This is a genomic window from Luteibacter jiangsuensis (assembly GCF_011742555.1).
Classification (GTDB): domain Bacteria; phylum Pseudomonadota; class Gammaproteobacteria; order Xanthomonadales; family Rhodanobacteraceae; genus Luteibacter; species Luteibacter jiangsuensis.
Window position 1 is genome coordinate 287,272 of record NZ_JAAQQR010000001.1, and the last position, 57,671, is coordinate 344,942.

The 57,671-nt window shown below is 66.8% G+C and carries 43 protein-coding genes and 1 pseudogene (2 of these 44 only partly in view); 7 read left to right on the plus strand and 37 right to left on the minus strand.

Annotated elements, in window-relative coordinates; genetic code table 11:
* The 6 genes and pseudogenes from HBF26_RS01155 to HBF26_RS01175 all read right to left on the minus strand — a co-directional run.
* Positions 1–1,232: the start of a GH92 family glycosyl hydrolase gene (locus HBF26_RS01155; protein ID WP_167122256.1), read on the minus strand. 2,110 nt of this gene lie to the left of the window's left edge; only the first 1,232 of its 3,342 coding nucleotides appear in the window; its start codon is at positions 1,230–1,232; the stop codon falls past the left edge of the window.
* A 95-nt stretch (positions 1,233–1,327) separates the two neighbouring features.
* Entirely contained in the window at positions 1,328–3,631 is a 2,304-nt protein-coding gene (locus HBF26_RS01160) for a DNA internalization-related competence protein ComEC/Rec2 (protein WP_167122257.1), read from the minus strand.
* A gap of 115 nt (positions 3,632–3,746) precedes the next feature.
* Entirely contained in the window at positions 3,747–4,313 is a 567-nt protein-coding gene (locus HBF26_RS01165) for a hypothetical protein (protein ID WP_167122258.1), read from the minus strand.
* A 110-nt stretch (positions 4,314–4,423) separates the two neighbouring features.
* Positions 4,424–4,831, minus strand: a complete 408-nt coding sequence (locus HBF26_RS19830; RefSeq protein WP_338039625.1) for a hypothetical protein — start codon at positions 4,829–4,831, stop codon at positions 4,424–4,426.
* A 162-nt stretch (positions 4,832–4,993) separates the two neighbouring features.
* A pseudogene (locus tag HBF26_RS19835) lies at positions 4,994–5,410 on the minus strand (histone H1-like repetitive region-containing protein); the annotation flags it as partial.
* 91 nt (positions 5,411–5,501) lie between these two features.
* Positions 5,502–6,107, minus strand: a complete 606-nt coding sequence (locus tag HBF26_RS01175; protein WP_167027032.1) for a rhomboid family intramembrane serine protease — start codon at positions 6,105–6,107, stop codon at positions 5,502–5,504.
* Between the two features lie 125 nt (positions 6,108–6,232).
* Between HBF26_RS01175 and HBF26_RS01180 the strand changes: the two genes are divergently transcribed.
* The gene (locus HBF26_RS01180; protein ID WP_167122260.1) at positions 6,233–7,108 is read left to right on the plus strand and encodes a PhzF family protein; all 876 of its coding nucleotides are present in this window, start codon (positions 6,233–6,235) and stop codon (positions 7,106–7,108) included.
* A gap of 1 nt (position 7,109) precedes the next feature.
* The gene (locus HBF26_RS01185; protein ID WP_167122262.1) at positions 7,110–7,565 is read left to right on the plus strand and encodes a YaiI/YqxD family protein; all 456 of its coding nucleotides are present in this window, start codon (positions 7,110–7,112) and stop codon (positions 7,563–7,565) included.
* 126 nt (positions 7,566–7,691) lie between these two features.
* On the opposite strand, the gene HBF26_RS01190 is transcribed toward HBF26_RS01185, so the two are convergent.
* The 4 genes from HBF26_RS01190 to HBF26_RS01205 form a co-directional block, all read right to left on the minus strand.
* Positions 7,692–8,549 carry a dimethylarginine dimethylaminohydrolase family protein gene (locus HBF26_RS01190; RefSeq protein WP_167122264.1) on the minus strand — a complete coding sequence of 286 codons (858 nt, stop codon included), beginning with the start codon at positions 8,547–8,549 and terminating at the stop codon, positions 7,692–7,694.
* Between the two features lie 62 nt (positions 8,550–8,611).
* On the minus strand, positions 8,612–8,893 hold the full coding sequence (locus HBF26_RS01195; protein WP_167122266.1) for a hypothetical protein: 282 nt from the start codon (positions 8,891–8,893) through the stop codon (positions 8,612–8,614).
* Positions 8,894–8,983: 90 nt separating this feature from the next.
* Positions 8,984–9,871, minus strand: coding sequence for an NAD(P)-dependent oxidoreductase (locus HBF26_RS01200; protein WP_167122268.1), 888 nt, complete (start codon positions 9,869–9,871; stop codon positions 8,984–8,986).
* Positions 9,872–9,884: 13 nt separating this feature from the next.
* The gene (locus HBF26_RS01205) at positions 9,885–11,060 is read right to left on the minus strand and encodes a BaiN/RdsA family NAD(P)/FAD-dependent oxidoreductase (RefSeq protein WP_167122270.1); all 1,176 of its coding nucleotides are present in this window, start codon (positions 11,058–11,060) and stop codon (positions 9,885–9,887) included.
* Between the two features lie 72 nt (positions 11,061–11,132).
* On the opposite strand from HBF26_RS01205, the gene HBF26_RS01210 reads away from it, so the two are divergent.
* A complete protein-coding gene (locus tag HBF26_RS01210; RefSeq protein WP_167122272.1) occupies positions 11,133–11,615 on the plus strand; it encodes a YajQ family cyclic di-GMP-binding protein in 483 nt (160 codons plus the stop codon).
* On the opposite strand, the gene HBF26_RS01215 is transcribed toward HBF26_RS01210, so the two are convergent.
* From HBF26_RS01215 to HBF26_RS01235, 5 genes are all read right to left on the minus strand, one after another.
* Entirely contained in the window at positions 11,612–12,133 is a 522-nt protein-coding gene (locus HBF26_RS01215) for a hypothetical protein (protein ID WP_167122274.1), read from the minus strand. The genes HBF26_RS01210 and HBF26_RS01215 overlap by 4 nt on opposite strands.
* A 136-nt stretch (positions 12,134–12,269) precedes the next feature.
* On the minus strand, positions 12,270–15,278 hold the full coding sequence (locus HBF26_RS01220; protein WP_240151157.1) for a ligand-binding sensor domain-containing protein: 3,009 nt from the start codon (positions 15,276–15,278) through the stop codon (positions 12,270–12,272).
* 79 nt (positions 15,279–15,357) lie between these two features.
* Complete coding sequence (locus HBF26_RS01225) at positions 15,358–16,905, minus strand: EAL domain-containing protein (RefSeq protein WP_167122278.1); 1,548 nt, start codon at positions 16,903–16,905, stop codon at positions 15,358–15,360.
* Positions 16,906–17,190: 285 nt separating this feature from the next.
* Positions 17,191–19,245, minus strand: coding sequence for an alpha/beta hydrolase family protein (locus HBF26_RS01230; RefSeq protein WP_167122280.1), 2,055 nt, complete (start codon positions 19,243–19,245; stop codon positions 17,191–17,193).
* A 76-nt stretch (positions 19,246–19,321) separates the two neighbouring features.
* Positions 19,322–19,612 carry a GNAT family N-acetyltransferase gene (locus HBF26_RS01235; RefSeq protein WP_167122282.1) on the minus strand — a complete coding sequence of 97 codons (291 nt, stop codon included), beginning with the start codon at positions 19,610–19,612 and terminating at the stop codon, positions 19,322–19,324.
* 96 nt (positions 19,613–19,708) lie between these two features.
* Here HBF26_RS01235 and HBF26_RS01240 point away from each other — a divergent pair, with 96 nt between their 5' ends.
* Both HBF26_RS01240 and HBF26_RS01245 read left to right on the plus strand, forming a co-directional pair.
* The gene (locus tag HBF26_RS01240; protein WP_167122284.1) at positions 19,709–20,668 is read left to right on the plus strand and encodes a CorA family divalent cation transporter; all 960 of its coding nucleotides are present in this window, start codon (positions 19,709–19,711) and stop codon (positions 20,666–20,668) included.
* Between the two features lie 249 nt (positions 20,669–20,917).
* Positions 20,918–21,988, plus strand: coding sequence for a GGDEF domain-containing protein (locus tag HBF26_RS01245; RefSeq protein WP_167122286.1), 1,071 nt, complete (start codon positions 20,918–20,920; stop codon positions 21,986–21,988).
* Between the two features lie 15 nt (positions 21,989–22,003).
* Here the strand turns inward: HBF26_RS01245 and HBF26_RS01250 are convergent, their stop codons facing one another.
* The 5 genes from HBF26_RS01250 to HBF26_RS01270 form a co-directional block, all read right to left on the minus strand.
* Positions 22,004–22,627, minus strand: a complete 624-nt coding sequence (locus HBF26_RS01250; RefSeq protein WP_167122288.1) for an alpha-ketoglutarate-dependent dioxygenase AlkB — start codon at positions 22,625–22,627, stop codon at positions 22,004–22,006.
* A gap of 7 nt (positions 22,628–22,634) precedes the next feature.
* Positions 22,635–23,165, minus strand: a complete 531-nt coding sequence (gene sodC / locus HBF26_RS01255; protein ID WP_167122290.1) for a superoxide dismutase family protein — start codon at positions 23,163–23,165, stop codon at positions 22,635–22,637.
* An 84-nt stretch (positions 23,166–23,249) separates the two neighbouring features.
* Complete coding sequence (locus HBF26_RS01260) at positions 23,250–23,948, minus strand: pseudouridine synthase (RefSeq protein ID WP_167122292.1); 699 nt, start codon at positions 23,946–23,948, stop codon at positions 23,250–23,252.
* Complete coding sequence (locus tag HBF26_RS01265) at positions 23,945–25,003, minus strand: class I SAM-dependent methyltransferase (protein WP_167122294.1); 1,059 nt, start codon at positions 25,001–25,003, stop codon at positions 23,945–23,947. Before HBF26_RS01265 ends, HBF26_RS01260 begins: the two co-directional genes overlap by 4 nt.
* Positions 25,004–25,088: 85 nt before the next feature.
* On the minus strand, positions 25,089–26,642 hold the full coding sequence (locus tag HBF26_RS01270; RefSeq protein ID WP_167122296.1) for a protein adenylyltransferase SelO: 1,554 nt from the start codon (positions 26,640–26,642) through the stop codon (positions 25,089–25,091).
* Positions 26,643–26,799: 157 nt separating this feature from the next.
* On the opposite strand from HBF26_RS01270, the gene HBF26_RS01275 reads away from it, so the two are divergent.
* Positions 26,800–27,426 carry a hypothetical protein gene (locus tag HBF26_RS01275; RefSeq protein WP_167122298.1) on the plus strand — a complete coding sequence of 209 codons (627 nt, stop codon included), beginning with the start codon at positions 26,800–26,802 and terminating at the stop codon, positions 27,424–27,426.
* Here the strand turns inward: HBF26_RS01275 and HBF26_RS01280 are convergent.
* The 16 genes from HBF26_RS01280 to HBF26_RS01355 form a co-directional block, all read right to left on the minus strand.
* The gene (locus HBF26_RS01280) at positions 27,423–29,087 is read right to left on the minus strand and encodes an EAL domain-containing protein (RefSeq protein WP_167122300.1); all 1,665 of its coding nucleotides are present in this window, start codon (positions 29,085–29,087) and stop codon (positions 27,423–27,425) included. The genes HBF26_RS01275 and HBF26_RS01280 overlap by 4 nt on opposite strands.
* Positions 29,088–29,218: 131 nt before the next feature.
* A complete protein-coding gene (locus tag HBF26_RS01285) occupies positions 29,219–30,160 on the minus strand; it encodes a type II secretion system minor pseudopilin (RefSeq protein ID WP_167122302.1) in 942 nt (313 codons plus the stop codon).
* Positions 30,157–30,804 (minus strand): prepilin-type N-terminal cleavage/methylation domain-containing protein, encoded by a 648-nt coding sequence (locus HBF26_RS01290; protein ID WP_167122304.1) that lies wholly within the window; start codon positions 30,802–30,804, stop codon positions 30,157–30,159. The genes HBF26_RS01285 and HBF26_RS01290 overlap by 4 nt, the downstream gene beginning before the upstream one ends.
* Positions 30,801–31,238 carry a prepilin-type cleavage/methylation domain-containing protein gene (locus tag HBF26_RS01295; protein WP_167122306.1) on the minus strand — a complete coding sequence of 146 codons (438 nt, stop codon included), beginning with the start codon at positions 31,236–31,238 and terminating at the stop codon, positions 30,801–30,803. Before HBF26_RS01295 ends, HBF26_RS01290 begins: the two co-directional genes overlap by 4 nt.
* Positions 31,239–31,361: 123 nt before the next feature.
* Positions 31,362–32,639 (minus strand): substrate-binding domain-containing protein, encoded by a 1,278-nt coding sequence (locus HBF26_RS01300; protein WP_167122308.1) that lies wholly within the window; start codon positions 32,637–32,639, stop codon positions 31,362–31,364.
* Between the two features lie 258 nt (positions 32,640–32,897).
* Positions 32,898–45,713: a filamentous hemagglutinin family protein gene (locus HBF26_RS01305; protein ID WP_167122310.1), complete on the minus strand. Its 12,816-nt coding sequence runs from the start codon at positions 45,711–45,713 to the stop codon at positions 32,898–32,900.
* Positions 45,714–45,771: 58 nt separating this feature from the next.
* Entirely contained in the window at positions 45,772–46,263 is a 492-nt protein-coding gene (locus tag HBF26_RS01310; RefSeq protein ID WP_167122312.1) for a hypothetical protein, read from the minus strand.
* 12 nt (positions 46,264–46,275) lie between these two features.
* Positions 46,276–46,902 (minus strand): hypothetical protein, encoded by a 627-nt coding sequence (locus HBF26_RS01315; protein WP_167122313.1) that lies wholly within the window; start codon positions 46,900–46,902, stop codon positions 46,276–46,278.
* Between the two features lie 9 nt (positions 46,903–46,911).
* A complete protein-coding gene (locus HBF26_RS01320; RefSeq protein WP_205287573.1) occupies positions 46,912–48,618 on the minus strand; it encodes a putative porin in 1,707 nt (568 codons plus the stop codon).
* A gap of 35 nt (positions 48,619–48,653) precedes the next feature.
* On the minus strand, positions 48,654–49,334 hold the full coding sequence (locus tag HBF26_RS01325; RefSeq protein WP_167122315.1) for an energy transducer TonB family protein: 681 nt from the start codon (positions 49,332–49,334) through the stop codon (positions 48,654–48,656).
* Positions 49,335–49,338: 4 nt separating this feature from the next.
* A complete protein-coding gene (locus HBF26_RS01330; protein ID WP_167026934.1) occupies positions 49,339–49,746 on the minus strand; it encodes an ExbD/TolR family protein in 408 nt (135 codons plus the stop codon).
* A 10-nt stretch (positions 49,747–49,756) separates the two neighbouring features.
* Complete coding sequence (locus tag HBF26_RS01335) at positions 49,757–51,532, minus strand: DUF2341 domain-containing protein (protein ID WP_205287574.1); 1,776 nt, start codon at positions 51,530–51,532, stop codon at positions 49,757–49,759.
* Between the two features lie 39 nt (positions 51,533–51,571).
* Positions 51,572–53,182 (minus strand): ShlB/FhaC/HecB family hemolysin secretion/activation protein, encoded by a 1,611-nt coding sequence (locus HBF26_RS01340; RefSeq protein ID WP_167122317.1) that lies wholly within the window; start codon positions 53,180–53,182, stop codon positions 51,572–51,574.
* 136 nt (positions 53,183–53,318) lie between these two features.
* The gene (locus HBF26_RS01345; RefSeq protein ID WP_167122319.1) at positions 53,319–54,284 is read right to left on the minus strand and encodes a DUF4880 domain-containing protein; all 966 of its coding nucleotides are present in this window, start codon (positions 54,282–54,284) and stop codon (positions 53,319–53,321) included.
* Positions 54,285–54,289: 5 nt separating this feature from the next.
* Entirely contained in the window at positions 54,290–54,817 is a 528-nt protein-coding gene (locus HBF26_RS01350; protein WP_338039611.1) for an RNA polymerase sigma factor, read from the minus strand.
* Positions 54,818–54,819: 2 nt separating this feature from the next.
* On the minus strand, positions 54,820–55,524 hold the full coding sequence (locus HBF26_RS01355) for a secretin and TonB N-terminal domain-containing protein (protein ID WP_167122323.1): 705 nt from the start codon (positions 55,522–55,524) through the stop codon (positions 54,820–54,822).
* 183 nt (positions 55,525–55,707) lie between these two features.
* Between HBF26_RS01355 and HBF26_RS01360 the strand changes: the two genes are divergently transcribed.
* On the plus strand, positions 55,708–56,055 hold the full coding sequence (locus HBF26_RS01360) for a hypothetical protein (protein ID WP_167122325.1): 348 nt from the start codon (positions 55,708–55,710) through the stop codon (positions 56,053–56,055).
* A 113-nt stretch (positions 56,056–56,168) separates the two neighbouring features.
* Here the strand turns inward: HBF26_RS01360 and gspD are convergent, their stop codons facing one another.
* Positions 56,169–57,671 carry the 3' portion of a type II secretion system secretin GspD gene (gspD, locus tag HBF26_RS01365; RefSeq protein ID WP_167122327.1) on the minus strand. The gene runs 828 nt beyond the window's last position, so only the last 1,503 of its 2,331 coding nucleotides appear in the window; its start codon lies off the right edge, out of view; it ends in the stop codon at positions 56,169–56,171.

A 57,671-nucleotide genomic window follows, 5' to 3' on the forward strand; every position in this document is an offset into this window, starting at 1 on the left:
TCGGTCACGGGCTTGTCGAACTCGGCATAGAAGAACAGGCGCGTGGCGCCCGTGGACAGCCGGCTCTTCACGTCCGACCGGCCCTGGATGGAACGGCCGGCGGGGTCGAGCGTGACCGAGGCATCGCCGTTGATGTTGTCGAACACCAGTTGCGCACGCGGTCCCGCGAACGTGAAGCGGAACATCGCCGCATGGTCGGTCGGCGTGATTTCGGTGGCGATACCGTTGTCGAAATGCACGCTGTAGTAGTCTGGGTGCGCCACTTCGGCATCGTGGCCGAACGCGAGCGCGCGCGTTTCGCGCTTCAGCGGCGGCGCGCCGGACGGCACCTGGGCGGGCATCACCTGGAAGGTCTGCCGCTCGCCCATCCACGGGCTGGGCTCGTGCGAGAGGGCGAACGCCTCGATGCGGGGACGGTTGTCGTCGCCGTTTCGCTCCTGGTACTGGTAGAGCCAGTTCGAACCGGCGTTGGTCGTGGGCGTCCAGAAATTGAATCCGTGCGGCATCGCCACCGCGGGGAAGTTGTTGCCGCGCGAGAAATTGCCGTTCGCGTTGGAGCCACGACGGGTGTCCACGTAGTCGGTGGGATGCGTGCTGGCGATGTCTTTCACCACGCCGATGCGCACGTCGTCGAGATAGCCTTCGAACGACTTGCCGGCAGGCGGGTTCACGACCAGTTCGATACCGCGCACGCGCCGACCCTTGGCTACCGCGCCGAGATCCACGCTCACGTAGTTCCACTGGTCCGGATAGAGCACACGGCCCTCGCCCTGCCCCTTCGCCGTGGCCGGCACGCGATGCTGGTCGCGCGCGCCGCTAGTGGAGAGGCGCGAACCGTCGTCGAACACCACGTCCACGCTCGCGTAGTTGGCGGGATTGCTCAGGTCGTCCTTGTTCGAGCGCGGGAAGACCAGCCAGGAAAGCGTGGTGCCTTCGGCGACACTCACATCGGTGTCGAACAGCCTGGCCACGGCAGGGCTGCCGTTCGCCGTCCCCGCGTAACGCAAGGAATGGGTACCCGTGAAGCCCACGTTCGCCTTCGCCGTGAGCACGGCTTCGGGCGGCGGGCCGCCCACGACGCGCACGTCGAGGCCGCCGGTGCCCTTCGCGAGCACCTGGGGCCCGCCCTGCTCGAACGAACTGTCGAATCGCGCAGCGGCCGCGAAAGCCGCGCCGGTGAGGAGGATGGAGGACACCGCCAGTGCGATCCCCGACTTTTTCCAAACCTGCATCGATCCCGTCACGCTCGTCCCCTTCGATTACGGAAGCGGCATTTAAATCGTTCTAAATTCGAGATGTCAAATGCACCGCAGCAAATTGCGGGGCGTCATTCGTGCCAGTAGCGCGTGGCCGGGCGCCGCCACTCGCGCACGATGACCGGCGGCCCCGCCACCGGGAAGTCCACCCGAATCGCGCCACTGCGTGCGGTGACGTAAACCTCTGCCCCCATGGCGGCATGCCTGTCGACGATGCTCGGGTGCGGGTGTCCGAAGCGATTGCGCCAGCCGGCCGAGGCGATCGAGATCGCGGGTTTCACCGCCGCGAGCCACGAAACGTCCGACGAGTGTCGACTGCCGTGGTGCGCCATGGTGGTTATCGTCGGCAGCGACGACGCCATGTCCCCCGCGGCCATGCGGCGTTCGGCGCCATGGCCGATGTCGCCCGTGAGCATGAGCCGCCCTCCGATGCCTTCGACCGCCAGCACACAGGAGCGATCGTTCGAGGCGGTCTTTCCCCCGCGCGCCTCGGGCACCTCGATGAAGCGGAAGAACACGCCGTCCCAGGACCACGGGGCCTGCCCGGCGCAAGGCAGCGACCTGAAGCCCAGTCGCCCCGGCTCGCCCGACAGGCGCACCGCTTCCGGATAGCGGGACACAATGGACCCCGCGCCTCCGGCGTGGTCGCTGTCGCCATGACTGACCACGAGCCGGTCGACCGGCCCGATGCCGAGCGCGGCGATCGCAGGGAGCACGACGCCGGCACCCGCGTCGCGCCCACCGGCATAGGCCGGCCCCGTGTCGTACACCAGCGTATGCGAACGGGTGCGCACCAGCACCGCCAGCCCCTGCCCCACATCGAGTACCCACATGCGGAACGCGCCGTGCTGTGGCGGGTCGCGCGGGGGCAGCAACATCGGCAGCAGCAGCAAGGCGCCGCAACCGCGCAGCGGTACACCACGCGGCGCGAACAGCCACGCGGCTCCCGCCGTCGCAAGGATGGTCGTCACCACGATGCCCTCGGCCACGCCGATGGCAGCCATGGGCATTCGCGCCATCGCCTCCAGCAGGCGCCACAGGTGCGACAGCACCCAGCACGCTGGCATAAGGAAAACACTGGCCAGCGCAGGCGCGCCCAACAACGCGCAACCGATCAGGGTCAACGGCACGACCACGAAACTCACGAGCGGCGCCGCCACGAGGTTGGCGGCAAATCCCGCCAGCGACGCGCTGCCGAAGAACCACAGGCACAGGGGCAGCAACGTGACGCTCATGACCGCTTGCGCACGCAGCAGGCCTCCCAGCCATCCGCGCCACCCGTCAGACACCGGCGTCACGCAGAGCATCAGGAAACCCACGCCGGCGAACGAAAGCCAGAAGCCCGCGGAAAGCACCGAAAGCGGGTCGAAGCCGAGGACGACGAGCGATGCCACGGCGAGCAGGGACGCGCCGTTCGTCCGCCGACGGAAGCACGCCGCCAGCACGACGACGGCGATCATGAGCAGGCTGCGCACGGTGGGAAGGCCCAGACCGGCGAGGACCGCGTACACGCCTGCCACGGCAAGGCCGGCCAGTGCCTGCGCGATCTGCCGTGGGAGCCACAGCGCCAGACCGGGAAGCAAGGCATAGAGCAAGCGCCCTAACAGCGCGCCGCCACCGGCGGCAACACCCACATGGAAACCGGATATCGCCAACAGGTGGGAGACGCCGGTCGCGCGGGCGATATCCCAATCGGCGGCATCCAGCCCGCGCGTGTCCCCCACGGCCAGCGCCTTCAGGAGGCGCGCGCGACGTTCGCCGACCGCGGCGTCGAGTGCCTTCGCGATGCGCGCACGCCAGCCGTCCGCGCAGATCGCCGTGGACAACCGGCGATTGTCGGGCGCCGCGCGCACATACCCCGTGGCGGCAACGCGACGTTGCAACGCGTTGCGCTCGCCGTCGGCAGGCCCGGGATTGAGGATGCCGCGCGGGCGGCGCAGCCGCACCGTGAGCCGCCATCGCTCGCACGGTGCCGGCGCGGCGGCACCGCGATACCAGGTGAGGCGTATGCGCCCTCGCGGAGCGTGTGCGTCGCCGCCCGGCGATTCCGAGACCAAGACAAAGGAAACGTCGGCACCGCTTCGCCGCGGAAGACCGATCACGCGTCCGGTGACCGTCACATCCGTGCCGTCCAGCGACGCCGGCCAGCGCGCTTGCATCGCGAGCGCCGCGTGAAACACCGCCCACGCAGCGAAGAGGACCGCCACCGCGCCCAGCCGTACGACATCACGGCGGGCCGACAGAAGCGCAAGCAGGGCCAGGATGCACGCTGCGATCGCCGCCTTCCAGGAAGGCAGCACGGCGAGGCTTTGCACCGCCGTGCAGGCCACAAGCGCAACGATGGCCGCGGAAACGGGCGAAAGACGAATGCGCAAGAGGATGAGGCGGCGATGGCGAAGTCTTCTGCCAGCCTAAGCGCATCCCGCCATGGCCTGGGCCACGCCACCTCGTGGGGCCTCACGGCGCGAACGTACGGCCCGCGCCGTCGCCTCAGTCGGTGCTGCTGCGGAACCGGCTACGATCGCGGCCTGTGCCCGCCGGGCGGGTCGCCGGTACGGATCGGGGAGCCACAGACGGCGGCGGACGGTGATCGCCTCCCGCACTGCCGCGCCAGCTACCCTGCGGACGATCGCCACCGCCCTGCCATTGCCCGCCGGGCGAACGCCCCGGGGGAGGACGACCGCGGTCGGGACGACCGTCGCCCCGCCAGTTACCGCGATCGCGATCGCCGTCGTGGCGATCGTGCCAGTCGCGACGGTCATGCCAGTCGCCGCGCGGCGGTGGATGTCCGTGCCAGTCGCCTTCGCGTCGATAGCGTCGCCCGTCGTAGCCGTCGTACCACACGGTGCCCACGCTGAGGCTCGAGTAGCAACAGGCCGGGCCATAGTCGTAATAGCGGTAACCGGGCGAATACGCCGGCGCGACCACGGTCTCTTCGCCATAGTAGGCATCCGCTCCGGAGCCGTTGCGGACATAGCCGTAATCGGGGTCGTAATAACACCCGGCGAGTGGCAGGCATGCAGCCAATGCCAGGATAAGCGAGTGCGCTCGACGCATGGGCGAACCTCCGGGGAGACGATCCGGACACTGAACCCACCCGATTGAATGCCCGCTAAAAAAGAAAGGGCCGCACGCGGCGGCCCTTTCCTTTCATTCAGCTTTCACGCTCAGCCTTTGCTCTTCTGCTGATCGCCTCGTTCATGCGCCATGTTCGGCTGCGACGCCTCCGGCGCCGGCACCTTCGGTGCCGGATTCGATCCACCCGGCGTGACATCCGGCGTGCCTGCGGCATGCTGCTCACCGGTGGGCCAGTTCGGCGGCTGACGGTCGCGTTCGCGCTTCGCATCGAGCAGCGCCTGGATGTGCGCGACCGCCTCTTCCTGCGTGATGTGCTGGACCGGCGTTTCGGTCGTGCTCTCGGAAGCCGGCGGACGTGCGGGCTTCGGCGCGGCCTTCGGTACCGGACGCGGCTTGGCGACGGCGGGAGCGGCGGACGTGTTGCGTGCGGGTGCCTTGCGCGTCGCCGCCGTGCCGGCGGTCTTGCGTACGGCCGGCGCCGGGGCGGCCTTCTTCACGGCGGGCTTGCCGGAGGCGACCTTGCGCGCGGTGCTCTTCGGCGTCGCGGCCCTGGTCGCGGTGCTGCGCCTGGCGGTTGTCTTCTTGGCGGTGGAACGTTTGGCCGGAGCCTTCCGTGCCGACTTGCGCGTGGCGACCTTCTTCGCTGCGCTCTTCCTGGTCGCAGCCGACTTCGGGGCGGCGCGCTTCGTGGTTGCCTTCTTCGCGGTCGCCCGCTTTGCCGTTACCTTCCTGGCAGTGGCCTTCTTGGCGGTAGCCTTCTTGGCAGTGGCCCGCTTGGCGGTAGCCTTCTTGGCAGTGGCCCGCTTTGCGGTGGTCTTCTTCGCAGCGGACTTCTTCGCTGCCGGACGGGTCGTGGCCTTGCGCGCCACCTTCCGTGCGGTCTTCTTCGCGGGAGCCTTCCTTGCCGACGACTTCGTTGCAGATGTCTTCCTGGCGGTCTTCTTCGCTGCCGTCTTTCGTGCCGCGGACTTCTTCGCGGCGGACTTTCGGGTCGTAGCCATGCGCTCATTCCTCCTGCGGTAATAGCCGACGCGAACCGCCCCCCAGGGGAAACTCGCGTGCATGCCGGACGACATCTAAGGTGGGTTGTTCGATCCGGACGAATGCATGATGTAACAACTCAGGAGCCGAAGTCACATAAATCTGTCGGTAAAATTCAGTTCTCTATCAGAAAAGCCTTGGCTGCGACAGCGACGCTATGAAGTTCAGCAGCACCCCGGGACGCAACGCGATGGTGAACAGCACGCCATAAAGGGCGCCCCACAGGTGCGCGCTGTGGTTCACGTTATCGCCGCCGCGCTTGTCCATGTACACCGAATAGACCACGAAGAGCACGGCATACAGGATCGCCGGCATCGGTATGACGATCAGGTAGATCTTGGCCCAGGGCGCCAACAGGATGAAGGCGAAGAGGATCGCGGACACCGCGCCCGATGCGCCCAGGCTGCGATACCCGGCATTGCGCCTGTTGGCCAGATACGAGGGCAGGATCGAGAACACCAGCGCGCCGATGTAGAACGTGAGGAAGCCCAGCGGCCCCATCGTGGCCGTGAAGAACTCCTCCATGATCCGCCCGGCGAAATAGAGGGAGATCATGTTGAAGAAGAGATGGCCGCCGTCGGCGTGGACCAGCCCGTAGGTCACCAGGCGGTAATACTCGCGGCTGCGGCTCAGTGCCGGGGGCCAGAGGATAAGGTCGTCCATCAGGCGGTGATTGCGGAATGCGACGATCGAGACCACACAGGTCGCGAGGATGATGAGCAGCGTGATCATGCCTTGAGAATGCGTCCTTACGCGTCGAGCCAGGGCGCATCTTCGCGTTATCGCGCAGCGTTGTCGAATGCCGGCGGCCCCATGCGCGGCTATCATGTCGCCTTCCCCGTCCCCCGGTTCCACCGATGCCCCTCATTCGATACAAGCAGCTCGACGTCTTCGCGGCCCGTCACGGCGGGGGCAATCCCCTCGGCGTGGTCATCGACGCCTCGGGCTGGTCCGATGTGCGCATGCAGCGCTTCGCCCACTGGACCAACCTCGTCGAAACCACCTTCCTCATGCCGGCACGCGCCGCAGGTGCCGGCTACCTGGCCCGCATCTTCACTCCGACGAAGGAAATTCCCTTCGCAGGACATCCGACCATCGGCAGCGCCCACGCGGCGCTCGACGCCGGGCTGGTGCAGCCGGATGCCACAGGTATCGTGTGGCAGGAATGCGGGGCGGGCGTGCTGCCCATCCGGGTGGAGGGCGACGGCACGGCGCGCGAGCTGTTCGTGCAGGCCCCGAAGGCACGCATCGTCGGCGACGCGTCCTGCGGAGGCGAGACGTTATCGGCCGTACTCTACGGCGTGAAGCCGGGCACCCTCGCTCCGGCCTGCGTCGAGGGCGGCCGTCGCTGGTGGATCGCCGAATTCGCCGACGAAGCCGAACTGCGCGGATGGCGGCCGGATCACGCCGCCATCCGCGCACTCGCGCTCGCCACCGACACGCTGGGCCTCTGCGTATTCGCCCGCTCGGCCGAAGGCCTGGCCGTTCGCGCCTTTCCTGCGGGCGTCGGCATCGTGGAGGATCCGGCGTCGGGCGCCGCGAACGGCCTCATCGCCGCCTATATCGCGGAACGCGACAGCACGGGCACGCTGGCCCGCGGATACGTCGTGAGCCAGGGGCGCGAGGTGGGCCACGACGCCCGCATCATCATCCGCATCGACGGCGGCGCGGTCTGGGTGGGCGGACGCACGAACACCATTATCGACGGCTCCGTGGACTGGCAGGACCTCTGACATGCAGATCTGGGTCGACGCCGACGCCTGCCCGAACGTCATCAAGGACATCCTGTTCCGCGCGGCCGAGCGCGAGCAGGTCGAGGTGACGCTGGTGGCAAACCAGTGGATCCGCACCCCGGCCTCGCGCTTCGTACGCTCCATCCAGGTACCGGGCGGATTCGACGTGGCGGACGACGAGATCGTGCGCCGCGTGGAAACCGGCGATCTGGTGGTCACGCAGGACATTCCCCTGGCGTCGTTCGCGATCGAAAAAGGCGCGCTGGCGCTGCACCCCCGTGGCGAGATGTTCACGAAGGACACGATCGCCGCGCGGCTCTCGATGCGCAACTTCATGGAGGAACTGCGAGGGGCCGGCGTGGACACAGGCGGCCCCGCGGCCATGCACCCGCGCGATCGCCAGGCGTTTGCGAACGAACTGGACAAGTGGCTGGCGCGGAGGAAGAAAGCGTCGTAGAAGACCTGGGCCTCCGCAAGCGTTGACAGGTCTTGTGTGGGAGCCGCTTCAGCGGCGATGGGTGCTTGCGGCAGGGTTGCCCGCTGCCGCGGGATCGCCGGCGAAGCCGGCTCCCACAGTCCTCGGTTACGCCCCCGCGATCTCGTCCAGCCGCAGGGTCAGGCACTTCGCGGCGCCGCCGGACTTCATGAATTCGTCCAGCGCCACTTCCACCACCATGAAACCCGCGCCTTCCAGCCGCGCGCGCAGCTCGGCGCTGGTGCGATTGAGGATCACGACGCGTCCAAGGTTCACCGCGTTGCAGGCGAAATCCAGCGCGTCGTGCTCGTGCACCGCGATGCGCTGCCCGGGCGGCACGTGTCTCTCGATGAGCGCCAGGGCCAGTGGATCGAACGCCCCGGGAAAGTAGAGCAGGTATCCGTTCGCCAGCGGACAGAAGCACGTGTCCAGATGGTAGAAGCGCGGGTCGGACAGCTTGAGCGGAAGCACCTCGACGTCGAGCAGCCGGGCCAATGCAGGCGCGGCGTCCGCATCGGAACGATGGCCGTGCCCCATCCACAGGCGCCGCGACACCCCGCGGTCGAACAGCGCATCGCCCGCCCCTTCGAAGAACACGGTGTCCGGGAGGTCGACGATGTCGAATCCATGCCGCGCGAACCAGTCACGGTCGTGCGCTTCTTCGCCCTGCCGCTCCGGATAACGGAAGCGGCTCGGAACGAAGGTATTGCCGAAGACCAGGCCGGCGTTGGCGGTGAATGGCATGTCCGGCAGGCCTTCCACCGGCGGCTGCAGGGCCACGTCGGCATGCCGCGATACCGTGTCTCGCAGCGCATCCCATTGCCGGCGGGCACGCTCGCTCGTGGTGTCATGGACGTGGTCGGTCATCCATGGATTGATGACGTAACTGACCTCGAAGAACGTGGGCTCGCACATCAGCAGCCGGGGTACCGTGCGCTCGATCATCGGGGAGGTCGTTTCTGCCATGGGCGACGCGGGCCTGTATGGATGGACGAGGCCCGATCATGGCAGAAATTCGGAACGCTTCGTCAGTGCAGCCCGTCACAGATGGCGTCGACCGACGCGGCCGAAAAATGCAGTTCCGTCAACGCTTCCTTGAGGGACTCGCGCGAATTCACCTCGCTCTCGACCTGCTCGCCCACGCTGCTGGGCGACACGTGGACGAAGGTCTTCCCGTCCTGGTAGGCAATGCCCTCGTCGTGGACATTCTGCCGGGTAAGCACCTTGAACGTGCCGTCGCCCGATTCCCGCACGGTGACCGAGCGGCCCTCGTGCTGTCCTTCGTACACCGTTTTCCAGCTTGCCGTCATGTTTCCACCCTCGTGCAGCACACAGCGTGCGGGGCGATTGTCGCGGATGGGCGGGCCTAGCGATTGTGAAGACGTGCTCGCGTTTCGCGATTACCCGATATGCGCCCTTCGCGCCGCCACCTTGGCCAGGGCCGACCAGTCGAGGTCGGCTTCCCCCGCCGCCAGGGCCTCCAGGAGCGTGTCGTGCAAGACGCTGGCGAAAGGCATGGGCACGCGTTCCGTCTCGGCGGCGGAACGCGCGAGGCCGATGTCCTTGAAGCCCAGGCTCATCTTGAAACCGGCGGGCGAATAGTTCTCCTCTGCGATCAGGCCGCCGTAGGTCTTGAACACGGGTGCCGCGAAGAGCGAGCCCGTCATCACCTCCAGGAAGTCCTTCGCGGGCACGCCGTGCGCCCGGGTGAGCGCCGAGGCCTCGGCCATGCTCTCGATCGCGGCACCGATCATGAAATTGCCGGCGATCTTGACGACGTTCGCGCGGACCGGGTCGTCGCCCATCGGCCAAACCTTCCCGGCCAGCGGCTCGAGCAAGGGCAACACTTTCGCCATGGCGTCCGCCTTGCCTGCGGCGACGATGTTGAGGCCACCCGAAGCGGCCACGTCCGGGCGTCCGAACACCGGCGCAGCCACGTAACCCAGCCCGCGCCGCTCGTGCGCTTCGACCAGTTCGCGCACGAGCGCCACGGAGAGCGTGGCGTGGTTCACGTGCACCGCTGCCTTGGGCAGGGCATCGAGTACACCGCTGTCGAGGATGGCTGCGCGCACTGCGGCGTCGTTCGCGAGCATGCTGTGCAGCACCTGCACGCCCTCGCCTACCGAACGTGCGTCCTTCGCGACGTTGGCGCCCAGCTTCGCCAGTGCCTCCGCCGCCGCCGGCGAACGATTCCAGACAGTGACCGCGTGCCCCGCCTTGAGCAGGTTGCCCGCCATGCCCGCGCCCATGGCGCCCAGACCGATGAAGCCGATACGCATGCTGTTCATCCTTTGCTCCGTGTCAGACGGCCAGGCCGGCGGCGTGGCCGGAGGCCCAGGCCCATTGGAAGTTGTAGCCACCGAGGTGGCCGGTGACGTCGAGCACCTCGCCGACGAAGAAGAGACCGGGCTGGCGCCGCGACATCATGGTGGACGAAGAGACCTCGTCGGTGTCGACGCCGCCAAGCGTGACCTCCGCCGTGCGATAGCCCTCCGTGCCGCTGGCCACCACGGGCCAGTCGGCCAACTGTGCGCCCATGGCATTCAATTCCGCGTCGCGGAACTGGCGCATCGGCTTGTTGGGCAGCCACACCTCGCACAACCGCTCGGCGAGCCGTCGCGGCAGTAGCCCGGACAATACCGTCTTGAGCTCCGCGACAGGACGCTCGGCGCGGCCTTCGCGCAGGGCCTCACCGGCGTCGCGGCCGGGAAGCAGGTCGATGCGCAGGTCGGTGCCTGGTTCCCAGTAAGACGAGATCTGCAGGATCGCAGGGCCACTCAGCCCCCGGTGGGTGAACAGCATGGCATCGCGGAAGGCGGCGCCGTTCGCTCGCGCCTCCACCGGCAAGGCCACCCCGGACAGGCCTTCGAAGCGCTCCTGATGCTTTCCGCTCAACGTCAGCGGCACGAGCCCGGCGCGAACCGGAAGCACGGCGTGACCGAACTGCGTGGCAACCTCGTAGCCGAACCCGGTGGCGCCGAGGCTGGGGATGGACAGCCCGCCCGTGGCCACCACCAGGGAAGCGGCACGAACGTGCCCGAGCGGCGTGTCGCAGGCGAACCCGCCGGCAGCGGCGCGCAGGCGCGAGACCGGACAGCCGGTTTCCACGCGCACACCGACGGCGGCACACTCGTCCAGCAACATGCGCACGATCTGTTTCGACGAGTCGTCGCAGAACAGCTGCCCCGGCGCTTTCTCATGCCACGCGATGCGATGGCGGTCCACCATGGCGATGAAGTCCCACGGCGTGTAACGGGCCAATGCGGACTTGCAGAAATGAGGGTTCGCCGAAAGGAAGTTCGCGGGCGAGGTGGCCGTGTTCGTGAAGTTGCAGCGGCCGCCGCCGGACATCAGGATCTTCTTGCCGGCCCGGTTGGCATGGTCGACCACCAGCACGCGACGCCCGCGGCCGCCCGCGACGATGGCCGTCATCAGGCCCGCCGCACCGGCCCCGATCACCAGGACGTCGTATTCCATGCTCTGCGTTCACCGTGCAAACGCCCATGATACCGCTAGACTTGTCAGCCTGCCCTCGGAAGGAATACGACCATGCCCTCTTTCGACATCGTTTCCGAAGTCGACACCCACGAGCTCACCAACGCGGTGGACCAGGCAAACCGAGAGGTTTCCACGCGCTTCGACCTGCGCGGTACCTCGGCCAAGTACGAACTCGACGACAACGTCATCACGCAGAAGGCCGACAACGAGTTCCAGCTGAAGCAGATGCTCGACATCCTGCGCGGCCGTCTCTCGGCCCGCCAGATCGACGTGCGTGCGATGGACGAAGGCAAGGTGGAAACCAACCTCGCCGAGGCCCGGCAGAAGATCACCATCAAGCAAGGCATCGAGCAGCCGGTGGCGAAGAAGATCGTCGCGAAGATCAAGGAGGCCAAGCTGAAGGTGGAGGCCCAGATCAACGGCGAGAAGGTTCGCGTCACGGGCAAGAAGCGCGACGACCTCCAGGCCGCCATGGCGCTCCTGCGCAAGGCCGACATCGAGGTACCGCTGCAGTTCGAGAACTTCAGGGATTAATCCTGCTGCTGGGTCGGCTGTTGGCCCTGTGGTGTCGGCTGTTCTTGCTGAGTGCCTTGCTCGATCTGCTGTTGGGTCTGCTGTTGCACTTGCTGCTGGCTGCGCTGCATGCCGGCACCAGGCCCCATGCCGGCACCGGAACGTGCGCCGGGACCCATGCCGGCGGCGCGGCCAAGCGGCACTTCGGGTAATTCCACGCCGCGCTCGGTCGCACGTTGCCGCATGAGTTGGTGATGCTGCAGGCGGAAGGCGTCGCGTTCCTGCTGGGTTCCGAGACTCCGCATCTTGTTGCGGTATGCGCTGCGCTCCTCCTCGGTCATCAACTGATAGCCGTATTCCTGGTCCTTGGTGCGATCGCGATCAAGATTCTGGCTTGGATCGCGCAGGCGGTCCTGTTGCCGGATGCCCTGGCCACGCTGCGCCGGAGCGCCTTGCCCGCCGCGTTGCTGTGCGTAAAGCGGGCCCGTGGTAGCCAGGACAAGACAAGCGGCAACGATGAAGACAGGCTTGCTGGTCATACGATACCTCCGCGTGTGGATGCGCCTCGTATCATTCGCCGATCCGGCGGGATTTCCTTGATCCCGATCAATCCGTAGAGGGGATTTTCCCACCGTTCATGCAAGCGACGTTCCGGCGAACGCGCTGGGCGCGTTCCTACAGCCCCGCGATGCGGCTGCGGTTGCGGCCTGCGTTCTTCGCCTCGTACAGCGCGTCGTCCGCGCGGCCGAGGAGCGAATTCAGCGATTCAGGGGCGCGCCACATCGCCACGCCCGCGCTCACCGTGATGCGGATGCGGTAGTCGCCGTGCACGATGACCATCGCGCCCAACGCATGGCGAACGCGCTCGGTGATATCCAGCGCGTGCTCCGCCAGCGCGCCCGGCAGGCAGAGGATGAACTCCTCGCCGCCAAAGCGACCGGCGAGGTCGTCCGCGCGGCACATGGAAGAGATGACCCGCATCGTCTCGCGGATCACGGTGTCGCCCGCCAGGTGTCCGTAGGTGTCGTTCACCACCTTGAAATCGTCGATGTCGATGAGCACCACGCTGAACGGGATGCCGTCGGCCGCGGCCCCCTGGCGCACGCGCTCGGCCTGCTCGAGGAAGCGTCGCCGGTTGAGGGAACCGGTGAGTTCGTCGGTGCCCGCGAGGTGGTCGAGCCTCTCGTTCGCGGCCTTCAGGTCGCGCGTCCGCGCATCGACCTGCGCCTGCAACAGCTCCGCGCGACGGCGCAGGTACAACGTGCGCAGGTAGACCAGCCCGAAGAACAGCGCCACGCCCAGCGCGATGCCCGCAAGGAGGGTCCACGGACTCTCGTACCAGCGCGGCGTGACCACGACGCGAACCGAGGTCTCGACGGTGCGGGCGTCGAGTCCTCGCATGGTGGCGCGCAACCGCAGCGTGTAGGTTCCGCTGGGCAGGTTCGTGTAGATCGCGCTCGGCGGAATGCCCCGCTGCACTTCGTTCCACCCCGCGTCCGTACCGTCCATGCGGTACGCGTAGTGAGTTTCCATCGGTGCGCGAAAATCGAGCAGCGCGAAATCCACCCGGAGGTTCCTGGCCCCCGCGCCGAGGGAAACCTCGCCGCCGTCGCCAGGGATCTCGCGTAGCGGCAGGATCCGCTCGTTCACCGAGACCTGGGTCACGGCGAGCCGCGGCGGAGGCGCCACGGGCGCCACCCAGTAAGGGCGGACCACCGTCAGCCCGCCCAGTCCGCCGAACATCAGTTCGCCACCCGGCGCTTCGGCGGCGGCACGATGGATGTAGCTCGGGATACGCAGCCCGTCGCGAATGCCGAGGTTGGCCACGCGGTGGGTCGCGGTGTCCACCATGGCCACGCCGTTCGCCATGGAGGCCCATACGCGGTCCTCGTGATCGACGAGCAATGCGTTGATCTTCGTGTTCGACAACCCTTCGCGCGCGCCCACCAGCCCGAAACGGAACGGGCCGCGCGGCTTGAACTCGTCGAGGTAGGCGATGCCGCCGAACGTGCCCAGCCAGAGGCGGCCGTGCGAGTCGAAGGCCATGGAGCCCGTGTAATCCTGGGGTAGGCTCGTGGGGTCGGCGGGATCGTGCCGAAGATTCACGAAACCCGGTTGGCCGTCGTAGGCGATGCTGATGCCGCTGATCGTGGCGAACCACCAGGCGCCCGGCATGCGCACGATGTAGCGGACCTGGTCGCCCACGAGGCTGTGCGGGTCGGCTTCGTCGTGGCGCATCTGGGTAAGCGTGCGATGCACCGTGTCGTAACGGAACAGGCCGTCGTACCCACCGATGAGGATGTCGTCGCCATCGCGCTGCATCGACAGGATCAACCGGCCATCGAGGCTCGGAATCACGGAACTCTCGAGCGCGAACGTATCCGGATCGATCCGCGAAATGCCCTGAGCACCGGCCCATATCGAACCGTCGGGAGCGACCACGAAGGCCTGCACGTCGCGCTCCGCCTGTTCGCCGCCGAGCTGGAGGTGCCGCATGCTGCCCTTGGCCAGGTCGAGCACGTCGATCCTGCCCATGCCCAGGCCGAGCCACACGCGGCCGCGTGGATCGACGAAGATGCCATGCACGTTGGCGTTCGAGAGCGTGTGCGACTCCAGCGGCGACGGCAGTACCGAGAACACCTTTCGCCCGTGCGGATCGTAGTGCGCTGCCCCCAGTTCGGTGGCCACCCAGATGTTCCCCGCGGTGTCCTGGAAGATGTCGCGCGTGATGTCGCCGGGAAGCGACGAAGGCATGGCTGCGTCGTGGGCCAGCGACCGCAGCCGTCCGCTGCCGAAGTCGTACGTGACCACGCCTGCGCCGTCGGTGGCCGCCCAGAGCACACCCTGCGGCGTCTCGTGGAAGGCGCGCACGGTGCGTCGGCGGGCCATGCCGTTCTTGCCGGAGAAACCGGGAACGAGGTGCCCCTGTCCCTTCGGCCCGATATAGATCGCGCCCGATTGGCCCGTGCCGATCCAGAGCCGCCCGCGGCTGTCTTCCAGCAGGGCCCACACCTGGTCATGCAGGATCTCGTCCACCTCGGGGTCGCTGGATCGCACCCGCGTGAAGTGACCGCCCGGACGACGGACGAACAGGCCGTTGTCGGCCCCAGCCCAGAGCCTGCCCGCCTTGTCCTCGGCCACGATGAAAGTGCGCGCCATCATGTCCTTCGCGTCGCCTGCAACGGGCGCCACGTGAGTGATCTTCCCGCTGGCGAGGTCGAGGCGATCGACGCCACCCTCAGTCGCGATCCAGTACACGCCGTGCTCACGCGCGGGGGCGATGGCGAAGATCTTGCCATCCGACGTGCCCCCGGGGCCGATCGGGTAGACGTGGAAGCGCATCGTTGAAGGATCGAAGCGCACCAGGCCGCCGGCGTTGGTACCGATGAGCAGCCCGCCATCCTCCAGGGGCGCGAGGGCGCGCACGTAGGAATCGGGCAGCACGGCCCCTGCGTAGGAGTCGGGCTCCTGGCCGAACACCTGCATCCGGTACCCGTCGTACCGTACCAGGCCGCCGAAGGTGCCGATCCAGATCAGGCCACGGGTGTCCTGCACGATCGCCGTGGTGGTCGAATGGGGAAGCCCATCGGCGACGCCGACGGTATCGAACCAGACCGACTCGTACACCGCCCAGGGATCGACCGCCGCCGACGGCGCCGGTTGCGCGCTCGCTGCCAGGGACAACAGCAGGCAGCAAAGCCCGCTTGCAAGGGCGAACAGACGTGCTCGGAAACGCGGGAGACGAGCGGGCCGCGGCTGGCGGTCAGCTCGCATAAGCCATGGTCGGATCGAGGTACCGCACGAAGGCATCGGGGCTCATGGGGCGGGCGAAAAAGTATCCCTGCCCGATGTCGCAGCCAAGGTCCCGCAGCCATTCGGCCTGCGCCTCGGTTTCGACGCCTTCGGCGATCGTGCGCATGTTCAGCTTCTTGGCGAGGCCGACGATGGCCTCGGTGATCTCGCGATCGGCCAGGTTGGAGCTGCTGCCGCGCACGAACGACTGGTCGATCTTGATCGTGCCCACCGGCAGTTCGCGCAGGTGGCTCAAGTTCCAGTACCCGGCACCGAAATCGTCGATCAGCAGGTCGAAACCGTGCGAGCGCAGCTTCACCAGCTGGCGCATGGTTTCTTCGGGCTGGCGCATGGCCGTGGATTCGGTGAGTTCGAAGCGGATGCGGGTGGGATCCACCCCGTACGACCGCACCGCACGGTGCAGCGTGTCGACGAAGGCCGGGCGGCTGAGTTCGTGCATGGACAGGTTGATGGCCACATAGTCCACCACCGTGCCCGCGGCATCCCAGGCCTGCAACTGGTTGAGCACGGCGCGAAGGACATACTCGCCCAGCGCGTGGATGAGACCCGAGCGTTCCGCGATCTCCACGAACACGCCTGGCGGCACGTCGCCCCGGACCGGATGCGGCCAGCGGGCAAGCGCCTCCACCCCGGCCAGCGTGCCGTCGCGCAGGTTGCGCTTGGGCTGATATTCCACGGTGAGCTCGCCCGCCTGCAGGGCCTCGCGCAGTTCCACCGTGAGAGCCAGGCGTTCGCGCGCCCGCTCGAGCATGCCTTCCTCGTAAAAACGGAAGTCCGCCTTGCCGGTTTCCTTCACCGCGTACATCGCGGCATCGGCGTTGCGCAGCAGCGTCTCGGCCACCATGCCGTCCTGCGGCGCCACGGCCACGCCGATGCTCGGGCTGACGGCCACGAACTGGCCCGACACGTTCACGGGCTTGGAAACGAGGTCCAGCACCTTGCGGCAGACACGAACCAGGTTTTCCATGCCGCCGTAAGCCTGCACGATCACCACGAACTCGTCGCCGCCGAAACGCGACACAGTGTCTCTCTCACGCACGCTGCTGCGCAGGGACGAGGCCACGGCACGCAGGAAGGTGTCCCCCGCTTCGTGGCCGAGGGTGTCGTTGATGGACTTGAAGCCGTCCAGATCGATGAACATCACCGCCAGGGCCACATTCGGCGCCCCCAGTGCCTTTTCCAGCTCCCGCATGAGGTAGGCGCGGTTCGGCAGGCCGGTGAGCGTGTCGTGGTAGGCATGGAAGGCCAGGGCCCGGCTGGCCTGTTCGCGTGGGTCTTCCAGCTTCGCGTGGAGGCGCCTGCGCTGGCCGAGCAGCCAGGCAATGACCGTGGCGGCCAGGCCGCAGACCACCACGAGCGCCAGCATCCACCCGAGTCCGGCCCCCACGGTGCTGAACGTGGCGCAGCCGGGTACCTCGCCCGGCCCGAAGACGGACCAGTGCGCGCACTTCGACTCGGCAAGGTGGATGCCGATCTCGACGCTACGATGTGTCAGCACACCAAGCTCCGGCCCGGATTCCGGGACACGTCGCCAGCCGGCATGGACGGCCGCCGGCCCGCGGTTTCAACGAAATGTCCAAGGACGACGCGCATCCCGGGGAAGGATCGGGCGCGATGCCACTTGTCCCTCGGATTATCGGCCACAACCGCCCCCGACTTTAGCCCCTCGCGACGAATCGTCCCGGCGTCTTTCCGCGGAGTGAGACGACCGGCCCTTGGCGCATGATGCTGGCTCGGCGAAAAAACGCAATCCGCCGCTCGGGAAAGCCCGCTGGACGGTCGGTCAATCGCCCTTCCCCGACAGATAACGGTCGAACCAGGAAAGGGCCCGTGCCAGCACGTCGCGGCGGTTGGCCTCGCGCGCGAACCCATGGCCCTCGCCCGGGTAGACCACCAGGGAGGTAGGGACGCCCTGGGCGCGCAGGGCATGCCAGAACTCGAACGACTGCGGCGCGGGGCATTCCGCGTCGCGCTCGCCCACGACGATGAGAGTGGGCGTCTTCACCTGCTTGATGAAGTTGATGGCCGAGCTTTTCGCGTAGACCGCAGGATTGTCGTAGACCGACGCGCCGAAGAACGGCTTCATCCACTGGTCGATGAGGTTCTGGCCGTAGTAGCTCTGCCAGTTGGAGATGCCGGCGCCCGCCACTGCCGCGCGGAAGCGGCCCGTCTGGGTGACGCCGAACATCGTCATGAACCCGCCATAGCTCCAGCCGGTGAGGCCCAGGCGCTTGTCGTCCACCGGGTGGTTTTTTTCGATGACGTCGACGCCCGCAAGCACGTCGCGCATGTCGCCATAGCCGAAATCCTTCCGGTTGGCCTGCACGAAGGCCTCGCCCTGCCCGAAGCTGCCCCGCGGGTTGGGCATGAAGACGAAATACCCCAGCGCCGAAAAGGCCGCGCCGCCATAACCCACCCCCGGCCAGCGCGGCGAAACCATGGCGGCGGGGCCGCCGTGGATCGCGACGATCATGCCGTAGCGCTTCGACGGATCGTAGTTCGCCGGGTACAGCAGCCAGCCCTGGACGTCGTGGCCCTCGTTCGTCCAGGTGATGGACTCGGCCTTGCCCCAGGACGGTTTCAGCCCCGCGTTGAACGAGGTGACCGTCTTGGGCATGGAGCCACCGTCCAGCGTGGCGACCTGCACTTCCGGCGCCTTGTCGAACGAGCTGGCGGCAAAGGCGGCCTTGCCGGCATCGGCGCTCAGCGAGAGCGACAGGGAGAGGCGGCCGTCGCCGATGGTCATCGGAGTCTCGAACAGCATCGCGGCCTTCGAACCGGCTTCCGAGAGGGTGTAGGTGGAGACGCGGCTCATGCCGGCAGCGTGTTCGGCCACCAGGAGGCGGTCGGTGCCCGTCCAGGCAAGCCAGGCCGGCGTGGTGTGGATGCCCGGCGTGACGTCGACGGGCTCGCCGCTCCCGTTGGCGGCAACCGTCCAGATATCGCCGCCGGTCGACCCCTGGTCGCTCATGAGCCCGCCGACGAAGGCGATGCGGGTGCCGTCCGGCGAGAAGCGTGGCACGGCCAGTTGCAGATCTTTCAGCGGGCCGGAAAGCTGCACGGTGTCGACGAGGGCCACCGCCTTCGCGCCGGCGGTGGCCGGCTGCGCGTAGAGCCTAGCCACCCACCAGTTGTTGTCGCCGGGAGGCGGCGCGGCCACGTAAGCGATGCGGTCGCCGTTGGGCGAGAAGGAAAACTCGTAGACGTGCAGTTCGTCCGGGGTCAGGGTGCGCACGGCACCGCCGGCGACATCCACGGTTGCAACCTGCTGCACCTCGTTGCCTTCCACGCCGATCTCGCCCAACTGCGGCTTGGCGGCCGCCGTCGCGCTGGCGCGCCGCGTGGCGTTCGGCACATACAGGAAGCCGATGGCCTTTCCGTCGGGGCGCCATTCCAGGCCCTGCACGTAACCCTTGAGGTGGGTGATGCGCTTCGCTGCGGCCTTGGCCGTCACGTCCACGACGTTGATGTCGTTCTGCTTGCCCTCCTCCACGCCCGGCGCCTTGCCCGCGCAGTCGGAAAGAAAGGCCAGGTGGCGCGAATCCGGAGCCCAGATGGCCTCCGTTTCGCTGCAACCTTTCGTCGCCGTGACCCGGCGCGGGCTGCCGCCGTCGACATCGGCCACCTGCAGCACCTGCTTGCCGTCCGTCTTCACCGTCCAGGCCAGGTGTTTCGCGTCAGGCGAGATGGATACCGAACCGACCGACCGGACCTTGCCCAGGGCTTCGAGGATGTGCGCTATCCGCGGATCTTCGGCTGACTTGGCGGGGGACGTGTCGGCATGGGCGGCGCCCGCGCAGGCGAGCGCGGCGGCCGCGGCGATCCACTTCGTACGCATGGGTGGCCCTGGTCTGTGTGCGAAGCGTGAAACCTAACACGTACGTGAACACCCGTGCACGGCGCCGCTTCGAGGATTACGCGAGCAGGTGTGCGTACTCCGGATTCCGCTTGAACCACGTGGCCGCGTAAGAACATGCGGGGCGGATCTTCCACTTGTTCGCCTCGGCCACCTGCACCGCAAACCGGGTGAGCAGGTTCGCAATGCCACGTCCGCCGACGGGATCCGGCACACCCGTGTGGGTGATGGTCATGACGTCGCCCTGCAAGGTGTAATCCACCTCGCAACGGTAGCCGTCGACCACCGTCGAGAACGCGTGCGCCTTGCTGTCGTGGATGATTTCGAGGGGGGTGGCCTTATCGCTCATGGGGGGGGCTCCGTCGGGACCCCGGAAGCATGCGCGTTTTCCACACAGCACGGAAGCGTAGACTGCCCGCGCACCCACGCCGAGAACGAGCCTCACGTGCTGACCATTCACGAACACGGCCACCAGGGCCAACCCGTCCAGTGGACCAAGGGCATGGGCAAGCCGGCCGCCCCCATCTGGATCGACCTGCTCGATCCCAGCGAAGACGAACGCCGCTGCGCGGCGGAAATTACCGGACTGCGCGTGCCGGAACGTGGCGACATCGTTAGCCTCGCACTGTCCAGCCGCATCCGCACGGACGACGATGCGATGTACCTGTCGATACCCTATTTCGCCGACACCGGCACCAACCACGCGGCCCCCGTGGGGATCGTGGTCACGCACCAGGTGCTCATGACGCTTCGCTTCGAGGCGTCGCCAGCCTTCGAGCTTGCCAGCCAGAGCTGCGAGTCCCATCGGTGGGAATCCAGTGCCGACGCCCTCGCCACGCTGATCGAGGCGATCGTGAACCTCGCCGCCAAGCGCATGGAAGACGTTTCCGCCGACCTGAAGAAACTGTCGGATCGCATCTTCACCCCCGCCCGCCTCGGCACCCCGGCCCTGCGCAACTGCATGCTCGAGGTGGGCCGGCTCGAGGGCGAACAGGCCCGCAACCGCTCGTCCATGCTCGGCGTGCAGCGCATCGTGTCATTCGTTCGCGCGAAGAAACCGGAATGGATGTCCGACGACGTGGAAGTGCGGCTGCGCGTGGTGGATCACGACCTGCGCACGCTCGACGAGTTCGACGACCAGGTCACCAACAAGCTGCAGTTCCTGCTCGATGCCAGCCTCGGCTTCATCAGCACCGACCAGAACCACGTGATGAAGGTGCTGACGGTCACCTCGGTGGCCACCATCCCGCCCGTGATCCTCGCAGGCGTGTGGGGCATGAACTTCAAGCGGATGCCGGAGCTCGACTGGACGTACGGCTACCCCATGGCGATCGCGGCCATCCTGCTCAGCATCCTGTTGCCGGTGCTGTTCTTCAAATGGCGCGGCTGGCTGGAGGGAGACTAGGGGCCTTAGCTCATGTCTTCACTTTTGTGAAGGCCAAGAGTGTGAGCGGATTCACATTTTTTTACATCTTGCCGCTTTAGCCCTAAAGTTACCGGCTTTCCGGCCGACCTACCCTTTGTGGGTCCTCGCCGGATCGCCGGACAGACACACAGGGGCGGCCGCCGTGGCGCGCCCCACTCGGGGGAGGAAGTGGTCGGTGCGATTCAGTAGCCCATATTGCGACGGGTCGGCGGCGTGAAGCCCGCCGCCATGAAAGCTCCGTGGCACGCCCTCCTCGGCACACTGCCGGAGTCCCGGCTGCTCGACTCGGTCGCGGAGTTCACGCACCACCGGGACATCGACGCCCTGGACCACAGCGTGGTGCTCTCGCTCGCCGAACTGGTCCCCGTCACCAGCGTCACGCTGTGCAAGCGGGGCGACACCCCGCAGCACCCGGTCGAATCGATCGTCGTGTGTTCGCGGAACGCCGAAGGCGGCCTCGTCGTCGAAGCGATCGAACCCGACCGCGAAGGCGATCCCATCGACACGATGGTGTGCGCCATGGAAACGCTGGAAGCCATCAGCGACATCACCGAGAACGGCAACAGCCGCCTGGTCATTCCCATCCTGCGCGAGCACGCGGCCATCGGCGCCCTCATGCTGGAAGCCCCGGATTCGCTCTACGAAGTGCGCTCGATGGTGGAGGGCTTCGCCCGCATCTACGGCAATTACAGCGCCCTGCTCAACGAGAGCGAACGCGACAAGCTCACCGGCCTCTACAACCGTCGCAGCTTCGAGCAACGCCTGCAGCGGCTGCTCAAGCTCCAGCGCCAACGGGCACGAGCCGCGTCGCCGGAAGGCGAGGAGCAGCGTCAGTCCCTGGATCACGCCGCCCAGCTGTTCCTGGCGATCCTCGACATCGATCATTTCAAGCGCATCAACGACACCTACGGGCATGTCTACGGCGACGAGGTGATCCTCATGCTCGCCCAGCAGATGCGCGCAAGCTTCCGGCAAGGCGACGTGCTCTTCCGTTTCGGCGGCGAGGAATTCGTGATGCTCATCGAGGCCCGCGACGAGGACGCGGCTCAATCCATTCTCGACCGCTTCCGGCGCTTCGTGGCCGGCCATGCGTATCCCCAGGTGGGGCACGTCACCGTAAGCATCGGCTTCGCGCGTATCACCGAGAACGATTACCCGGAGATCGTGCTCGACCGCGCGGACAAGGCCCTGTATTTCGCCAAACAGAACGGCCGCGACGCCGTTCATGGTTATGAATCGCTGAAGGCCCGCGGCGAACTGGCGTCGTCCGTGGCGCTGGGAAGCATCGACCTCTTCTGATGTTCGGCGCGGGTGCTAGGGCGCCGACCGCTTGCTGATGTAGCGGCGCCCACCCGCCTTGCCACCCGGCCGCACCCGGAAGGCGAGGCTGATGCGTGGACCGACGGCCGAGCGCGTCTTCGGAATGCCGTGGTCGTAGTGGAACTGGGTGGCGTAACTCATCGTGAGCAGGCTGCCCGGCTCCATGTCGATGTCGAACGCGCGTTTCGGCGGCTCCCGTTCGCGCAGGGCCATGCGCCGTGTCGCGCCGAGCGACAAGAGCGCGATGGGCTCGCCTTCCGTCAGCTCCTCGAGATGATCGTTATGCGGTGCCACACTGTCGCGGCCGTCACGATACAGGTTGAGCCCGACCGAGGTGAACCGAACGCCGGTATGCGCGATCACCTCGCGTGCCGCCTCGCCAAGCACCGGCGGCAAGCCGGGCTCGTCCAGCGCGTAGTGCTGCACCAGCCGCGGCACGTCCACTTCGCGACCGTACATCGAGCGCCGCTGCGCCTCCCAGGGAGTGTCGGCCAGCAGGGCGGCGAACCATGCCGCCGCCCTTTCCGGCCCCACCAGGGCCGGCTCGTAGGCGAAGCGCCCGTGCTCGTCGTCGACGATCACGAGCGGCTCCGCACCGAAAAGACCGGCCTGGGACATCGCGTCCTTACTTGACGACGCCGCAGGCGATCCGCGCGCCGCCACCACCCAGTGCTTCGGGCTTGTCGGAATAGTTGTCGCCGCCGGCGTGGATCATGAGGGCGTGGCCCTTGAGGGTGGCGATGGACTTCAGGCGCGGCGCCGTCACCGCCGTGGTATCCGTGCCGTCCGCACCGACCGTGATCTTCGGCAGGTCGCCTTCGTGGCCCGCGGCGGATTCCGGACCTTCATGCTTGCCGGTGTGCGCGGGGTCGTAATGACCGCCCGCAGCCAGCGCGGCGCCCTTCTTGCCGTCCTTCTCGCCAGGATCGCAGCTGGGTTTCTCGTGCAAGTGGAAACCGTGCTCACCCGGAGGCAGCCCCTTGAGGTTCGGGGTGAACACGAGGCCACCCGCGCTTTCGGTCACCGTGATCGTGCCCACGGACGCGCCCGAGCCCGTCGCGCTCACCATGTGCATCGGCACGGTCACGCTCTTGTCGGCGGCCTGCGCGCCGGCGCAGACGAGCAGCCCGGCCATGGCAACGGCAATACGATTCATCGTGCACTCCTTAGGTATTCGAGGAATCCCGATACTGCACCCAGGGTCGTGAAGCGTCCAGCACGAGCCGCCCCGGGCCAGCGGTTACGCGAAAATGCGGGCGGTATCCGCGGCCGTCAACAGTCGCCACTCGCCGCTCGGCAAGCCGTCGAGCGTCAGGCCGCCAAGCGCCACGCGTTCCAGGGTTTCCACGTGGTTGCCCACCGCGGCGAACATCCGGCGAACCTGGTGGTAACGGCCTTCGGTGAGGGTGATACGGACGCGACGCGAATCCAGCACGTCCATGGAGGCCGGTTCCAACGGCGTGGTCTCGCCTTCGAGCATCAGCGTTCCCGCCGCGAACGTGGCGGCCTCGTCGCCGCGCAGATCCGCGGCGAGGGTGGCGTCGTACACCTTGCTGACCGATGCCTTCGGCGAAATGATGCGATGCAAAAGCTGGCCGTCGTCGGTGAACAGGAGAAGGCCGGACGTGTCGCGGTCGAGCCGGCCCACGGTGGAGAGCACTGGGTTACGCAGCGCGAAGCGTGGCGGCAACAGGTCGTAGACGAGGCGGCCGACGTCCTTCCGGGAACAGGTGTAGCCCACCGGTTTGTTGAGCATCAGCAGCATGCCCTGCGGCGGATCGAGCGGCTCGCCGTCGAAGCGCACGTCGGCGTGGTCGACCTTGTCGTCGGCGTAGAGCACCTCGCCGGCGACGTCGGTCACCAGCCCCTCGCGGAACATCGCGGCGACCTGCTTGCGGCTGCCATAACCGAGGTTCGCCAGGAGGCGTACGAGTTTCATCGGCGGGGTTCCCTGGCTTCGACGACCTTGAAGCCGTCGCGCTCGACGACCGTTCGCACGTTCGCGAAACAGGCGTCGAGGGTGGATTCGTAAGCAAGGTGACGGTTCGCCACCATCCAGAAACTGCCGTGCCCGGCCAGCCCGGCGGCGGCCGCCGCGATGAAGGCACGGCCCAGCGACGGGTCGTCGGCGCGTCCCTGATGGAACGGCGGATTGGCCACGACGACGTCGTAGCCGGTATCGATACCGTGGGTGACGTCATGCCAGCGCACGCTCGCGGCCACCGTGCGGCCGGCGCGCGCCATGGCCGCGTCGAGGTTGGTACGGGCGGGTTCGAGCGCGCGCGCTTCCGCTTCGTAGAGATCCACCGCCGTCACGCCGCCACAGCGCGCGAGAAGTTCGCAGGCGAGGTAGCCGAATCCCGCGCCGAGATCCGCCACGCGCCCCGCGAGCGTCGCGGGCAATGCATCGGCAAGGAGGGCCGAAGCGGTATCCACGCGATCCCATGCAAAAAGGCCGCGCCGCGTCGCAAAGCGGCCATCGAGCGTTCGCGTGGGCGCGTCCAGCGCAAGCCATTCGGCAAGCAAGGCATCGTCGGGCGTGCTCCCTGGCGCGGTCCAGAACACGCGGCACTTGTGTTTCGAGAGGCAGGCCACGCCACCGGCGAGGCGTGCCAGGTCGGCCTCCGCGGTCCTGGCGCCCTCGGCGTTCGGGACGCTCGCGACCACGATGCCGTCGCTGCCGGCAAGCGACAGGGCCTGCGCAAAGAGCGCACGTGACTCCTCGCGCTGGCGCGTCGGCAACACCATCACGACGGGGAATCGGCCTTCCGGAACCTCCGGCCGTACCGTGAACCCGGATCGCGCCAGCGCATCGGCCGCCGGCTTGAACGACTGCTGCAGGATCCAGCCGGGACGACGCCGTTCGCGCAGCGCGAACCCGTCGCGCGCACGGAGGACAAGGAGGTCGCCATCCGCGGGGAGCTTCAGTTCGCCCGCGGCGAACGGCACGAAGAGCGCATCGAGGGCGGCATCGGAAGCGGAACCGGCGGACAACGCGAAAGGCCTGTAAGGAAAAGGGGGCCGACGATTCTAGCGTAGGGGCCGTCCAGCGGTACGGCCGCAGTCCGCGGGCCTTCGATCAGCTGCTGCAGGAGAGCATCGAGCAACCTACGCGTTCCCGCGCCCAATCCGGACGCCTTCCCGCCAGGTGCTCTCGTCCCGGCTGTTCTTCATAGGGCCGCCGAAGCGTGTCGAGCAGTTCGCGGATACCCGAATCGTCGCCCTGCTCCGCCCTGTCGATGGCCTGCTGGGCCAGGTAATTGCGCAGCACGTAACGCGGATTGCTTGCGTGCATCAGCGACAGCCGGGCTTCTTCCGCCGACTCGTCGGCGCGCACGCGCGCGGCATAGCGGCGCAGCCAGGCCGAAAGCGGTTCCTCCACGGCGGCGCGTCCCGCATCCTCGTAGAAAGCCGCCGCCACGCTGTCCACGTGCGGCGAAGCGAGGTCCAACGTGGCGAGGTCGCGATAGAAGAGCGTCATGTCCATGCCGCCGGCCCGCAACAGGCCGCGCAGGTCGGACACCATGTCCTCGTCACCGGGCATCTGCCTCGCGAGGCCCAGCTTCGCCGCCGAGAACGCGGCGTCCGTGGCCTCGAAGGTTTCCACGTAACGATTCAGCCCCGCCTGCAGCGGCGCCACGTCCGCGAACAGCGGAGATAACGCCTGCGCCAGCCGCTGGAGGTTCCAGTAACCCACCTGCGGCTGTTGCCCGAAGCGGTAGCGCCGGTGCGTGCGGTCGGTGGTGTTCGGCGTCCAGTCCGGATCGAAGTCGTCGATCCAGCCATACGGACCGTAGTCGATGGTGAGCCCGAGGATCGACATGTTGTCGGTGTTCATCACGCCGTGCACGAAGCCCACCCGCATCCAGTGCGCCATCAGCACCGCGGTGCGCTCGCAAACCTCGGCGAAGAAGGCGGCATAGCCCGCTTCGGCAGGCAATGCCGCCGCCTCGGGGAAGTGCATGGGGAGGGTGAAATCCACCCACTGCCGCAGCAGCCCCGTGTCGCCGCGCGACGACGGCAGTTCGAACGAACCGAATCGGATGAACGATGGCGCCACGCGGCACACGATGGCGCCCGGCTCGGGCGCGGGATGCCCGTCGTACATCACATCCCGTACGACGGCCTCGCCCGTGGTCACCAGGGACAGCGCGCGCGTAGTGGGAATACCCAGATGGTGCATGGCCTCGCTGCAAAGGAACTCGCGGATCGAAGAGCGCAGCACCGCGCGGCCGTCGGCCCCACGCGAGTAAGGCGTGCGCCCCGCCCCTTTCAGCTGGAGCTCCTGCCGCCCGTGGCGCTCGGTGAGCACTTCGCCGAGACCGATGGCGCGGCCGTCGCCGAGCTGGCCCGCCCAATGCCCGAACTGGTGTCCGCCATAGGCCATGGCGTAGCCGGTCATGCCGGTCCAGCGCGCGTTACCGGAGAACACCTGCGCAAAATCCGGCGCCGAGGCGGAGACGCCCAGCATCGACGCCACATCGTCCGACACCGCGACGACCGCCGGTTCCGGCACGGGCGTGGGGTCCACCCGGGAAAATGCCGCGCCCGTCACCTGTCTGGGAATGTTCGCCGTGTCCGGATCGGCCGGAAGTTCGCGGACGAAGGCGTTGTCGAAGCGCAGTGCGGTCATGGGCGTTCCAGAGGCGATCCCCACGATATCCGGCCGGTGCCCTCCGGTTGCAAGGCGTCCGGCAGGCTCGGGCCGTCCGGCCCAGGCCACGGGCTTTGAACTCGTGCAAACTAGGGATACTCAGAGCATCCATTACTGCCCCACTGGCCTCGAACCCATGCGCCTCCTCCGCTCCCTGGCCCTGCTTGCGATCCCGATGATGTCTGCGGGAGCCGAGCCCGTGAGCGTGCCGCGCAGCGACAAGACCCTGGTCGAGATCATCAACGCGACCATGGGCACGCTGCCCAACGCCATGGATGCGCTGTCGCAGAAGGTGCCGGGAGGGCTGCACCCGACCGCCGACGCTCCGCCACAGATCGTTCGCAGCTTGCCTTTCGTCACGCGCGACGGTTTCAGGGTCAGCGCCCTCGAGGCGCGAGGCATCGAGGAAGGCGGCGACGTACCCATCGTCCGCTTCACCTCCATCCAGCTCGAACAGCAGCCGTGCTTCCAGCGCTCGGGGCTCGACACCACCTTCCACGCCCCATCGTCGGAGACAGCCCTGCCGGCTGCCCCGTCGATGCTGCCCAATCGCTACCTGGTCATGCAGATGCCCTGGGGAAGGCTTTCCTTCGGGACGTCGAAGGAGAGCGGCGGGTGCGTCATCGCGATCGTGGGCGATGCCACCGGCGGCCTGCCCGGACTGCGGATGCCCCTGCCGCTGCCGCAACCCACCACCATGCCGGGCATGCCCGACCTCCGCCGCACCTGGCCGATGCCGGCCGGCGCATACACGGCGGACTAGACGCCGACCGCTGCCGCGAAGCCGCCGAGGACCGACTCGATGCGGTCCTCCGTCACGGCTTCGGAGAAAAGATAGCCCTGTAGCTCGTCGCATCCGGCCTCGCGCAGAAAGACGCGTTGCTGTTCCGTTTCCACGCCTTCCGCCACGACGCGAAGACCCAGCGCCGCACCGAGATTGGACACGGCCCTGACAATCGCTGCCGAGTCGTCCGCCGTGGGCGCCATCTGCACGAAGGACCGGTCGATCTTCACCTTGTCGACGTCCAGGTCTTTCAGCAGCGTCAGGCTCGAATAGCCCGTGCCGAAGTCGTCGAGCGAGATGCGCACCCCTGCACGGCGCAGACGCTTCAACAAGCGCACGGTCGCCGCATCGGCATTGACGATGGCCGTTTCGGTAATCTCCAGTTCCAGCCGCCGCGCGGGCATGCCGCAGGCGGCCAGCGCGTCGAACACCATGTCCGCGAAGCGGTCGTCGCGCAACTGCACCGCGCTCACGTTCACCGCCACGAACACACCTTCGAACGGGGCGAGCCTGGTGCAGGCCTCGCGCAGTATCCATTCGCCGAGCGTACCGATAAGGCCCGTCTCCTCGGCCACCGCGATGAACTGCACCGGCGGCACGGATCCCAACCGGGGATGCGTCCATCGGGCCAGCGCTTCCACACCGACCACCTTGCCGTCGGCCGCCCTCACCAGGGGTTGGTAGTGGCACGCAAGGCCTTCACCCGTGCGCAAGGCTTCGCGCAGGGCGAGTTCCACGCCGCGGCGGTGGGCCAGCGCGGAGTCGAGTTCGTCGGTGTACACGACATAACGGTTGCGTCCCCGTTTCGCCTCGTACAAGGCGCTGTCGGCCTTGCGCGCCAATTCGCCCGATGCCACGGCATGGGCATCTATGGGAACGATGCCCACCGATGTTCCAATGAACGCCTTGTTCGAGGTCACGTCGAACGGCATGGATGCCAGGATGAGCATGCGCTCCGCCAGCGCCGGCACGTCGAGTTCGGCGGCATCCTCCACGAGCACGGCGAACTCGTCGCCGCCGATGCGGGCCACGGTATCGGTCGGCCTCAACAGCCCTCGCAGGCGCGCGCCGAACTCCACCAGCAGTTCATCGCCCGCATGATGCCCGTAGGCATCGTTGACGCGCTTGAAGCCATCCAGATCGAGGTAGAAGAGCACGGCGGTGACACCGCCGCCGGCAGCCCGCCCGATGGCCGCGTCGAGCTTTCCGAACAGGGCGGTGCGATTCGCCAGCCCGGTCAGGGCGTCGTGACAGGCCAGCCAGCGCACCTGCGCCTCGGTCTCACGCAGTTCGGTGATATCGGTGACCGAGGCCAGCACGTGTGGCGATCCGTCCAGGTCGATGCAGGTCTTCCGCGTAAGGAGGGTGCGGACCCGTCCCTGCACGTCGGTGACGGTCTCTTCGGACTCCACCACTTCGTGGCTGCGCAGCACCGCATCGTCGCCGGCGGCGAACCGTGCGGCCTGGTCCGGCGCGAACAGCTCGTCGTCCCGCTTTCCCAACACATCCGCGGCGGATACGCCGAAGCTTTCGCAGCCGATCCGGTTCACGAACACCCAGCGGTGCGCGGCGTCGCGCACGAACATCGCCGTGGGCATCAGTTCCAGCACTTTCGACCAGGTGCCGAGATCGTGGATCACCGGAGCCCCCTCCCCTCGTGAAAGTCACTCCGGGGCAATGTGCGACGCCGTCCGTGATCGCGGCGTGTGCTTGGCTCCTCCAGGCAAGGCTCCTTGAGAATGCGCCGACCGCGCATCGCGGGGCGGCGACCTCAGCTCGCGGGACCATCCCGCCATCGCAGCACGGTGTACAACGTTTCATGCGGGCCGCGCTCCGGGGCGGCGAACGGGAACCGCACCGTGGCCTCTACCGTCGCGCGGCCTCCGTGTCCATCGTCCGCGTCGGCGCGAAACGTGATGGTGTTGCCAGGCAGCGCTCCCCCGAGCGCAATACCGCCCGGCAGGTGGGTCAACGGCGTGCCGGGAGGAACGCTGTCCCGAGCGCGCACTACGTCCTGCGCGGTGCGCAGGTCGAGGCCCCGCACCGCGGCCATGGCGAGCAAGGGTGCGAAGTCGGGCTGCGGCGCGGCCTGTCCCGACCAGATGGTGATGGCAGGTTCCAGCCTGCCGTACAGGTCGGGATCCATCCCGGGCACGCCTTGAAGTTCCTCGATCGCCACGAACGGCGTGTACTTGCCGTCAGGAATGGAAACACCTGCCGCGGATGCCGAAGTCTGCGGGACGCCATCGTCCGCCGGCGCTTCCATCGTGGGGCCGCGCCGTTCCAGCACACGGCGGGTGAGCTCGTCGGCACGACCGACAGGACAACCCGCAGCGACGAACAGTGCTTTCAGCGCGCGCGGCTCCGCGCCGTTGATATCCACCTTTCCCGTCTCGTCCAGCATGCCCACGGAGACATGCACGCGATCGAACTCGAACGCCAGCGACCTGCCGTCGCCCGGCAAGATGTCCGCCTGCGACGGCGTGCCTCCCATGTCGGCCAGCAAGGCCTGCCGCCGGCGCGCCTGGACCACGGCGATGGCCCGCACGATGCCTGCTTCCGCCGCATAGCGTGCGCGCTGCTGGCCGAGCGTGAAGCGCGTCTGCAACGCTTCGACCCGGGCGATGCCGGCGAAGCCGCCCACGAGGATGGCGAGCAAGGTACATGCCCACAAGACGACCAGGAGGGCAATGCCCTGCTGCCGGTTGTTCATCGCACGAAGTCCGGCAAGTGGCGGGCGGCTCCGCGCACGTTCACGGCATCGGGATCCTGCCGTGGCGCGACGACCAGCGGAGGCCATGCATCGGCACCTTCGTCTGGCACCACGGTGATCTCGATGGAACCGGGTAACTCCATCGGATCGTTCCACCGGTCCTGCCATGCGGACGAACCACGGCGCGCGTAACGCAGCGTCAGGGAGCGGACATGGGTCAGCAGGACGTCGTGCGCACCGGCGATGACGCCCGCCTGGCTGCCAGGCAGCGGCGAAAGACGTGCCTCGAGCGAATGCCCGTCCCCGCCATCGTCGCCCAACGCCACCTCGATGACCTGGGGCCCGAGTTTGCCGAGGTAACCAGGCAACGCCGAGACGAAACAAAGACGCGAAGCGTCGCCTTCGAAAACCACGGGCACGTTCCCGTCAAGCACCTTCCAAGGCAACGCGGTGGCGGACGACAGTTGCCTCCGCAGGAACTCGCGCGCACCACGTGCCTCGTCGATACGCGCGATCACCGAAGATCCGTGGCCGACACTGAGCGTCGTGGACCGGACACCGGAGTAAACGCTCAGGAGGAGGATCGCCAGGAGCGCCAGTGCGGCAAGAACTTCCATGAGGCTGAAGCCGCGTGTGGCGTTCACGGGCCGGCTACCGACGTGGAGGATGCAGGCCTGGGCTCGTCCTGCAGCCGCAAGGTCGCGAAGTGGGCGCTGCGCTCGGCGGTCCCGTCACGCCAGAAGATGTCGAGGTCGATACGATAGACACGCAGGTCCGGCGACTGGCCGGGAAATGGAGTCTGTGCGGACACGACGCTGCGCCATCGATGGCGTGTGTCGTAGGTTCCTTCCTGCATTCCTTCCCGGAGCGGTTCGCGTAGCCCGATGGCATCCAGCGTCGCATCGGCCAGCATGGCGATGCGGTTCAACTCCCTTGCGTGCCCCGTCACCTCGGTGGCCGCGCCCGCCACATGCATGACGGCGCCGAACGCCAGCGCGAGAAGGAGCATCGCCGCGATGATCTCCAGCAGGCTGAAACCCGCCTCCCCCTGCCGGCTGGTGTTCCTTGGACGGACCATGACGCGAGGCTTGCACCGCATTGTTTCAGTCGCGAGTCGGGGAATGGACAGCGCATGTGACAAAGCGAAGGGGCGAGCCGATGCTCACCCCTTCGCCCGTCCTTCCTGGACGGAAAGCGAGGCTTAGTTGATGCAGCTGTTGACGCGGGCAGCCGTCAGGTCGCTGCTGGAGAGCCAGGCGTAGCCCGTGCCAGCGCGGCCGATCTTCGTCACCGACGAGCGGATCGACGTGTCGTACGGCGAGCTCAAGAGACCGCGCACGGTGGCGAGGTCGGCCGACGGGTTGCCCTGCTTGTTGCCCAGCAGGCTGGTGACCGCAATGATCGGGTAACCCGAGGCCGGACTGGCGTAGGTCGACGGATCGACCACGGCGATGCAGCCGTTGCTCGACGTCGGCTGGCCGTTGGTCAGCGGCAGGTCGATCAGCACCGGACGGCCATTGGCATCCGGATTGTCGGCGATGACCTTGTCGAAGGTGAGCGTGACGGGCACGGCGGTCGGGCCGAAGCCGGTAACCGGATTGACGGTGACGCCGGCCAGGTTCGTCACCGACGCGTTGCGCACGCCACCGGTCACGCCGTTGGCGACTTCGGCGTAGCCGATGGAGCCGTCCGCCGGCGCACCCGAGGCGGTACCGGCCACCACGGCGATCACGCCGGCGTTGCCGTTTCCGCCGAACGAGCTGGCATACGACGAGAAATACGACGCGGCGCCCGTGGCATAGGCCTGAAGAGTCTTGAAGCTGGTGGCCGGATGGCTGGCGACGCCCGGGCACACGGCCGAGAGATGGTTCAGGAACGAGAACGACGTGCCGCTGCCGTCGGTGCGGTAAGCGATGTTGATGTTACCGGTGGTGCCGGCCGGAATGCCGACGGCGCCGGCGGCGCTGAGGTCCTGCCAGGTCTTGATCTGGCCGGAGAACACGCCGCAGATCTGGTCTTCATTGAGCGTCAGGGCGTTCACGCCCGACTTCTTGAACACGATGCCGACGGCGCCCGCGATGGACGGAAGTTGCGTCGGCTGGGCCGTGGCGCCGTGACCGGTGGTGTAGGCGTTGTACTCGGCCGTCGACAGCGGAGCATCCGAACCGGCGAAATGCGGCTGGGTCAGGCCCGATCCGCCGAAACCCGAGGGGCAGGCGTCGTTGACGGTGTTGCCCGGGACGTTGCCGGCGAGGATCCGCTTGCCGGCGCCGCTGCCGGTCGGGCAGTAGGTGACGGCCGTACCGCTATGGTTGGCGACGTACACGCCGAACAGCGAACCGGCGGTCGGAACGATCGGCGTGCCGGTCGCGGTGCCCGTGTAGCCGATGGCCGGCAGCGTGGCGCCACCGCCGACGATCGTGCCCGCGCTGGCGGCGGAAGCGAGGCACAGCAGGAGCGCGCCCGCGACGAACTTCATGCTGGTGTTTCCCATCGAAAAATCGCAACGCATGGTGTTACCCCTTTGCATAGAAGCCCCCCGAGTGGAGGCCTTGCAAGGGTCACCCTTTGCCGTTACCCCATCATGCCATTGCGGTGTCCGCGATTATGATGATTCGATGATTTCGGCAAACGCGGAACGGACCTGCTTCACACTCGCGACGAGCTTTCATATCCGTTGTCATGAAACATGAAGGGAGGAGCAAGCTCCTCCCTTCATGTCTGAACACCGGACGGGTTACATCCGACGCAACGCCTTCCTCTCCGCATCGGTGAGCTTCCCGTCCTCGTTGCGGCCAAGCACCTGCACGGGTGAGGAACCATCGTAACCAGGTGCTGGCGCGACACTCGAGGTGCTGTCGCCGTCGCGCAGCACGCGCACGGAAATCTCCGACGGCAGCTTGTCGCGCGCATCCGCCTGCTGCTTGCGCGCCACGTCTTCCGCAGCTTGCGACGCCGCGGTGGCCGCAGCGCTGGCGGCGTTCAGTGCGCCGACATTGACGGCCGCCGTCACCGGCACGCCAATCGCTTCGCCCTTGACCTGGATGTTGTCGGCGTTGGCCACGCGCGCCGCAGCGATGACGATGTTGCCGGAAACGCGGATACCCGCGTCGCCTGCATCCACCGTGCCACGGGGAGCGATGAGATAGGCGTCGCCTGCCGGCGCGCCTTCGACGCTCTGCAACGTGGCAATACCGGCACCGCTCACCTGACCACGCGCATCGACGCGGCACCAGGCATCCACGTCACAGAGGAAGATGGGTGGGGGTACTTCGCTGCTGGTCTTCGCACCCTGCCCCGCATTGACGTCGCCGTTGGAGCTCCAGATCGTGATGTCGCCGCCCTGTTCGGTGAACACCCGGCTCTGGGCGAGCAGCAGGCTTCGGTCGGTGAAGACGTTGACGTTGCCTGTTTCGAGAGTAAGCAGACCCATGGTATTGGGCCCGGCGATCACGTGCCCGTTGCTGTCGGTGAAACGCGGCGCGGAAGTACTCCCGATCAGCGCCTGTCCACCCGGCCCGAGCAAGGTCACATCGCCACCCTGCTGCGTCTGGATCGTCGAGCTCCGGATGTCGAGATCGCCAGTGTCCACGGTGGCTGCCGCGCCGTTGAGGCCGCCCTGACCCGTGCCGTTGGCGGTGTAGCCAAACGCGCTCGGGAAAAGACTGTCGAGTGCCGCATAACCGCGGGCGTACTGACCCGCATAGGGGCTCGAGGCGTCGTTGTAGTCAGTACCGACTTCCGCCAGCAGCTTGAACAGAACCTTCTCCGCAAAGATGCGCTGAACGATCTCCGGTTCCTTGGCGAAAAGATCGCGTGCCTGCTCCGGCGTAAGCATGGGCGTGACATCGTCGCTGGCATGCCCGGTAGCCGTGTTCTGACCGGCAAGACGCTCTTGCATGAATTTGACCAGGTCAGGCATCAGGCTGGGCAGTCCATCCACGCCACCGAGATAGCGCGCCAGGAAACCAGCCGTGTCGACACCCGGGCCCACGCCGAAATTGACCAGTACGTCGGCGCTTTCGTGGGGGAGATAGGGGTTGTAGAAGTTACCGACCGCCTGAATGCCGGTCTGCCCGCCTGCGGCGCTGCTTCTTGGCGCCAGGTCGGCCTGGCTCACGAAGGGCCCGATGTCGCGTCCCGCGTCGACAACAAAGGTGCCGGGACCACCGACCATCAGCGCCGGCACAGGGTTGCCCGTGTTGGCATGCGGTGGGAGCCCGGGGTTCGCCGAGAAGGGCGTATCGTAGATGTCGCGTCCGGCAGACACGCGGGTTATGTCTGCATTACGCGTGTGCTGACCGATGAGCCAAAGGTTGACGATGTCGCGGCCGGCACGAATCTCCGCTTGCTTCGAGGGAAGCAACACGAGGGCATCCCAGGTATTGCCGCGAGCGTCCTGAACACCGTTCGTGATGTCGCCGCCGAGCGCGTAGATCCGAACAGGTGCCGTATCGTCGGCATGCAACGCATCCGGTTCGTGAAATGCCGCATTGGATGTTCCCGAGCGATCCTCGGCACCCAGCCAGGTCGTCGGGGTGGTGGACGTAATGGGCTGCAACGGCGACGGCATATCTTCCGGCGACACATCGATCAGACCGAAGAATCGACCAGAAGACAGAACCCCGGAATTCACAAACGCGATGCTGTCCGCTGCGAGCAAGGTCAATTCACCTGTTGGAGACGGGAACAATTCCCCGTTCCTGCGGACATCGATGCTTCCGCTCAGGGCCGTCATGGCCAGGCTCGCGGGCAACACCGCTCCTGCGCCGCCACCGCTGCCGAATACCTGGCTCGGCGCAACCAGGCTGCCGAAGACGATGTCACCGGCCACCGAAGCCACGTCGAAGGACGACGCGGTCGAGTAACCCTGGCTGTCCGGGTGTCCGGCCGGCAGCAAGGCATTCGTCGGACTGGCGTAATTGACGTAATACGAGGGATCGTATACGTAGCCGATATCCGTGCCCTGCCGCGCCTTCACCGTCACCTGCGCATCCTGCATGCCGAATACCGTCGAAACCGGCGTCATGAAATGAGCACTTCCGCCGCCTGCGCCCATTTCGACGCCCGAGTCGATAGTGGCCAGCGAAGGCGATGCAGCAATGAGTCCTTCGGCACGTATGTCCGCCGTTCCCCTGGCGACGAAATAGGTTCCGCTGAGGATATCGCCACCGGCATGCACGGACAGATCCCCGCCACCCACGGTGGTCAGCGACTTCCCATCCGCATTCTTGTACCAGGTGGTCGGCAGCGAGGCCGACAGCTCCTGGACGTCGCCTCCTGCGTCGACGTCGATGTTGCCGCCGACGCTCATCACACCCTGATGGAAATTGGCGAAATCGATCGACGAACTCGAACCGTCGGCGGCGTTGCCAACCTGCATCCATTGCCACCAGTACTGCGCCACGGAAGTGCCGGGTGACGATTTCGTCTGCAAGCCGTCCGCATCGACGACATTCTGGATACCGGCGATGTCACCACCGGCCCGGAGATAGATATCCCCTGCGTGATCCGGATTCACCAGCCCGTTGACCAGCATGTCGGGCTGGCGGCGTTCCGGTAATCCCGCGCCCGACAATTCCGAGGGACGAACGACACGGATATCTGTCCCCGCCGTCGTGCCTTCCGCCGGCGCACCAGCGGTATAGACGGTGGCAGGCGCGGCTGTATCCATCCACCGGATATCGCCGGCGGACACCATGTCGAGGTCGCCGGTACCGGTGCGGATCGTGGTCGGCATGAACAGCGTCTTGCCCGAGAGCGGACCATTCGGTGTCACGACCGTGGGATCGGTGACCGTGTCCTTGACCTCGAAATGTCCGTCCAGGCGGACATTGGCCGTGGATGCCGCGGCTGTGGCGAGCGGATCGGAGCCAGCGACGTCGGAACCTGCGACAAGGCGGTACGACGTGCTCGGGCCACCAAGCAAGGTCGCCGATGCGAGTGATGCAGCATTGCCAAGCGTCGGCATGTTCGACGGCGAGTTATCGGGGGCAGGCTTGCCTACAGGAACCGCGGGCGGTGCCGAATTGTCCGCATTCTCACGCGGAGCGAAGGGGGCGTAGAACAGCTGGGTACCCGAACCGCCAGTGACGAAGAGGCTCACCCAAAAGTAATAGTTGAAGTGTCCGGTGATGTAGGTGTCGTAATCGCTCGACCAGGCCGTGTAATCATTTGCGACCGGCAAGAGGATCGGCGACGGGGTCTCCGCCGACGGTGTGAAGAACGGGAACGTGGCTTCCAGCCAGGTCTCGTAGGCCGTGGCGTAATCGGCGTAATTCGCGAACTGCCCAGGCTGCGGGGCCACCTGCTTCGTCGGGTTGTAGGCCAGGAAACCGGTGGTGTCGTTCGCCGTTACGAAGGACGAAGACCAGCCGAAGTTGCTGGCGTTGTCGCCGAACTCGGTGATGTATTTCTGATAGTTGGCGTAGTACTGATCGGTCTGCTTCGCAGCAGGGGCGATCAACGGCTGGTAATACGGGTCCTTGCTGATGTCCGCCTTGCCGCCACCTGGCGTCTTGCCGTCGGCCGGATCGCCGTCGGCGAGGTTGATCGTGCCATTCCACGCGTCGTTTGCGTCGAGGTAGATCTGCGCCTTCTGATAGGCGGTAAGCGCGGCCGAGTAAAGGGGATTTGCCGGGTTCGATTCCTTCGGAGCGAAGGGGGCGTAGAACAACTGCGTGCCCGACCCTGCACCGACGAAGAGGCTCACCCAGAAGTAATAGTTGAAATGCCCCGTGATGTACGTGCCGTAGTCGCGTGACCAGGCCGCGTAATCGCTGTTGACGGGAAGCAGAATGGGCGACGGCGTCTCGGCCGACGGCGTGAAGAACGGGAAGGTCGCTTCCAGCCACGCCTCATAGGCACTGGCGTAATCCGCATAGCTCGCAAACGCGGAGGGCTGCGGCGCTACCTGCTTTGTGGGGTTATAGGCCAGGAATCCGGTGGTCTGGTTGGTCGTGACGAAGGACGAAGACCATCCGAAGTTCGTAGCGTTGTCGCCGAACTCGGTGATGTACTGCTGGTAGTTCGCGTAGTAGTCGTCGTTCTGCCCCTTTGAAGGCGCGGTCAGCGGCTGGTAATACGGATCCTTGCTGATGTCGGCGACGCCGCCGCCCGGCGTCATGCCGTCCGCCGGATCGCCGTCGGCGAGGTTGATCGTTCCATTCCATGCATTGTTGGCATCGAGATAGGACTGCGCCGCCTGGTACCCGATCAGCGCGGCGTCATACCGCGGATCGTCGGGACCGCTGGTGGGCGGATCGTTGAGTTGGGCGCCGTCGTTCTGCTGGTAGAAGCCGTCGGTGATGCTCGCGTCGAGGTCGAGATTTCCCGCGGCGCGCACGGTCAGGATCGGCGCCTGGCCATGATAGCGATATGCGAGCTGCGGCTTGCCGTCGGTACCGGTCACGCCGGCTCCGAGGTTCCAGTTGGTGACGACCTTGATGTCACCGTCATTCGCACCGTCGGTCGGATTGCGCAGTTCGATCCCCGGACGCACGTGGACATTGGCGATCCCGTCGAAGCGATGGCCGAAGGTAAAGCCCGGCTGCTGCACGAAACCCATCAAGGTACCGGGCCCGTGGGTGGGATCGCCGTCACGGTAGCCATAGAAGCCCGCGTGATCCGTATTGATCGCATCGGGCGTGAAGTAATACTTGTCGAGGTAATCCGCCTGCTGCGCGGCATCCGTCGGCGGCGGCAGTGCATTGCCCTTGCCGTCGACCCAGGTGCCCGACACCATCGTCACGCCGTCGCTCTTGAACCAGCCCGCCGGATCGACGACACCATCGAAGTGCTGTTGGTTGCCGGTGCCGTCCGTCGTGCTCCACACGGCAAGCGGCTCGATGGTGACGTCGCGCGCCCCCTTGATCGACGACGGACTGTCGATCGTTACCGGTACATCGCCGTCCGCGAGCAGCGGCGCGCGAATGCTGAGCCTTCCGCCGGCAAATGCGTTATTCGAACCACCCGAGACATTGATCTGGGCGCCCGCACCCACATGGACGTAACCGGCGTCGGCGCGGTCGACTTCCTCATAGCCATAGGTCGGATCGGTCGAGCCATTACCCGTGCCGGTGGTACCCAGAAGCACGTCGCCGCCGCGCTGCTCAGGCGTGGTCACATGGGCATCCAGCACGCCATCGATATCGACGCCCTGGCGGGCCCACACCTCGATGTGGCTGCCTGCCGGCGAGCTTGCATCAACGGTGCCGTCGATGCGCGCCCTGCCACCGTTGGCGTACAGATAGACCTTCTGCGACTTGAGGGTATTCCCCGCGGATAGAGCCAGGTCGCCCTGCGCGCTGGTGACGTCCACCAGACCCGTCGAACCGCTTGCGGCAACGAGTCCGGCCAGCGCATCGAGGTCGAGAGCACCGCCGGTGCCGACGGTGAAGTAGCCGCCCCGATAGCCGTCTGCCGCGTGGCCGTCGTAAGTGCCGCCAAGCATCAACGCGCCGCCCGCGACGGCCTTGAACGATCCGGCATCGCCGGCTTCCGCGGCACCGCCGTAGCGCACGGAGGCGCCGTCGTCGATGGAGATATCCCCAGCGGCGCTCAGCGCCAGGTTGCCTCCCGGCGCATAGGCCGCCGTGTCGAAGAACTGGCGGGTAACGCCAGCGACGTCGAGCGACGTGCCGGACGCAACGTGGATGCCGCCCTGCGTGGCGTCGAGGGACAGGCCACCCGCCGCCGCCCTGAGGTTCATGCCATCGTCGATGCTGGCAGCGCGCAAGGTGAGCGAGCCACCCAGGCCGTCTCGGGAAAGCGCCTTGCCCTCACGGCCGTGCAACGCCATCGCGCCCGTGGTGATGAGAGTGGTGGCGCCCCCGCCATCGGCGACGAACACCGGTGCCGAAAGGTCCACGGCGGCGGCACCGAAGTCCATGCCATCCCGGGCCGCGGCCACGATGCCGGAAGCCGCGGAGCCGTCGAAGGCTCCAAAGCCGCGCAACGCCGCCGTGCCCGCGCCAAAGTCGATCTCGTTGGCGTCGACGGCCAGCGTTCCGCCACCCGGCTGCGTGTTAACCGCCGTCGCGCCCAACAGGTTCGCGAAGGTGATCGTCCCGGCACGCAAGCTCACGTCGTGGCCGTCGCCGGTGATGGCACCTGCACTCAGCACGAGGCTGTTGTCGACGGCGACATCCTGGGCGCCGAGGAAATCGATGGAGCCCCGGCTGCGCAACGTGACCGAATCGGACTTGGCCCACTGAGCCAGCGTCACCGCGCCGATGGCCAGTCCGTCCGTGGGCGATGCGGCATCCGTGCCGACGAAGGCGATGCGGTTCGCCGTGGCGTCGATGGCCTTGCCGGACAGAAGCGCATGCTCGTCTACGCGCACGCGACCTGTAGCGTCCAGCGACAAGGCGTTGCCGCCTGTCACGGTTGCACCGGCGTCGATCGTCAGCAGGCCGCCGGGCGATCCCGCGCCGAGGCCCAGCCTCGCGATGGGTGCCGCGCCGTGCTGCGACACACGGAGCAGCGCGCCGCTGCCGTCGATTGTCGAAACCGGCTTCCCGCTGGCGTCGGTGCCCGCGTCGCGACCGAACACCAGCGGCTGCCCCCCCACCTGGCTCCCCTCGCCTCGCGCAGTGAGAACGCTGCCGCTCTCCAAAGTGATGCCGTCGCCAGCGGGGCCAGCGACGAGCAGGATCTCCTGTCCCGCGAGCGGATGCGCGGCATCGTTCGACAACAGGATCGAGTCGGCGCTTACGTCGACGTGATCGCCGTCGGTATCGCTGCGCCGCGTGCCGCCAAGGAGCAGGCTACCGGCACCCAGTGTGGTGAGGCCGTCGGCCGAGATGCCGAGGTACCCATCGCGCGCCGCCTCGTCGGCGCCGAGAATCTGAATGGCCTGCCCCGAGATATCCACCTGCGAGGTGCGGCCGCCCTTGTCGGGCGTGGCGTCAAGCGTCGCACCCAGTTCCAGCTGGCGTCCGGCACCGATCTGCAGCCGGCCGGCATCCGCCGCCAACGGCGGCGCCACATTTCCCTTCTTCGTAGCTGCCGCACTGAAGAACGTGTCGGCATCCGTCAGGCGATATTGCGAATACTGCTTCCAGGTGTCCCCCGACTGGACCACGAACGTGGTGGTACGCGCGTCGCGCGCACCGGTAAGGGCATTGGCGTAGTAGCCGGCCACGGCGTACCCGCCATCCGCGAACCCCGCCGCCTGGCCGGGAGCGGCGTCGCGGGACGCGGTCTGGTAGATGCGCATCGCTCCCGGTAGCGTGGCGTACTGCGCGGGCAACAGCGTGTAATAGCCGGCGGGCAGCCCCGGCACGCCGGAGAGATACACCTGGCGACCCACGTCAGGTTGGGTGCCACCGCTGGCCGCCATGGCCAAGTCCGTCGCCGCCACCGCGCCTTGCCGGCCCGGCAGGATCGCGTAGACGGTGGCGCCGTTCGGTGCCGTCGCCAGCACGTCGCGCGACCCTCCCGTACCCGGTACGAATTCCGAGGCTTGCAGGTGACCGCCGCCATCGAGATCGATGGTGGCACCGGAATCGAGCGCCACGGAATCGCCCTGCACCTGCACCTGCTTGGCGGGCGGCGCGGCGATGGTCCGCGGCGTGTCGGTGGGACTTGTCGCATAACGCCAGTCGATGCCGTCCACCGTCGTGCCGTAAGGCACCGTAAGCCCATCGAGCGACACCGAGGTAATGCTTCCCGGGGCGAGATGGACACTCTTCGTGGTTGCCAGTGCAGGCGAACCGGCGGCCAGCCCAAAACCGTTGGCGGCCGACGCAGGGTCCGTCGTGCCAAGGATGAGCGTACCCGACGGCACGCGAATCGTGCCCTGTTGCTCGATATGGTCGGCGCTTACGAGGAGCGCGCCGCCAGCGGACAATGGCGCCGTCGACGGCTTGCCCGGGAGGAATGTGATCGTCGTTTCGCGTACGTTGCCGTCCGCGCCGGGAAGGCCGGACGCATTCGCGTCGATCGCGAAACGGTAGGCGCTCGTCGGATACACCTGGCCCGCCGAGAACACCAGGTCCCCCGTGGAGAACAGCATGCCAGGCGATATCGAACCATCCGGGCCCGAGGCACGGAGCGGAGGGACAGTGAACCGCAGGTCGTCAGCAGCGTTGAAACTGGCCTGTCGCCAGCCTTGCAGGTTGACCATGCCGCCCATGTCGATGGTGCCGGCGTTGATATCCAGGATGCCGTCGCCGGCCACCGCGAGCGGTGCCAGCGATGTGCCGGTCACCTGTACATAAGGCGCGGTGATGCTTACATGGCCCGTGCCCTGGAGATAGCCTGCGGGAATGTCGACACTCCTGGCATCCTCTGGCAATGCCTCGATGCCGGCAGCATTGACGAGGACCTGGCGACCGAGATTCAATTTCACGTCGCCCGCAAAGGCGATCGGAAGAATCTGTTGTACGCCCGCAGGCTGATCGGCCGCCGGGCCGAACTGCAAGCTGGCAATGCCCGAACCGTTGAGAACATCGGCGGCGAACTCAAGCGTACCGTCGGCACCGGCGACGCTACCGTCGGCCGCATCGGCGGCGGCAAACGCCGGCCTGCCGTTGTGAGACTGGCGAACAAGGATGCCCTTTGCCTTGACCTTGGCAGTATCGTCGCCCGCATCGAGCGCAACTATCTGCAGCGAGCCACCCTCCGCGGACGGTGCGCCACCGTGGGCATCCAGCGTCGCGCCGATGTACAAGCCGGCGGACGCGCCGAAGACGATACTGCCGCCGTCGCTCCAGACCGCCACGGGCGCCACGTTCGCCGTCGTTCCGAAAAAGCGGCGGGATGCGCCCGGGAGATCGAAGCTATCCGCCGCTCCCGACACATCGATGCGTGCTCCATCTTCCGCAATGACGAAGGTTTCGTCGCTGCCGTTCAAGGCCACGGAGCCGCCGGCCAGTACCTCACCGACACGCGGCACGATGCGGCCTGCCGCAGTTGTGGCCGGTGCCGCTTGGGTGTCGACGAGGGCTACACCGCTGGCGTCCAGCACGGCCTGGCCGCCAACGCGCACGCGCGAGGTCAGCCCGGTATCGGCCTGGGTAAAAAAGGTACTGAGATTGATGGCGCCACCGTGCGCCGTCAGTCCGCCATCGACCTCGACGTCGTGCCCGGCGGAGATGTCGATCACCCCGCCCGCGTCCACGTCGATGCGGGCGCCCTTCCCTATGACGGCCGAGCCGGAGACGCCTGGAATCTCGCGCGGAGTGTGGCCCGGGGAAAGCGGGTCCACGATCCAGTTGAGGTAGTCGCCTGCACGCAGTGTGATCCCCGGCAGGGCCTCCTGGGACGTGCCCCGTGTCGCCCAGCGCTGCCAGTCGTCGAGGTAACCGACACCGACGACTGCCGGTGAGGCGTAGAGGTCGGCATCGGTCGGCAGACTGCGCAACGCGTCTACGTCGCCGAGGAGGTTGGCCTGCCGCACCACCACGTTCGAGCCATCCGCAACGGTGGTGTCGGTCACGGAATCGAGGTTGTAACGGCTGAAGCCCTGGCCGGCGAAGAATTCGGGGGCCAGCCACAGACCATTCGGAAGCGCCATGTCCGCGGGGTCGCCGCCCACCTGGACCTGCGCGGCCCGGAGCGTCAACGCACCGCCGCCCGAAAAGCCGAAGGCCCGGAGCGAGCCGCCCAGTTCGACGCGTGCATGCTCGAACGATTCAGGGGGCGGGGCGCCACCCCACGCACCGCCGTCGCCGTAGGCGTAGGTCTGCAGCGCCACGTTTCCACCGCGTCCAGCGGGAACCCCGTGGGTCAGGCTCGTCATGCCGTGGATGTCGACGTAGCCGCCGCCGGAGACATCGATCACGCTGCCCTCCGACAGGATGATCGAGCCGGTGTCGTCACCGTCCTCCCGGTCTAAAGCCGAGACGGTGGTCATCGTCACGTTGCCGCCGTCGATCCAGCGATCGCCTTGCGCGTGGTCAGGATCGAGGCCGCTGTCGTTCACCCATCGACCGCGAGCGCTGAGCAGCGCGCCATCGTGAAGGGTAATGTCAGGATCCTGCAACGGCGAGGTCGTCGGTTGGCCGGGTGCCTGCGAAGGCATGGTCGTGCGAATGGATATGTCGCCGGCGGGAGCCTCGACACTGCCGTAAATGTCGACGCGCGAACCGGCAATCGAGACGCCGCCACCCGGCTGCACCACCAGGTGCGCCCCGGATGCCACCTCGAGGGCCGTCGCAGACGCCAGATCGATCGTGCTGAAGCCCGCCCTCCCCAACGTATCGGCGCCGACGACCATCCAGGGTGCGTCGAGACCCGCTGCAACATCCACATCGCTCCATTCGGTGTCGCGATCGAAGCCTGGCGAGAGCGACTCGAGCGTGCGCGACGTCTCCTGCACTCGAAGCCCGCGGTTGCTGAAAACGCCCGCGAACGCGGGAGCCATGTCGAATGCGAAATTGCCGCCCTCCGGCTGGGTGCCGTCGCCTGTCTGCCTCGTGCCCGGTGTCGCCTCTGCGGATATCTCGCCATCGAGCGCGAGTCCCCGATTGGCATGCACGGTCATCGTGCCGGCATCTGCACCCTTGACGAAGCCTTCCTGATAGCGGCGCGAACCGCCCATGACGGGCGAGTTATAGGTCTCGCTGACGCCCCAGCGCGCATGCGCACTGTTGTACTGCCCGGCGAAGCCAACATAAGCCACGTCGGGATCAGCTGAAGCTATGTTGTAGATGCGTCCATCCGCACCCAGCAGATTCGGTGTCGTGACCCAGCCCGACTGGTAGGCCAGATAGCCGCCGTCCAGCGCCATTCGCGATCCGGCACGCGCAATGACATCGTTTCCTTCCAGGGTGATGGACCCGCCCCGCGTGAGCATCTGGTCGATGTCGCGCGGCATGTTCTGCACGTAACCGGCCGCATTGAGGATCGGGCTGCCTATCCAGTCGAGGCCATCGGCACGCGTACCCGACACCGTGCTGTCCAGCATGATGTTCTTCTGCGTATAGAGAAAGCTATTGCGCAGGAGCGGCGAGTCCGCCAGTTCGTTCTGGCCAATACGCGGGATGCTCACCAGGAGCGCCGACATCGGCAATTCCACGTTGGCCAGGCCCGAGACGTCGATGGTCGCACCGCTGTCGATGTACACGCGGCCGTCGGTGGGCCCCGCGTCGGAACCGCCCATGTTGATCGCCCGCAGCGTCACCTTCCCGCCCGGCACCTCGATCAGCGACCCGCCGGCAAGCGTCACCTTCGAACCGGAAACCGAGACGCTGCCGGGCACGAACACCTTGTCGGCATCGGCCGTCGACGTGGTCGTCGCGCCGTCTTTCTCGGGCAGGACGGCCGTGACCGAGCCCGCGCCGAATTCGACTGGGCCATTGCCCGTGGCAGTGGCTCCCTGCAGGGTGATGCTGCCCGGCCGCGCGATGCTCGTTGACGTGACGACCACGCCATCCTGCGCGATGCTCGGGCCGGTCATCGTGACGGAACCGCGTCGCGCCTGCACGAGGCCCGTGTTCTCGACGCCACCGCCAGGCGCCACCTGTCCATTCACGGTCAGGCTGAGTTCGCCCGCCGTGGTCGCGTTGTCCAGTCGGCCCGCCGACGCGAGCAGGACGCTGCCATCGTCCGCGACGATCGCGCCGCGATTCACGACCTTGGGTGCCGCCACAAGGACGAAGCCATCCCGGCCGGCGCTTATCGAGGCTCCCTTCTCCACGACAACGCCGGCACCCTCGGCGGTGCCGTCATCACCCAGGAGCACCGGCTGGTGGAGACGGTTGCTGGCCGGATCAGAAATGCCCGAGGCAAAGAAAATGTTGTTGCTCGTTTTCACGTCCTTGGAGAACAGGGACATCGAACTGGCGAGCAGCGAATGCGTATCCACCTGCGCACCCTGCCCGAAGATCACCCCATTACGGTTCAGCAGGTAAACCGTACCCTCGGCCTTCATCTTGCCGAGGATCTGGCTGGGGCTGGCCGTCGGATCGTTGACCCTGTTCAGCGCGATCCAGTCGTTGCCGCCACCGGTGAGGTTGCCGCCGCTCTGGTTGAAGTACAGGGTGGTGTCGCGGCCGACGTTGAAGCTGTCCCAGGTCAGGATCGCCTTCTTCGCGGTCTGCTTTACTTCCACGGTGTGCCTGCCGCCCGCCACCGTATCCGTCGGCGCGTTGGCGTTCTGCCACAGCGACGGATCCGCGGCTATGGCGGCTGCCGGTTTGAGGCCCCCTTCGACCAGGCCATCCGGCACCTTCGACACCAGTTGTGCCGCCGCGGCCTGCGCGTCCTTCTGCTGCTGCATCTGCGACGCGAGCGCGGCGGCCGCGTTGTTGAGGTTTTGGATGGAACTCTGGACGCGCTGCTGCAGGAGCGCGCTGCCCGGACTGAAGCTGACGTTGTTGCCGTTGCCTGCGCCCGCGGATGGCGCCGAAGGCGGGCGCGCGCCCGGCTGCTTCGTCGCGAACCATGCCTGGCTGAAAGCGGGCGGCGTGGTGCCGGCGTGCGCGATGCCGCTGCCGAACAGCGCCATGGCGATGAACTGGCACATGGCGCGGCGGTGCAGGGTCGGCCGCGGCCTGGCCGGGGTCGGGCGGCGGGTGTCTTTGGGGGTCTTGGTACGCACGATCATGACTGACCTCGGGAAACAGGATGCGGCAACATCGCGCCGCGGTGTCGGTGGGCAACGATCACGGCGCGTTCCCGCCCGCGAAATCGCCAGTCATCGTTGCCACTTCGTCATTCAATTCGGGCAGCGAGGCGAGTTCCCTCAACTCGTCCTCGCTGAGTTCGCGCAGTACCGCGCGGATCGCCAGCCGGCGTCCGTCGTGCAGCCACGCGTTCAACACGCTGGCGATCGCACGGACCGTGGGCAGCGCGGCTTCTTCCAGTTGCGGCTTGCGATGGCGCAGCCTGTCCTCCACCGCATAGAGCACGCGCGAGCCGAGAAATGCCGACGACTCGCGCACGAGCTTTTCCAGCGCCTCCCGCGAGCAGCGGTCCATGAGCGTTTCCGCCGCCCTGCCCTGCCTCGCGGCGTAGAGCTGGCGAAGCATCTCGGCCAGCGCGTGCATGCAGGTCATCCCGCAGATCCGCGCGTCGGCCGCGGCGCGAGCGCGCGACGTGCGCGGACGCGCCGCGTGGTACGCGGGTGGCGATTCGAAGTCATGGGTTGGCGTCATGGCCGTTCCGTCTCATGGCGAGGCCGAAGCCTGGCCGGCCCGCGGATCGAAGCGTTGTTCGTAGAGCCTGTCGCCGAACGACTGCGCCGCATTCTCCAGCTTCGCCCTAGCCTTCGCGGCGAAGGGCTGGCGCGAAGCGACCACATCGGCCATGTCGATGTTCTCGTACGCGGAGATCACTTCCTGGCCCACGCGGTACATCTGCACGTTGCGGGCGGTGCAGGCGTCCACCTGGCCCTTCGCCGTATCCAGTTCCCTGGCAAGTCTTGCCCGCTCGGTTTCCGCGGTGCGCAAGGCAACCGCGGCGGAACCCGTATCGGCCTTGACCCGCTGCAACTCGGCCTCGGCGGCCTCCCGCTTCTGCCTCTCGGCAGCAAGGGCACGGCTGGCTTCCGGCGATAGCCCGCCGGCATTCTTTGCGGCGGCGCGAGCGGCCTCCGCCGCCTGCTTCGCGTCGTCGCGTTCCTTTTCCAGCGCAGCCTTCTCCGCCGCCCATTGCGCCTGCTGCGTCTGCAGGTCTTGCAGCTGCGCGCGCGTTTCCCGCAGCTGGTCGCGGATGCGGCTCTCCAGGCTGGCGGTCTGCGCATGTGCCGCCGGCAGGATGGCGAACAGGGACAGGGCGATGAGCGTGCGTTTCATGTCGACTCCTTAGAACCGCGCATTCATTTCGAGCTGGAAGACGTCGATGGAGAGCGGCGGACCGAAGACTTCCTTCGCGTTGAAGTAACGCGCGCTCAACCACGCGTACGGCGAGATACCGTAGCTGCCGCCCAGGATGAAGCCCTTGGCGTTGGTGCCGCCCAGGTGGAAGTCCGTATCGGTCAGGCCGTCCAGCGTGGCGTCCGGCTGCAGGTACTTATAGGCAAGCGCCACGTTCCAGTCGCCGGCCGCATGCGGATTCGGATCACCCAGCGTGGCCCGCACCATCCAGCCCACCGGGCCGCTCTTGTACGTGTTCTCGCTGAAATCCCCGGCGCCGAAGTTGTTCACGAGACGGTTGATGCCCACATCGCTGCGGAAAGCGTCGCGGCGGTGGTAGGCCATGTTGCGGATATAGTCGGCCTCGAGGCGCAGCGGCGTGTCCGCTACCTTCATGTCCAGCCGGGTGTTCGCATCGGCCACGTGGTAGTCGTACACCAGGCCCACATACTGCGGTTGGGCGTAACTGGAGGGCGAGTTCGGATCCGGCACGATGTCACGGATGAGGAACAGCGAGTTGCCCTTCTGCATGAAGGCCGAGCGGGTCGCGTCGGTATCGCAGAACGATACGCCCAGGTAGATCGAACACGGCGAGGAGAGCTCGCCGCGCATGTGATCGAAGCGGTAGTACGCCAGGGCCAGCTTCCATTCCGTGTCTTCATTGAACTTCCAGCTTCCCCCGATCTGGGCGCCGGTCATCCACTTGTCGCGGCTGGCATTCTTGATGCCCTGCTGGGAGGGAAAGTCGTCGGCCTGGTACTCGATCGGGAACATGCCCACGTTCGCGAACGCTCCGATGTCGTCCGTCATCGGCACATTGAACTTTCCGACGATGCCGTCGAAATTCAGGTCGTTGGAATACACGAGGTCCGTGCTCATGAACGGGTTCGGCATGCGGCCACCGATCACCTGCGCCCACGACGTCGGCTTCCATGCCAGCCAGGCCTGGTCGAGCCACAGGTCCTTCTTCGCCAGTCCGCCGCCGAGGGTCTGCGTGGTGGAAACCGGGTTGTTGTCGTTTCCTGTGCCGATGCGGATGCCGGCGCTCACGTTCTCGCCCAGATCCACGTTCACGCCGAGCCTGGCGCGGATGCGCAGCGAGTTCGTGCGGTTCTCCCGCGTGTTGAGCAACGGCGGCGGATTCGCGCCGTTGAGGTCGTAGGGTCCCGTGCGGTTGAGCTGCGCGAAGTCCACCACGGGATAGGCGTTGCCCTTGTCGTAGTAATGGAACTCGTCGCGCACCCGCATGTCGCCCGACCAGGCGATGCGGTCGAGCCATTCCGGAAGTGCTCCCGGCGTCGCCCAGTGCTCGCTCTTCGCCTGTGCCACCACTTCCTGGCGCAGTTCGTCCTTGATCTGGTTACGCACCACTTCGGGCACGTAGGTGACACGCACCTGTCCCGGCGCCGCAGGCACGGCGTTGGCCGTACCGGCGAGTTTCTGCGCCTGCGCGGCCTCGGCGTTCGCCTGGGCGATAAGCCCATCGGCGTCCGCCTGGGTCAGCACGCCGCGCTTCACCAGCAGGCGCACGAGGTTGATGGTGGCGTTGTCGGACGGCGCACTCTGTGCGTGTGCGCCGCCGGCGCAAAGCGCCAGCACGATGGCGGCCGTCAGCATGACTCGCGCGGGGCGTTGGCGGGCCTTTCCGATGGTCATGCGAACTCTCCGGGTGTGTAGTGTGTCGACGGCGCTCATGCGGGACGCTTCCCGCGGATGGCAACGCGCAAGGGGAAATGCAGGGACGACGGCGGGGCCACCTCGATGCGCGGCATCGCGCGCAAGACATCCATCAAGGCCGCGTCGGTTTTTTCGTTGCCGCTGGAACCGACCAGTTCGGCACGCGTGAGGCGCCCGTCGGCGTCCAGCCACACGTCGGCGCGCACGTCGAAGACGAGCCGGTTCACGCGGTCGTCGCGTTGTACGGCCTGCTGGATCGCATAGCCGAGGTATTGGTCGTAGCTGCCGGTACCGGTTCCGGTACCGCCACCGGAACCCATCATGCCGCCGCCGTCACCCGCGCCGATGTTGAAGGCGTCGCTGCCGGCCTGGGCATCGCCGTTGATCGTCACGTTCTTCGCGACGTCGTTGCTCGGCTTCGGAGCATCCACGGGTTTCTGCGGAATCTCCTGCGGTTTCTCCACCGGTTTCATTTCCTCCTCCACCTTCTTCGGCTCCGGCGGCTTTTCCTTCGGTGGCGGAGGGGGCGGGGGCAGCGGCGTGATGGTGGCCACGCGCGGCGCCTCGCGCCGCACGGCGACACTGCTGCCGGCGAAGTGCCAGACGAGCGCGGCCAGAAGCAGCACCACGGCGCCACCGAGCACGGGTCCCAGCCAGCGTCGCCGGCGTCGGCGTTGGAATGGCTGCGTCGTCACGCGCTCATCCCTTCGGCGACTTGCCGGTGACCAGGCCGACCTGCGGCAGGTCCACGCGGCGCAGCAGATCCAGCACATCCATCACCTTCTGGTACTGGACCGTGGCATCGCCCTTCACCACCACCGGGAAATCCGGAGTGATGGCCTTGAGCGCGCGCAGCCGCTGCTCCAGTTCGTCGAGGGTGACCGGGTAGGCATCGAGGAAAACCTGACCCGAGTCGGCGATGGTGATGGCTTTCGTCTGCGGCTTCGCCATGCTGACCGCGGCACTGGCCTTGGGCAGGTTCACCTTGATGCCCTGCACCGACGCCGTGGTCATGATGATGAAGATCACGAGCAACACGTACGCCAGGTCGAGCATCGGCGTGATGTTGATGTCGTCGTACGGCTTGTCGTCGTCTTGCGCGCGCATGGTCGCCTCCTCAGGCCGTGACCGCCGAAGGCCTGGAAGCGCGCTGCTGTTCCGCCAGCCGCGTCACGAACTCGTCGACGAACACCTGCATGTTCGCGGTGACGTTCTTGTTGCGGATCAGCAGGTAGTTGTAGCCGAACAGGGCGGGGATGGCGACGAACAGGCCGGCGACCGTGGCCAGCAACGCGGCGGCGATACCGGGAGCGATGGCGTTCACGTTGACGTCGCCCGCCGCCGCAATCGCCGCGAAGGTGATCATCACGCCGACGACGGTACCGAGCAGGCCGAGGAACGGGCCGCCGGAAATGGCGATGGTCAGCAAGACCATCGACTTCGCCAACGCCTGGTTCTCGCGCACCAGCACCGAGTCCATGGTGGCGCGGATGGCCTCGATGGACTCCGACGCGATGTGGTCGTGCCCGTCCTCGTCGCGGCGGCTCCAGACTTCCGCCGCCCCGACCTTGTACAGACGGTAGAGCGACGCATCACCGAGGCGCGCCGCGGCCGGATCGCGCGAGAGCGCGAGGATGTTGCGGCCCTGCTGGCGGAACGCGTCGAGGAATTCCTCGTTCGCGCGGCTCACCTTGTTGACGTAGGCGGCGCGCTGCCACATCACCAGCCAGGAAATGGCCGCCATCACAAGGAGGATGCCGATCACCACCCAGGCATCGGCGGTCACGGACTTCACGATGATGCCGAAATAGCCGAAGCCCACACCGGACTGTTTCTCGTCCGCGCCGTAGGCCAGCAGTGTCGATTCGGCACCCTGTGCCTGCGCGTCCACCGCGATGAGCGCCGCGGAGCGAGCGACCCGCGACAGCCGCACTTCGTCGAGCATGCCGGTGAACGGCACAGTACCGTCGGTCTGACCGGCGATGTCGCCGCCCAGGGTCGCCTGGCTGGTCATGGCCGGCAGCTTCGCATCGAGCTTTGCATACGGACGGCCGTCCACGTACAGCTCGATGTCGCTCCCATTGGCCGTGACGGCGATATGCGTCCAGCCGCCGGCCTTGACGGCTTCGCCGGCCGGCGTGGTGACGTCGTTCAACTGGACGAAGGGCACGCCGTTCTCGAGGCCGATCAGCAGCTTCTGTTCACCCTGATGGCGTGCATACAGCAGCGCGCGGCCCGCAGGCATCGGGTCCGGTTTCACCCAACCGCTGAAGGTGAAACTGCCACCCTCGGCCACGTTCAGCGAAACGCTGCCCGGGAGGGTCACGACCTTCGAGCCGTCGAAGCGCGCGGCCTTGCCGATGATGCCGTCCGCCGTGAGGATGTCGTTACCCACGGCATTGTTGGCATAGGCCGTGGCGTCGTTCGGTGGCGTACCCGCCGCCTCCTCGAAGTGATAGACGGCGGCATAGTCGGCATCGAATACCGCGCCGGCCTTCTCGCCGCCCTGGGCTTTCGGGTTTCCGTAATACATCCAGATCTGCTGCTGGCTGTCCGCGGCCAGTTGCGGCACGTCCACCCACACCAGCGCAACGCCCAGCACCGGATCGAAGCTTTCGATCTGGTAATTCAGGGGCGTCTTGTCGTCGGACGCGACGAAACGCACGTCGGCGCCGTTTTCGGACACACCGTCGAAGGTGAAGTTGCCCGAATGCAGGCGGACCAGCAGCGGCACCCGGCCCACCGCCGTGGTCACGTTGCCACCCCTCGCGGTCGTGTCGATCGTGATCGCCTTGCGGAAGGCGAAGTCCTGGTTCCACCAGGAGGCATCGGCGTGGGCGGATGGCATCCAACCGAGGAGAAGCAAGCAGGTCAGTAGCAAGAATCGGTTCACGGTATTACCCCTGGAATGTCTGAAAGTCCGACCTGCCGGTCAGAGGTCTGCCTTGAGCGAAAAATGGATACGCGTGTCGTGGGCTCGCGTGGCCTGCCCGTCCTTGAACGGATAGGCCACCTCGAATGCGCCGGTGGCGATGTTGAAAATCTGGAAGCGCGTGCCGAGACCCGCGCTGGATAGGTTGTAGCTGCTCACGCGCGTGCTTCCGGCCTCCGGTTTCGCCGGATCGATGAGACTGGGCAACGCGTTCATCAGCACGAGGTGCGCGGCATCGACGAAGGCATGCAGGCGCAGGTCGTTCACCCAGTCGCCGAGGTGCGAGGCGATCGACGGTGAGCGCAGTTCCAGTGAGCCGATGGCACCGTGGTCGGCCGTCTGCTCGGCTTCGAGGTAACCGCGCACGGTGCTCTCGCCGCCGGCCGCGTACTGCTCGCTCGAGATCAAGGAAGAATTGGACAGCTGCAAGCCCAGGCGACCGGCCAGCGTGAAGCCGCTGTCCAGCGTGCGGGTATGGCCGCCGTCGACCTTCACATAGAAGAAATTGGCCCGGGCCTTGTACCGCTGGTTGTCGAAATCCGCCGCGCTGCTGCCGCCTGCGCGGAATCCGAGCGTGCCCCCGATGGCGATGGTGCTGGACGAGCGTTCGCCGATCGACTGCCCCTGGTAGGTAACGTTGACGGGGATGTACGTGATCGGCGCTTTCGAGGTCTGTTCGCCCAGGCGGATGTTCTGGTCGAAATGCTTGCGCGTCAGACCCATCGAGAGCGATTGCGAATACTCACCATGCGTCGCGAGCGTGCGCACGAGACTGAAGCCGAACGCGTTGCCCTTGCCGAGCACCGTGGTGCCGCCCACTGCGTTCGCATTGCTGTTCGACTTATAGCCCGAGGCAAGCAGGCTCCACTCGCCGCCGAGTGGCACCAGGTACGAACCGGCCCACACCTCGGCAGCGTTGCGGTCCTGCGGCGCCACGATATAGGTGAGCGAGGCGGCCTGGCCTTTCTGGAAAAGGTTGTCGTCGCGCACGCTGGCCACGGTGCGCAACTCGGGTGTATTCACGCTGTGGTCGTTGTTGACCTCCAGGCTCGCATGCAGCGGCGAGGCATCCGTCACCTTCAGGGTCACGTCCATCGTCTGCGGCAGTTTGCCGGGCGTGAGCACGGGCAAGACCTGCGCGCCGCTGTGGCGGTTCACGTCGGTAAGCTGCTGCTGCGCCTCACGGAAATCCGGAACCTCGCCCTCGCGCAAGGCGGGCACCGCCTCGCGAATATCCTTGGGCGAACGATAGGTGGCGCCTTCGACGCGAACGCGGCCGATGACGTTCTCGGTCACCTGGAAGCGGATGACGCCGCCCTTCACCTGCTGCTGCGGCAGGTCCACCACCACCGACTGGTAGCCGTGTGCCTGGTAGGCCTTCTGCAATGCATCCCGGGCCGCGGTCACGTCGGACATCGTCTTGCCCGGACCAAGATACGGATAGACCGCCGTCTCGATGTCCAGCGGCTGCAGCGTGGTATTGCCATCGACAACGTATTCGTTGACGTCGAACGATGCAGGCGCATCCTGCGCCGATACATTCGCAGCGAGGCCAAGGCATACGGCCAGCGCAAGCGCATGCGGCCCGCGGCGGGCGAAAACACGCCTCATGCATCCACCCCTGTTGCTCGTGCTTGCACGCTCGATCCCCTGCTGTTCCGTTTGCCCACAAGACGCATGGGCACGGGTGGCACTGAACCGGTGTCACAAAAAATTCACCGAACGCGCCGCCAGGCTCGGAACAGACTCAGCTCAATAGCACCCAGCCGCCGGGAAGATGGGTCGCATGCGCGCCATAGGCGTCTTCGATCAGCGTGGCGACATCGGCCATCTGGTCGAGGGTGAAGCGGGCATGGACGCGGCGCTCGGCCAGCGCCCGGTCGGTGATCACGATGCGTCCGGGGCGATAACGATTGATGTCCGCCACCACGTCCGCCAGCGGCTGGTTGTCGTAGATCAGCACGCGGTCGCGCCATGCCAGCGCGGTAGCCGGATTCACCGCTATCGCGGGCGCCTGCCCCTGATCGTCGAAAGCCACCTGCTGCGACGGCTTCACGAGCGTTTGCGTGCCGCCGCGCAAAAGGACCGTCGTGCCGTCCATGCAGGTCACCGCCGATTCGCTGTCGATGCAGCGCACGGCGAACGAAGAGCCCGGACTGGAATCCAGCCGCGCATCGGCCACCTGGACGAGGAACGGCGTCCTTCGCGAAGCTTCGATGCGTACGACCGCTTCGCCGCGGCGCAAGCGCAGGCCAGTGACGACGTCACCGGTTCTGTGCAAGCCGATGTCGGTGCCCGTATTCATTTCGACGACCACGCCGGAAACCACCTCGACCCGGCGTTGCTCACCTACGGCCGTGTGCAGGCGTTCCGCACCGTCGCCGTCCCTTCCCAGATCAAGGCCGTAGCGACCGACCAGCACTGCCGCCACCGACGCGGTTACCGCCGTCGCCAGGAAAACGCGCCGTCCCATGCGCACACCATGGCGCGGAACCGCCCGCACGCTCCGGACCGCTCGGTCGCGCTCGGCGATGGCGGGACCCAGCTGGTCCCAGATGCTGCGCACCCGTGCGAATGCCTCCGCGTGCCGCGCGTCGGAAAGGCACCAGCGACGGAACGCCTCTCCGTCCTCGCGCGTGGCCGTGCCCGAGGTCAGGTGGACGAGCCAGGCCCTCGCCTGACGCTCGCTTTCATTGGTGCTGGTCGTTCCCATACCGCTCAAGACGGATCGCCCGCACCGGGACCGAACCGTTGGAACGAACGGCGTCCCACTTTTGTGGCACAGGTCTCAAGGGCCTTCCTCAATTCCTTGCCGACCATGCGCACCGAAATGCCGTAACGTGCCGCGATATCCGCATGCGGCAACTCGTCGACCCGGGCCGCGACGAGGATCTCGCGCTGGCGGCGCGTCAGGGTGTCGAGCGCCGCGCCGAGCGCCTCCAGATCCTGGCGCGAGGCCAGTACCGTGGGCGGGTCGGTGGGGTCGTCCACGCCATGCAGCAGTTCCTCCACCTCCACGCCGGTCAGCAGGCGACCGGAACCGCGGTGGTGATCCACCGCCAGGTTCAGCGCCATACGGAAGAGATACGCGGTGGGATTCACCGGAAGCGGTGCGAGCCGTTCCACCTTCAGGTAGGTCTCCTGCAACACGTCGTCCACGATGTCGTCGGAGCGCAGCCGACGCCGCAGACGCCGGCGAAAGTCTTCGTAATTGTCGAGGAAGGTGCCGAGCAGCGTGGTTTCCACGGTCAACCCTCCCGTTCGTGCGTCGCCCCGCAGGGGACGGAACGGGCACCGCTCGGCACGAGCAGGACCGTCACGGGGCTGAAACGATGGAAGGCATCGGGCAGGCGCACGGTTCGTACCGCCGCGAGCACCTCGTCGTCCCTCGACGGCTGGTCCGACGGAGCCAGTGCCGCCGCCTTTTCCACGGCTCCAGTGGTGTCTATCCACAGCTGCATGGCAAGGCGGAACGAGCCGGGCCGTGTCGAGGAGCGGGCACAGAGGGCGCGTTCGATCGCCGATTGCAGGACGCCCGCGGCGCGGTTGTCGAGCATGGCCGCCTGGGGGTCCGCGTCGGGCACCGGCGCGGCGTCGGCAGCCGGGGGTGGCTGCAACGTAACGGTAACGGCGTTCACGGACGAGAACCGGGCTTCGAGACCCGTGCCGGCGAGAAGGATGCGCAGCGCGTCGCGTGGCGACGCCTCGCCGTGAAGGCCCTGCGTCTGGCGGTCCGCGACGAGGGCATCGTCGAAAAGCACGGCGGTGCCCGACGCCTCGCTGAAGGCGCGCAGGGCCGAGGCGAGAGCTTGTGCTTCGATGTCGAAGCGCCTGGGCGCATACGCTCCTTCCGACCCCTGTGGCTGTTCCGTGGCAACCTGTACCCCCGCCGCGCAATCCATGGGCGCGAAGAGGACCATGCACGCGACGAGCGCGACGACGCTGCGTGTCACGTTCATTCCTCTCGCGCGAGCGGTACGGGACCTCGTCTTTCGGGGGAAGGCTAGGCGCGCCGGATGACAGAACGGCGCAAGAGCCGTGACATGATTAATGACAGCGCCATGACAGAAGCGCCTTCACGTGCGGCTGCAACCGGTTACGTGATATGTCTTGCACGGGCGCTACGGAGAAAACCGATGGATATCCGGTCCGGCATCGTGGGAGTCGTGCTGATCGCGGCGCCTGTCGCCGTCGCCGCGCAGGTCGTGGACCTGCCGGCCGTTCATGCGTCGGCGGAAAGCGGGTGCGTCGCACCGGCATCGGGTTCGTCGTCGGGTCTGTCGTACGGTTGTCTCACGCAAATGATGACGGCCACGCCATCACCCCCGGCAGCCACCCTGCAAGCCGACCCTGCCCAGAGGCCGAGCAACACGCTCGGCCTCTACAACGCCAGCGGCCTTCGCAACCGCATGGGGCCGAACCTCGGCAACTCGGTGCAACCGTACCGGCCGAAGGTGAGTTACCCTAGTCCGCTGGGTCATTGAGAAACACGTCGGAGCCACCTAGGCCCGCCTGTGGGAGCCGGCTATGCCGGCGATCCCGCGGCAGCGGGCACTCTCGCGAGCACCCATCGCCGCTGAAGCGGCTCCCACATAGGTCAGGGCTTGTTGAGCGGCACCGTCACCGTGGGTTCGCCGCTGCCCAGCCTTGCTTCGCCACGATACGGACGCAACGATTCGAACTTCTGCTGGTACTCGTCTGTAACCTGCTTCGCTTCGTTGCCGTTCGTGATGACGCGCGGCGTGATCAGCACGATGAGCTCCGTGCGGTCGCGGTTGCGCGTGGTGGAACCGAACAGGCGACCGATGACAGGAATGCGATTGAGCCCGGGAATGCCTGTATCCGTCACTCCTTCCTGCTGCTTGATCAGACCGCCCAGGAGCACTGTCTGGCCACTCTGCACCGCTACCTGCGTGGCGACCTCGCGCTGCTGGATGGGGAAGTTGTTCGTGGCCGCGTCCCTCTGGCCCGGTGCGCTCACCACCTGGTTGATGTTGAGGTACACGAGGCCGCCCGGGTTCACGCGCGGGCGAACATTGAGGATCACACCGGTGTCCTTGTATTCCACCTGGCCGATCGTGTTGTCCGTGTTGGCGTTGGTGTTGACGAAGGTCTGCGTGATGGGAATCTGGTCGCCGACCTGGATGTGCGCCTTCTGGTTGTTCAGGACCACCAGGGACGGGGCAGATAGCGTCTTTGTGTTTCCGCTGGTTTCGAGCGCCTTCAGCGCGACGGAAAGCTCGTTGTTCACAAAGGAATAGAAGAACGCGCTCTGACCTTGAGTGAACGTGTTTCCGCCGTCGCCCAGCGCCCATTGCTGCTTATTGCCCGGTTGACCGACGCTACCGTTCGTACCGCCAACCAACCCCTCCAGGTACCACTGCACGCCGAACTGGAACTGCCCGGTCAGCGCCACCTCGAGGATGCGCGTTTCGATCTGCACCTGCAGCGGCACGGCATCGAGACGCTTGATCGCCTGCTCGATCTCGGACCACTGCGACGGGCGACAGCGCACCATCAGCTGGTTGTTCGAGTCCACCGAGGTGATGCGCACGCCTTCGTCGGTGGTCACGGGTCCGCTATGCTGGCGGCGCGAGGAAGAATCGTCGCCGAATCCGCTGCCGCCGCCGTTCGAGCCGAAGGAGCCGAACGCCGAACCGCCGTTCATGCCCGAGGACGAGCCGTTGAGGCCGTTGTTGTTCGTGGTGTTCAGCAGGCTGGAGCCCGAGGACGAACTGTTCCCGAACGCACCCGTCGTGCTGCCCAGCCCGGAACCGTCACGGTTGCCGAGGTCGTTGTCGCCGCCGCCAAGCGTGCCGGAGCTCAACCCGGGGCCCACGCGGCCGCCGTTGTCACCGGAACGGCTGCCGCCGGAACCACCGCCGTAGATATCGGAGAGGTACTGGGCCAGGTCGGACGCCTGCACGTTGCGCACGTCGTAGACGTACAGCTGAGGTTCGTTGCCGCCGCCGCGGTCGATGCGGTCGATCCAGCTGCGCACTTCTTCCAGGTACGCGGGCTGCGGGCTGATGACCACGAGCGAATTGGTGCGCTCGATGGGAATGAAGCGCAGCAATCCCGCCATGGGCGTGTTGCCCTT

Bases quoted from the DNA above. Each gene is read 5' to 3' on its own strand.
- HBF26_RS01165 (WP_167122258.1), bottom strand. From the start codon at position 4,313: ATGCGTCGAGCGCACTCGCTTATCCTGGCATTGGCTGCATGCCTGCCA.
- HBF26_RS01175 (WP_167027032.1), bottom strand. From the start codon at position 6,107: ATGATCACGCTGCTCATCATCCTCGCGACCTGTGTGGTCTCGATCGTC.
- HBF26_RS01180 (WP_167122260.1), top strand. From the start codon at position 6,233: ATGCCCCTCATTCGATACAAGCAGCTCGACGTCTTCGCGGCCCGTCAC.
- HBF26_RS01185 (WP_167122262.1), top strand. From the start codon at position 7,110: ATGCAGATCTGGGTCGACGCCGACGCCTGCCCGAACGTCATCAAGGAC.
- HBF26_RS01190 (WP_167122264.1), bottom strand. From the start codon at position 8,549: ATGGCAGAAACGACCTCCCCGATGATCGAGCGCACGGTACCCCGGCTG.
- HBF26_RS01195 (WP_167122266.1), bottom strand. From the start codon at position 8,893: ATGACGGCAAGCTGGAAAACGGTGTACGAAGGACAGCACGAGGGCCGC.
- HBF26_RS01200 (WP_167122268.1), bottom strand. From the start codon at position 9,871: ATGAACAGCATGCGTATCGGCTTCATCGGTCTGGGCGCCATGGGCGCG.
- HBF26_RS01205 (WP_167122270.1), bottom strand. From the start codon at position 11,060: ATGGAATACGACGTCCTGGTGATCGGGGCCGGTGCGGCGGGCCTGATG.
- HBF26_RS01210 (WP_167122272.1), top strand. From the start codon at position 11,133: ATGCCCTCTTTCGACATCGTTTCCGAAGTCGACACCCACGAGCTCACC.
- HBF26_RS01215 (WP_167122274.1), bottom strand. From the start codon at position 12,133: ATGACCAGCAAGCCTGTCTTCATCGTTGCCGCTTGTCTTGTCCTGGCT.
- HBF26_RS01230 (WP_167122280.1), bottom strand. From the start codon at position 19,245: ATGCGTACGAAGTGGATCGCCGCGGCCGCCGCGCTCGCCTGCGCGGGC.
- HBF26_RS01235 (WP_167122282.1), bottom strand. From the start codon at position 19,612: ATGAGCGATAAGGCCACCCCCCTCGAAATCATCCACGACAGCAAGGCG.
- HBF26_RS01245 (WP_167122286.1), top strand. From the start codon at position 20,918: ATGAAAGCTCCGTGGCACGCCCTCCTCGGCACACTGCCGGAGTCCCGG.
- HBF26_RS01250 (WP_167122288.1), bottom strand. From the start codon at position 22,627: ATGTCCCAGGCCGGTCTTTTCGGTGCGGAGCCGCTCGTGATCGTCGAC.
- sodC (WP_167122290.1), bottom strand. From the start codon at position 23,165: ATGAATCGTATTGCCGTTGCCATGGCCGGGCTGCTCGTCTGCGCCGGC.
- HBF26_RS01260 (WP_167122292.1), bottom strand. From the start codon at position 23,948: ATGAAACTCGTACGCCTCCTGGCGAACCTCGGTTATGGCAGCCGCAAG.
- HBF26_RS01270 (WP_167122296.1), bottom strand. From the start codon at position 26,642: ATGACCGCACTGCGCTTCGACAACGCCTTCGTCCGCGAACTTCCGGCC.
- HBF26_RS01275 (WP_167122298.1), top strand. From the start codon at position 26,800: ATGCGCCTCCTCCGCTCCCTGGCCCTGCTTGCGATCCCGATGATGTCT.
- HBF26_RS01285 (WP_167122302.1), bottom strand. From the start codon at position 30,160: ATGAACAACCGGCAGCAGGGCATTGCCCTCCTGGTCGTCTTGTGGGCA.
- HBF26_RS01295 (WP_167122306.1), bottom strand. From the start codon at position 31,238: ATGGTCCGTCCAAGGAACACCAGCCGGCAGGGGGAGGCGGGTTTCAGC.
- HBF26_RS01300 (WP_167122308.1), bottom strand. From the start codon at position 32,639: ATGAAGTTCGTCGCGGGCGCGCTCCTGCTGTGCCTCGCTTCCGCCGCC.
- HBF26_RS01305 (WP_167122310.1), bottom strand. From the start codon at position 45,713: ATGATCGTGCGTACCAAGACCCCCAAAGACACCCGCCGCCCGACCCCG.
- HBF26_RS01310 (WP_167122312.1), bottom strand. From the start codon at position 46,263: ATGACGCCAACCCATGACTTCGAATCGCCACCCGCGTACCACGCGGCG.
- HBF26_RS01315 (WP_167122313.1), bottom strand. From the start codon at position 46,902: ATGAAACGCACGCTCATCGCCCTGTCCCTGTTCGCCATCCTGCCGGCG.
- HBF26_RS01320 (WP_205287573.1), bottom strand. From the start codon at position 48,618: ATGACCATCGGAAAGGCCCGCCAACGCCCCGCGCGAGTCATGCTGACG.
- HBF26_RS01330 (WP_167026934.1), bottom strand. From the start codon at position 49,746: ATGCGCGCGCAAGACGACGACAAGCCGTACGACGACATCAACATCACG.
- HBF26_RS01340 (WP_167122317.1), bottom strand. From the start codon at position 53,182: ATGAGGCGTGTTTTCGCCCGCCGCGGGCCGCATGCGCTTGCGCTGGCC.
- HBF26_RS01345 (WP_167122319.1), bottom strand. From the start codon at position 54,284: ATGGGAACGACCAGCACCAATGAAAGCGAGCGTCAGGCGAGGGCCTGG.
- HBF26_RS01360 (WP_167122325.1), top strand. From the start codon at position 55,708: ATGGATATCCGGTCCGGCATCGTGGGAGTCGTGCTGATCGCGGCGCCT.